Genomic DNA, 56,100 nt, shown 5'->3' on the forward strand with positions numbered 1-56,100 from the left:
GGGATCGTCGCCGGCGCACCCACACGCGCCGTGCCCGAACCGCGGTTGCCCGCCGCCACGATCACGACCACATCGTGCTCGAACGCGTACTGGAACGCCTCATCCCAGCTCGGATCCCAGTCGAGCGTGTTCGTCGTGAACGACAGGTTGATGACCTTCGCGCCGTTGTCGACCGACCAGCGCATCGCGTTCGCGATCTGCTCCGAGAACGGCACCGGCGAACTCGTGCCGAACCCGACCGACACCGACAGCAGCGATGCCTCCGGCGCCACCCCGATCATGCCCGTCTCGTTCGGCAGTCCGCGGGATGCGGCGAGCGATGCCACCCAGCTGCCGTGGTTCGCGTCGACCGCGCCCACGGGCGTGCGACCGTCGGCCGTGCCGAGACCCGACACATCCGTGCCGCCGACGACCGCGCCGTCGAACTCGGGCGCCTTGCCGATGCCCGTGTCGATGATCGCGATCTTCACGCCCTTGCCGCGCGTGGTCTCCCACGCCTTGCGGATGCCGTACGCGTCGAGCCAGTACTCCTGCGCGCGCATCGGGTCGACGCCGGGACTCTCCTGCGGCACCGGCGCGGGCGTCGTCTGCGCGTAGGCAGCGGGCGCGATACCCGCCGTCAGCGCGACGAGAACCAGCGCGGCAGCGACCCGCAGGGCGAGCGCTCTCACCCCGGGGTGCCCTCGGCGAGCGCTGCACCGGGGTCGGCGCACACGCAGCGAGTCGGCGACCAGGTGCTGCGCTCGAGCGCGGCGTCGCCGATCGGGTTGACGCCGGGTCCGGCCGCCAGGGCGTGACCGGCGAGGGCGTGCAGGCACTTCACGCGGGTGGGCATGCCACCGGCGGAGATACCGGCGATCTCGGGCACCTCGCCGAAACTCTCCCGATCGGCCAGATACGCCCCGTGCGCCGCCTGATACGCAGCAGCGGTGTCTTCGTCCTCCAGCATCGCCGCGAACTCGGGCATCACGTGCTCGGCCTCGAGCGTCGACATCGCCGCGGTCGCGGCGGGATGCGTGAGGTAGTAGAACGTGGGGAACGGCGTGCCGTCGGCCAGTCGCGGTGCGGTGGCGACCACGGTCGGGTTGCCGCACACGCAGCGCGCGGCGATCCCGACGACATCGCGCGCCGGGCGCCCCAGCTGCGAGCGGAGCACCGCGAGCTCGGCGTCGGTGACCGGGGGGAAAGGCGCGGAACTCACCCTCCCAGGCTACCGTGAGCCGCCTGGGAGCCCGGGTTCAGGGCGCGGGAGTGGCGGGCGTCCCGCCGTCCGCGGGCGCCGTGGGGTCGGCGACCGCGGTCTTGGCGGCGCCTGCGGTGATGACGGAGCCCACGAGCTGCGCCATCCAGTCGGTGCGCGTCTGCTGCACCTCGTCGCTGACCGCATCCTGCTCGCGAGGCTGCTGTGCCGCCGTCAGGTCGTTGTCGACGATGTACGCGATCTCGCCCGGGTTCATGTAGTACAGCCGCTCGCGCGCCTGCGTCGTGATGTACGCCGGGTCGTCCCAGCGCTCGCTCTGCGCCTGCAGGTCGGCGATCTGCGACTCGGTGAGCTGCACCGAGTTCTGCAGCGCCGCGATCCGCTGCTGCTGGTCGAGGTAGGTGCCCACGGTCGGCACGAGCACGAGCACGCCGAGCACGACGAGGCCCAGCATGATGATCATGAAGCCGGAGAGCCGGATGCCGCCGAGCCAGTCGCGCACGTCGACGCGGCGGCGGGGCGCCTCCGAAGAGCGCCGGGAACGAGAAGGAGGAGCCGTTCGTGCTGCCACGGCTCCTCCTCTCGTTCAGTGACGTTCGGTCGTCACTCAGCCCTTGAAGCGCGGGAACGCGGCACGGCCGGCGAACACAGCCGCCTCGCCCAGTTCCTCTTCGATGCGCAGAAGCTGATTGTACTTCGCGACGCGCTCGCTCCGAGCGGGCGCACCGGTCTTGATCTGACCCGCGTTGGTCGCGACGGCGAGGTCGGCGATCGTGGTGTCCTCGGTCTCACCCGAGCGGTGCGACCACATCGAGCGGTAGCCGTTGCTGGTGGCCAGAGCCACCGCATCCAGCGTCTCGGTGAGCGAGCCGATCTGGTTGAACTTCACCAGCAGCGCGTTGGCGACACCGAGGTCGATGCCCTGCTGCAGACGCTTCGGGTTGGTGACGAACAGGTCGTCGCCGACGAGCTGCACCTTCGTGCCGATGGCGTCGGTGAGGGCCTTCCAGTTGTCCCAGTCGTCCTCGGCGAGGGCGTCCTCGATCGTGACGATCGGGTAGTTGGCGACGAGGTCGGCGAAGTAGTCGACGAGCTGCGCGGGGCTCCACGGCTTGCCCTCGACGGTGTACACGCCGTCCTTGTAGAACTCGGTCGCGGCGACGTCGAGGCCCACGGCGATGTCGGAGCCGGGCGTGAAGCCCGCCTTCTCGATGGCCTTGAGCAGGAAGTCGAGGCCCTCGCGGTTGCTGGGTAGGTCGGGAGCGAAGCCGCCCTCGTCGCCTAGGCCCGTGTTGTAGCCGGCGGCCTTCAGCTCGCCCTTGAGGACGTGGTAGACCTCGGTGCCCCAGCGCAGCGACTCGGCGTACGTCTCGGCACCGATGGGCGCGAGGAAGAACTCCTGGAAGTCGATGCCGTTGTCGGCGTGCTCGCCACCGTTGATGACGTTGAACAGCGGAACGGGCAGCAGGTGCGCGTTCGGGCCGCCGAGGTAGCGGAACAGCGGCAGGTCGGCCGAGTCGGCGGCGGCCTTGGCGACGGCCAGGCTCACGCCCAGGATCGCGTTCGCGCCGGTGCGCGACTTGTTCTCGGTGCCGTCGGTCTCGATGAGGATCTGGTCGATGACGCGCTGCTCGCTCGCCTCGACACCCTCGATCGCCGGGCCGAGCTCGTCGATCACGGCGTTGACGGCCTTCAGCACGCCCTTGCCGCCGTAACGGCTCTTGTCGCCGTCGCGCAGCTCGTACGCCTCGAACGCGCCGGTGGATGCGCCGGAGGGCACTGCCGCACGCTGCACGACACCGTCATCGAGGAGCACCTCCACTTCGACGGTCGGGTTACCGCGCGAGTCGAGGATTTCGCGCGCGCCTACAGCCTCGATAAGTGCCACAGGGGACTCCTTGAGTTTGGGGGTGTGATCTCGGAGCGACATCGGTCCGCTTCCGAGTCTAGTGACGCTCGGCGCGAGACCCACCGGAACAAAGCCCCGGATGCGTGATGAGGGCCACCGCGAAGCCGTCCCAGCCCTTCGCGTCGAGGGTCTGCACGGCCGTGGCGTCGAACCGATCGTCGTCGGCGAGCATCTTCAGGGAACGCCGCACGCCCTCCACCTGGCTCTCGTGGTTCTCCGGATCGACGATGCGCCCGGCGCGCACGACGTTGTCGACGACCACGACGGTTCCGGTTCGCCCGAGGCGGGCGGCCCAATCGAGATAGATCGTGTTCGACTCCTTGTCGGCGTCGATGAAGACGAGGTCGAAGGGCCCTTCCAGCTGCGGGAGGACGTCCGCCGCCCTCCCCGGCCGGATCTCGACGCGCTCGCCCACGCCCGCGTCGTCGATGCTCTTCCGCGCCACGGCGGCGTTGCGCGGCTCGGCCTCGATCGTCGTCACCCTCCCCTGCTCCCCCACGGCGCGCGCGAGCCAGATCGTGGAGTACCCGCCGAGGGTGCCGATCTCGAGCACCCGGCGAGCGCCGATCATCCGCGCCAGCAGGTGCAGCAGCTTGCCGGTGAGCGGAACGACCTCGATGGCAGGAAGGCCCGCCGCATCCTGAGCCGCGCGGGCATGCTCCAACGCGGAGTCCTTCTCGACCAGCGCCTCGGCCAGGTACGCGTCGACGGCGCGCCAGCCGTCCGGCGTCGGTGCCGGGTTCGTGTCGCTCATGCCGCCAGCCAATCGGGCCGCGCGCGACGAGGTCAACCCCTGCCTGCGAGCGCGTCCCGCGTGTCAGGAGCCTGGTGTCCGCTCGGCAGCCGGACCTCGTGGCCCAGCGCCGCGAGCACCGACGGCAACAGCGCGTCGGCGGTGCGGCGGTAGCCGACGGCGCTCGGGTGGAACCGGTCGAGGCTGAACATCTCGTCGGGGTTCGAGATGAAGAACGGGCCCACGACGTGCCGCAACGACACGGCCCACGCCCCCGCGGCGATCGCGGCGCGCGCCTGCGCCTGAGCGAGCTGGCGCGAGAGGCGCGAGCCGAGGGAGCGCAGCGGCTGCGGTACCGGCCGCAGTGCACCCAGGTCCGGGCACGTGCCGACGACGACCTCGGTGCCGTCCTGTCGCAGCCGCTCGATCGCCTCCTCCAGCGACGCCACGGAGCGCGAAATCGGAACACGGTGCGTCACGTCGTTGCCGCCGACCACGATCACGGCGACGTCCGCCCGGTAGTCGTCGGGCAGGGCGTCGAGCTGGGCGGCGAGCGCGGCGGACTCCGAGCCGACCACGGCCGCGGTGCGCAGACGCACCGGGCGCTGCTGCCGCCGGGCGAGCGCGCGGGCGAGGCGGGCGCCGAGGGTGTCCTTGCGCCGCTCGGCGCCCAGCCCCGCGGCGATCGAGTCGCCCAGCACGAGCAGCTCGATCGGGGCGCCGTCGTAGCCGCGACGCCACACCCGATCGGCCGACGGCGCCTGCTCGCCGAGCGGCTTGCCGATCTGCCGCCGGGCATGCGCAGCCTGGCGTCGCAGCACCTCACGGGCAGCGGCGAGCGCGAACGCGACCACTCCGGCGGTCGCGGCGACCGTGCGCGCGGGGAATCGGATGCGGGCCACGTACCCATCCGAACCCCTCGCGGTGAACGGGTCGTGACGGCTGGGTGACCGATCGGCCCCCGGCGGTTCATACCGCTGCAGTAGGGTGCGGCGCATGAGCGGCCCCACCCTCCAGCGACGCCTCGGTCTCGGCGACGCCGTGGCGATCGGCCTGGGCTCGATGATCGGCGCCGGAGTGTTCGCGGTCTTCGCCCCCGCCGCGCAGGCCGCCGGCGCGGGACTGCTCGTGGGCCTCGCGATCGCGGCGATCGTCGCCTTCGCGAACGCCACCTCCACGGCGCAGCTCGCCGCCGCCCATCCCGTCGCCGGCGGCGCGTGGGCGTACGGCCGCGCGGAGCTCGGCCCGTGGGCGGGGTTCATCGCGGGCTGGGGGTTCGTGATCGGCAAGCTCGCCAGCTGCGCCGCCATGGCCATGACCTTCGCGGCCTACGCCGCGCCTGCCGGGTTCGAGCGACCCGTGGCCGTCGCCGCCGTCGCGGCCCTCACGATCGTGAATCTGCTCGGCGTCACTCGCACGGCGCGGCTCACCCGCATCCTGGTCGCGATCGTCCTGCTGTGCCTCGCCGTCGTCGTGGCCGCGGGTGCCGCGTCGCTGCCGACCGGCGCCGCCTGGACGGGCGGCGAGGTCAGCCCGTACGGGGTGCTGCAGTCGGCGGGACTGATCTTCTTCGCCTTCGCCGGGTACGCCCGCATCGCCACGATGGGCGAAGAGGTACGCGAGCCCGCCCGCACGATCCCCCGCGCGATCCTCGGCGCCTTCGCGGGCGCGCTCGCGGTGTACGCGATCCTCGCCGTGCTGTGCCTGCTGGTGGTCGGCCCCGAACGGCTCGCCGCCGCATCCGCGCCCCTCGCCGAGCTCGTGTCGGCCGCGGGATGGGAGTGGGCGCAGCCTGTGGTGCGCGTGGGTGCGGCCGCCGCATCCCTCGGGGCTCTCCTCGCCCTCATCGCCGGCATCGGGCGCACCTCGTTCGCGATGTCGCGCGGCGGCGACCTGCCCGGCTTCTTCGCCGCCGTCCATCCGACGCGGCACACGCCCTACCGCGCCGAGATCGCCGTCGGGGCGATCGTCATCGTCGCGGTCGCCCTCGCCGACCTGCGCGGCGCGATCGGGTTCTCCTCGCTCGGCGTGCTCGTGTACTACCTCGTCGCCAATCTCGCGGCCCTCCGCCAGGATGCGGCGCACCGTCGCTTCCCGCGCGGCCTCGCCGCCCTCGGGGCCGCCGGGTGCGCAGTGCTCGCGGTGACGCTGCCGTGGCAGGCCGCCCTCGCCGGGGCGGGCGTGCTCGCCCTCGGCGTGGTGCTGCGGCTCGTGTTCGGCCGCCGCGGCGCTACGCGAGCGGCTTGAGCTCGAGCTCGGACGGGTCGTCGCCCGCGGCCACCGTCGCGAACGCCGTGTAGCCGTCGGCGGCCGCGCGCTCCAGCAGCGCCTTCAGGTTCTTGGTGCGCTGTTCGAGCCGCACGCGCGACCCGGCGGTCACGAGCGCGGACTTCGCCGCCACGAGCTCGGCGACCGGCACGTCGCGGTCGTGCACGAGCACGACGGCGTCGAGTCCCGCATCCTCGCCTGCCGAGACGAGATCGACGATGCGCTCGAAGCCGATCGAGAAGCCGACCGCCGGCACGTCCTGGCCGAGGAACCGGCCGATCATGCCGTCGTAGCGTCCGCCGCCGCCCAGCGAGTAGGGAACGGAGGGGTGCGCGAGCTCAAAGATCGTGCCCGTGTAGTAGCCCATGCCGCGCACGAGGAACGGGTCGAACACGAGCGGAACCTCGTCGAGCCCCACCGCGGCGCTGACGGCCTCGCCGATGCCGACCAAGTGCGCGACGACCTCGTCGGCGATGCCGTCGGGCAGCTGCGCGCGGATGTGCGCCTCGCCGAATGCGGTGCCGTCCGCCGCGGGGCGGGCGAGGAAGGCCGCGAACGCGTCGACGGCGGATGCGGTCGCCCCGCGCTCGCGCAGCTCCGCCTCCACACCTTCCGGGCCGATCTTGTCGAGCTTGTCGATCGTGATGAGCACGCCCGCACGCTCGGACGCCTCGAAACCGAAGACCTCCAGCATCCCGTCGAGCGCGCGGCGGTCGTTGATCCGCACGCTCGCACCGACGAGACCGAGCGCATCGAGCGTGTCGAGGGTCGCGACGATGAGCTCCGCCTCGGCGCGGGCTCCGGCGTCGCCGATGATGTCGATGTCGCACTGCACGAACTGGCGGTAGCGCCCCTTCTGCGGGCGCTCCGCGCGCCAGACGGGCGCGATCTGCACGGAACGGAAGACGCCCGGAAGCTCGGCGCGGTGCGAGGCGTAGAAGCGCGCCAGCGGCACGGTGAGGTCGAAGCGCAGGCCGAGGTCGCTGAGGGCGGCGGGGTCGTCGGCGGCCGCCGTGATCGCCTCGGGCGACAGGGCGCGCTTGAGCACGTTGAACGCGAGCTTCTCGTTGTCGCCGCCCATGCCTGCGTGCAGCCGGTCGTAGTCCTCCATGACCGGCGTCTCGATCTCGTCGAAGCCGTGCGCGCGGTAGCGGTCGCGGATGACGGCGAGCACGCGCTCGCGGCGGGCCTTGTCGGCGGGGAGGAAGTCGCGCATGCCGCGCGGGGGGTTCACTGCTGGCACCAGACCATCATCCCAAACCGGCCTCGGCCCGACGCACACCCTCCTCCAACGCGCGCGTACGCGTACGCAGCGCCCGCTCCGCATCCCATCCCTCGGCCTTCGCGCGCACGACGAGCGCGAGCAGGGCGTCGCCCAGCTGCTCCTCCGAGGTGATCTCGAGCGGACGCGCCGGGACGGCGGCGCCGGGCGCCCGGCCGACGACCTTCTGCGCGCGGGCGAGCGCCGGCATCGCGGCGGGGATCCCGTCGAGCACGCTCCGACGCTCGCGCTTCTCCGCCGCCTTCGCGGCGTTCCAGTGCACGAGCACCTCTTCAGGCGTCGTGGCCGTCTCGCCCGCGAACACGTGCGGATGCCGGCGCACCATCTTGTCGGCGAGGTCGCCGGCGACATCGTCGATGTCGAAGGGGTCGTCGGCATCCCGCGACGCGATCTCGGCGTGGAAGAGCACCTGCCACAGCAGATCCCCGAGCTCCTCGCGCAGCTCCGCGCGGTCGCCGTTCTCGACCGCGTCGATCACCTCGGCGCTCTCCTCGACGAGGTAGGGCACGAGAGCGGCGTGGTCGATCTGCTGCGACCAGACGCATTTCTCGCGCACCTCGTGCATCACCTCGGCCGCGCGCCGGAGTCCGTCGGAGGCCGCATCCGCGTCGTTCATACCCTGCGCTCCTCGCGTCGGTAGTGCCGTGCCCGCCATGCTACGAGCACCGCGGCGACCACGAGCGAGACCAACGACCCACCGAGCACACCGAGGGTCGACTCGTCGCGCAGCAGTCCGTCGCCCGCGAACGCGAGCTCCGACAGCAGCAGCGAGACGGTGAACCCGATCCCGCCGAGCGCGCCCGCCGCGACGAGGTCGGCGAGCCGCAAGCGGCTGTCGGGCTCTTCGAGCCGCTGCGCGAGCCAGCCGAACACGGTGATGCCGAGGATCTTGCCCACCGGCAGGGCGATGAGCACGCCCCAGAACACCGGCTGCAGTTCGTCGAGTCCGACCGAGGGGATCGCGACGGATGCGGCGGACAGCGCGAACAGCGGCAGCACCACGCCGTTCACCCACGGATCGAGGGCGTGACGGACACGGGCCGCGGGGCGCGGTGCCATCGCGAGTCCCAGCGCGACGCCCGCGATCGTGGCGTGCACGCCGGAGAGGTAGACGAGCGCCCAGACGAGGATGCCGAGCAGCACCAGCAGAATGCCGAGCGGCACGCGGTTGCGGTCCGTGAGCCGGCGGCTCAGCAGCGCGAACAGGATCACGCCCACGAGGGCCGCGAGCAGGAGCCACAGGTCGACGCCGTCGGTGAAGAGCACGGCGATGAACACGATGCCGACGATGTCGTCGAGGATCGCGAGCGCCAGCAGGAACGCCCGCACGCCCGTCGGAAGACCCCGGCCGAACACGGCGAGCACCCCGAGGGCGAAGGCGATGTCGGTCGCGGTGGGGATCGGCCAGCCCGACGCCGATGACGTGCCCAGCGAGAACGCGAGGAAGATCGCGATCGGTACCAGCACGCCGCCCGCCGCGGCGATCGCGGGCTGCACCGCTTTACGGGGCGAACTCAGCTGCCCCGCGGTCAGCTCGTGCCACAGCTCGATGGCCGCGACGAAGAAGAAGATCGCGAGCAGGCCGTCCTGGATCCAGTGACCGACCGAGAGCGAGAACACCCCGGGAATGCCGATGTACGCCTCTTTGACCGTGGCGACGCCGGCAGCCAGCGGCGAGTTGGCCAACACGAGACCGAGGGCCGCCGCGATCAGCAGCACGACGGCGGGGAAACGTTCGGAACGAAGCAGGCGCATCTGCCCTCCAGGGTGGGGAAACGATGTCCGTCGCCAGGCGACGAGGCGACCAGACTTCCCGCCACTCCGGAGTCCATCGTAACCGGACGCCGCGCGTGTCATTTGTGGTCGCCGGCTCCCAGTACCGTTATTCCATGCTCGAACCCACCCCCACGGAGGCCATTCGCGTCGTCGGACGCTATGAGGCAGGGCAGGAGATCCCCGACCAGATGCGCGCGGATGTGCGCGTGCTGGGCTCGCTGCTGGGACAGGTGCTGCAGGAGAGCGGTTCGGCGGGCCTGTACGAAGACGTCGAACGCCTCCGCGTGGCAACCATCCAGGCCTACACCGACCCGAGCGACGAGGCCTTCGAGCGCGCCGCCGAGATCGCCGACTCGTTCACGATCGAGCGCGCCGACGAGGTCGCCCGCGCCTTCACCGTCTACTTCCACCTCGTGAACCTCGCCGAGGAGCACCAGCGCGTGCGGGTGCTGCGCGAGCGCGACGGCCAGCCCGAACCCGAGGGTCGCACCGACTCGATCCGCTCGGCCCTGCGCCAGCTGGCCTCCGAGGTCGGCGACGACGTGGCGCTCGAGCGCCTGCAGTCGCTGCGGTTCCACCCGGTGTTCACCGCCCACCCGACCGAGGCGCGCCGCCGTGCGATCTCGACCGGCATCCGGCGTCTGTCCGAGCTGCTCGACGAGTACGACTCGCTGACCCCGGGCGGCGTCGACCAGCGCCGCGCACGCCGGCGGATGCTGGAGGAGATCGACACCCTCTGGCGCACCGCGCCGCTGCGCGCCGAGAAGCCGTCGCCCACCGACGAGGTGCGCGCGATCATGGCCGTGTTCGACGACACCCTGTTCACGACCGTCCCCCGCGTCTACCGCCGCGTCGACGACGCGCTCGGCGAGGGCGCCGGCAGCCGTGCCCCGCTCGTGCGCCCCTTCGTGCGCGTGGGCACGTGGGTCGGCGGCGACCGCGACGGCAACCCCTTCGTCACCGCGAAGGTCACCCGCAAGGCCGCCGGCATCGCGAGCGAGCACGTGCTGCTCGGCCTGGAGCGCACCGCGCTGCGGATCGGCCGCACGCTCACCCTCGACGCCACATCCACTCCGCCGAGCGACGCCCTCGTGGCCCTGTGGAACCGCCTCCGCAGCGCCGACGAGGAGGCCGCGGCCGAGATCGCGAAGCGCTCCCCCAACGAGCCGCACCGCCGCATCCTGCTCATGGTCGCGCGCCGGATCGCCGCCACGCGCACCCGCAACGCCGACCTCGCCTACCGCGACCCCGAGCACCTGCTCGCCGACCTGCGCACCGTGCAGCAGTCGCTCGCGGATGCGGGCGCCGCCCGCCAGGCCTACGGCGCCCTGCAGCAGCTGGTGTGGCAGGTCGAGACCTACGGCTTCCACCTCGCCGAGCTCGAGGTGCGCCAGCACTCCGCCGTGCACAAGAAGGTGCTCGCGGAGCTGGAGGCCGGCGGCGAGCGCAGCGAGCTGACCGAAGAAGTGCTCGAGGTGTTCCGCGCGATCGCCTACATCCAGGAGCGCTTCGGACCGCGCGCCGCGGGCCGCTACATCGTCTCGTTCACGCAGTCCGCCGAAGACCTCGCCAACGTACACCGCCTGGCGCGGTACGCGGTGGGCGCGGACGGCGCGGCGCCCGTGCTCGACGTGATCCCCCTGTTCGAGACGTTCGCCGACCTGCAGGCGGCCCCCGGCATCCTGGCCGAGATCGCCGAGCACCCCGAGTTCGCCGCGCGACTGGAGGCCACCGGCCGACGCCTCGAGGTCATGCTCGGCTACTCCGACTCCTCGAAGGACGTCGGACCGGTGGCGGCGAACCTCGCCCTCTACGAGGCGCAGGCGGAGATCGCGGCGTGGGCGCAGGCCAACAACATCGAGCTGACCCTCTTCCACGGCCGCGGCGGCGCCCTCGGCCGCGGCGGCGGGCCCGCCAACAGCGCGATCCTGGCGCAGCCGCCGCACTCGGTCGACGGTCGCTTCAAGCTCACCGAGCAGGGCGAGGTCATCTTCGCCCGCTACGGCGACCCGCAGATCGCCATGCGCCACATCGATCAGGTGGCCGCCGCCATCCTCATGGCCTCGGCACCGTCGAACGAGGCGCGCAACCGCCGCGGCGCCGAGATGTTCGCCGAGATCGCCCAGGTGCTCGAGGACTCCTCGCGTGAGCGGTTCTACTCGCTCGTGAAGGCGCCCGGCTTCGCGCCGTGGTTCGCCACCGTCACCCCGATGGAGGAGGTGGGACTCCTCGCCCTCGGCTCGCGTCCCGCTCGCCGCGGCCTGTCGGTCGAGTCGCTCGAAGACCTCCGCGCCATCCCGTGGGTGTTCGCGTGGTCGCAGGCGCGTATCAACCTCGCAGGCTGGTTCGGGCTCGGTACGGCGCTGGAGACCGTGGGCGACGAGCAGCTGCTGCGCACCGCCTACGCCGAGTGGCCGCTGTTCCGCGCGATGATCGACAACGTCGCGATGAGCCTCGCGAAGGCCGACGACCGCATCGCCCGCGAGTACCTCAACCTCGGCGACCGCGACGACCTCGCACAGCTGGTCATGGAGGAGATGTCGCTCACTCGCGATTGGGTCGTGCGCATCGTCGGCGGCGACGCGCCGCTCGCGAACAAGGCCGTGCTGCAGCGGGCCGTGAAGCTGCGCAGCCCCTACGTCGACGCCCTGTCCCTCCTGCAGCTGCGCGCCCTCCGAGCCCTCCGCGATGCTCCGGCCGACGCGCCCGCCGATACCGCCAACCAGCGACTGCTGCTCCTGTCGGTCTCCGGCGTCGCGGCCGGCCTGCAGAACACGGGCTGAGCCGCATCCGGCGCCGCCGCCTCAGTCGAGGAGGCGGTCGTCGTCGTGGCGCGCGAGGCTGCGGCCGTAGCGCTCCGTGAGCTGCACCATGAGGTCGGGGGTGTCGCGGTCGAGGCCGAACACGTAGCCCGGGAAGTCGAGCTCCTGCTGGCGCGCCCAGATCTCGTCGTGCTTGTCGGGCGAGACGACGATCGCGGGATCCCCCACCGCGACCCAGCCGATCGGCACGACCGAGCCCTCCGCGAGGTGGGTACGCAGGTGCACCGTGGCGCCGATGCGCACCTCGCTGCGGCGGTCGATCCGCGCCCCGTTGAACACGCGCGCCCCCGTCGCGATGAAGACCTCCTCAGCGATCGTCGCCCCGGCGATGCTCGCGGTGGGGCCGATCAGCGTGTGGTCGCCGATGTGCACCGGGTTCGCGGCCGTCGCGCGCACGAGGGCGTTCTCCATCACGATGACGTGCTCGCCGAGCGTCAGCGGTCCGCCCTCCGAGGTGAGGATCGCGCCGTGCAGGATGCGGCATCCCGCCCCGACCGTGACGTCGCCGCTCAGCACGGCCGTGGGTGCGACGCTGGCCGACGGATGGACCGACGGCACGGCGCCGAGGTGCTCGTAGCGCATGCCGTCACCCTAGGGCAGCCCGCGTCCGGGCGACAGGTCCGGCGCCGCTAGGGTGGGAGCGTCCGCATCCATTTGGGACATCGCGCCGCGCGCGATACCCGGCCAGAGAGAACCACGTTGACCGAGACCTTCGCCGCGCTGCCCGAAGCCGTGCGCTCCACCTTCGCCACCGTCCTCGCCCGTAACCCCCACGAGCCCGAGTTCCAGCAGGCCGTGCACGAGGTGCTCGACTCGGTGGCTCCCGTCATCGAACGCCATCCCGCGTTCGCCGACCTCGGCATCCTCGAGCGCATCGTCGAACCCGAGCGGCAGATCATGTTCCGCGTGCCGTGGGTCGACGACGCCGGCACCGTCCGCGTGAACCGCGGCTTCCGCATCCAGTTCTCCTCCGTCCTCGGCCCGTACAAGGGCGGGCTGCGCTTCCACCCGACCGTGAACGCGTCGATCGTGAAGTTCCTCGGGTTCGAGCAGATCTTCAAGAATGCGCTCACCGGGCAGGGCATCGGCGGTGCCAAGGGCGGCAGCGACTTCGACCCGCACGGGCGATCTGATGCCGAGATCATGCGCTTCTGCCAGTCGTTCATGAACGAGCTCTACCGGCACCTCGGCGAGCACACCGACGTGCCCGCCGGCGACATCGGCGTGGGCGCGCGGGAGATCGGCTATCTCTTCGGTCAGTACCGCCGCATCACCAACCGGCACGAGTCGGGCATGTTCACCGGCAAAGGCGTGCAGTGGGGCGGCGCCGAGGTGCGCACCGAGGCCACCGGCTACGGCGCGGTGTTCTTCGCCGAGGCGATGCTCGGCGTCGCCGGCGAGAGCCTCGAGGGCCGCCGCGTGAGCGTGTCGGGATCGGGCAACGTCGCCGTGTACGCGATCGCGAAGGCGCAGCAGCTCGGCGCGGTGCCGGTCACTGCATCCGATTCGAGCGGCTACGTCGTCGACGACGCCGGGATCGACCTGGGTCTGCTGCGGCAGGTGAAGGAGACCGAGCGCGCGCGGATCGCCGAGTACGCGGCCCGCCGGTCGAGCGCCCGCTTCGTGCCGGACGCCCGGCCGTGGGAGGTGCCCGTGGATGTGGCGTTCCCCTGCGCCACGCAGAACGAGCTCGACGAGACGGATGCCGACACCCTCATCGCGAACGGCGTGCGCGCGGTCGTCGAGGGCGCGAACATGCCCTCCACCCCCGGCGCGATCGCCGCGTTCCGCAGCGCCGGCGTGCTGTTCGCCCCCGGCAAGGCGGCCAACGCGGGCGGGGTCGCCACCTCGGCGCTGGAGATGAGCCAGAACGCCTCACGTCAGCGCTGGACGTTCGCCGACAGCGAGGCAAAGCTGCGCCAGATCATGCGCGACGTGCACGACGCCGCGTTCGACGCCGCGGAGCGCTACGGACGCCCCGGCGACTACGTCGTGGGCGCCAACAGCGCGGGCTTCGAACGCGTCGCCCACGCCATGGCGGCGCAGGGCGTCATCTGACGCGGGCCGAGCTCAGGCGTCGGGCGTCTCGGCGGCTGACGCCGCGCGGCTGCCCACGGCCGCGCCGTAGAGCACGAAGCCGAGCATCGCGGCGCATCCGGCCAGCACGATCGCCGCGAGCCCCGCGGACGGCACCGGCAGCAGCGCACCCAGGCCAGCGATGACTCCCGCGAGCCCGCCCCAGATCGTCGCCTGCTTCGCGCGGATGTGGGCAGCCAGCCACGCCTCGTCGCTCGCCATGGTGACGGAGGTGCGGATACCCGCGATGGCATTGCGCTTCAGACGACCGGATGCGGCCGCGCGCCCCATCCAGATCATGAGGCAGCCCGACGACACCATCACGACGGCGAGCAGGATGCGGACGAACAGGTCGTTGTCCATGGGGTACCTCAGGCCGCGGGAGCCGGCTCGGGAACGGGGAACAGCGCGTCGAGCAGCTGGCTCGTCCAGGCGATGAGCTCCGCGTCGCCCAACGGCTCGCCGCCGGCGGTGGGCAGCGGCACGACGAGAGCCTCGCCCGAGGCGACGAGCTTCGCCTTCGGGTACAGCCGCTGCATCCGCACGCGCAGCGAATCGGGCAGATGCGCCGGCGCGACACGCAGGTTCGGCCCCATCGCGACGACATCGGCGAGCGACGAACGCGCCGCACGACGGCGGAGTCGGGCGACGGCCACGAGACCCTCCACCTCGGCCGGCGGTTGCCCGTACCGGTCGGTGAGCTCCTCGATCACGAGGTCGATCGCGTCCTCCTTCGCCGTGGCGGATGCCGCCGCCGACAGCTTCTGGTAGGCCTCCAGACGCAGGCGCTCGCTGTCGATGTAGTCCTCGGGGATGCGGGCCTGCACGGGCAGCTCGAGCCGGAGCTCGGTCTGCCCCTCGGTCTCCTCGCCGCGGAAGGTGGCGACGGCCTCCCCGATCATGCGCAGGTACAGGTCGAAGCCGACGCCCGCGATGTGACCGGCCTGCTCGGCGCCCAGGAGGTTGCCCGCCCCGCGCAGCTCGAGGTCTTTCAGCGCCACCTGCATGCCCGAGCCGAGGTCGTTGTTGACCGAGATGGTCTCGAGTCGGTCGGCGGCGGTCTCGCTCAGCGGCTTGCTCTCGTCGTACAGGAAGTACGCGTACGCGCGCTCGCGCCCACGGCCGACACGGCCGCGCAGCTGGTGCAGCTGGCTGAGGCCGTACTTGTCGGCCCGGTCGATGATGATCGTGTTCGCGTTGGAGATGTCGAGACCCGTCTCAACGATCGTGGTCGAGACGAGAACGTCGGCCCGGCGCTCCCAGAAGTCGTCGACGACCTGCTCGAGCGCATGCTCGCCCATCTGCCCGTGAGCAACCGCGACGCGCGCCTCCGGCACGAGTTCGGCGAGATCCGCCGCGACCCGCTGGATCGACGAGACCCGGTTGTGCACGAAGAACACCTGGCCCTCGCGCAGCAGCTCACGACGGATCGCCGCCGCGATCTGCTTGTCGTTTCGGGGCCCGACGTAGGACAGGATCGGATGCCGGTCCTCGGGCGGGGTGGCCAGCGTCGACATCTCGCGGATGCCGGTGACCGCCATCTCCAGCGTGCGCGGGATGGGGGTGGCGCTCATCGCGAGGATGTCGACGTTCGTCTTGAGCTTCTTCAGGGCGTCCTTGTGCTCGACGCCGAAACGCTGCTCCTCGTCGATGATCATCAGCCCGAGGTCCTTGAAGACGACCTTCTCGGTGAGGATGCGGTGCGTGCCGATGACCATGTCGACGGTGCCGTCGGCGAGGCCGGCGACCACATCCTTCGCCTCCTTGTCGGTCTGGAACCGGGAGAGCGCGCGCACCTTGACGGGGAAGCCCGCGAAGCGCTCGGAGAACGTCTCGAGGTGCTGCTTGACGAGCAGGGTGGTCGGCACGAGCATCGCGACCTGCTTGCCGTCCTGGATCGCCTTGAACGCCGCACGCACGGCGACCTCGGTCTTGCCGAAGCCCACATCCCCCGACAACAGGCGGTCCATGGGGATCGGCCGCTCCATGTCGGCCTTGATCTCGTCGATCGTCTGCAGCTGGTCGGGGGTCTCCGCGAACGGGAACGCCTCCTCCAGCTCGCGCTGCCAGGGCGTGTCCGGCCCGAAGGCGTGGCCCTTCGCCGCCATCCGCGCCGAGTACAGCTTCACGAGCTCGACAGCGATGTCGCGCACGGCGCGGCGCGCCTTGCTCTTGGCGGCCGCCCAGTCGCTTCCGCCCATCTTCGACAGCGTCGGCGCCTCCCCGCCCACGTAGCGGGACAGCAGGTCGAGCTGGTCGGTGGGCACGTAGAGCTTGTCACCGGGGTGGCCGCGCTTGGAGGCGGCGTACTCGAGCACGAGGTACTCGCGCTTGCTCTTGACCGGGTTGCGGCCGCCGCTGGAGACCTCGCGCTGCACGAGCTCGACGAACTTGCCGATGCCGTGCGTGGCGTGCACCACGAAATCGCCGGGCTTCAGCTGCAGCGGGTCGACGACGTTGCGCCGACGCGAGGCCAGCTTCTTGACGGCGCGGGTGTCGTTTCCGATCGTGCGGCCGTAGAACTCCGACTCGGTCAGCACCGCGAGCCGCGCATCCGCGACCTGGAAGCCGCGCTCGAGCGTGCTCACGACGACCGTGGCGAGCCCCGGCTCGGGCGGTTCGCTGAGCGAATCCACCCGGCGGGCAGCGATCCCCCGCTCGGCGAGCACGTCGCGGGCGCGGTCGGCGAGCCCCGCTCCGGATGCCGTGACGACGACCGCCCACTGGTCGGTGAGCAGCTGGGCGACGTGATCGATCGCGCCCTCGACGCTGCCCGCGAAGGACGGGACGGATGCGGCGGCGATCCGCGTGACGCCCGCGTCGTCCGAGAGGCCCTCGGCGGCCGCATCCGCCGCACCCGAGTCGAACGAGGAGAGCTCCCACCACACGTCCGAGCGCGCACGGGCGGCCTCGTGCAGCTCGGGCAGCGAGAGGAAGTCGCCCGAGCCGAGATCGACCGGGGTGTCGGCTCCGGCGACGGCGGCGCTCCACGCCGCATCCAGGAACTCCTGGTTGGTCTCGGCGAGGATCGTCGCGCGGGTCGCGGCGCGCACCGGGTCGACGATGGCGACCGCGCTGGCGCGCGGCAGATAGTCGACGATCGTCACGAGGCCGTCCACGAGCGCGGGGATGAGCGATTCCATGCCCTCGACCGGGATGCCCTCGGCCATCTTGGTGAGCATGCCGGCGAGCGACGGGAAAGAGTCCGCGAGGCCGAGTGCGCGGTCGCGCACCTCGTCGGTGAGCAGCAGCTCACGGCTGGGCAGCAGGTCGATCCGGTCGATGTCGCCGGGCAGTGAACGCTGGTCGGCGACCGAGAACGCGCGGATCTGGTCGACCTCGTCGCCGAAGAACTCCACACGATAGGGGTGGTCGGCTGCGGGCGGGAAGACGTCGAGGATGCCGCCGCGCACCGCGAACTCGCCGCGGCGCGAGACCATGTCGACGCGGTGATACGCGAACTCGACCAGACGCACGACGATCGCTGCGAGGTCATGTCCGCGGCCGCCGACGCTCAGGCGGATGGTGCCCGCATCCCCGAGTCCGGGAACGATCGGCTGGATCGCGCCGCGCACGGATGCGGTGACGACCAGCGGTGCGGTGCCTTCCCACTCGGCGATGCGCTGCAGCACGGCGAGGCGGCGGCCGACGGTCTCGGCGCTCGGGCTGAGGCGCTCGTGCGGCAGGGTCTCCCACGCCGGGAAGTGGCGCACCTCCGCACCGGGAAGCAGCGCCTCGAGCGCGGGGCCCAGCGCCTCGGCGCGGCGGCCGGTGGGGGCGACGGCCAGCAGCACAGCCGGCTTTCCGGCCTCGCGGCGCCGCTCGAGCAGGGCCGCGAGCAGCGGGGCGTCGAGGCCGTCGACGAGGGAGAACTCCCCGTCGACGGAGGCCGCCCCTGCTGCGTCTCGGAACGTTTCTGAGCGCGCGAGGGCGCGGACGATCCCGGGAACTGTCACCACAAGAGTCTACGGCGCCCCGCCGACACCCGCTTCGGCGGCGGGCCCGGGGCGTGGGCCCGCCGCTCACGTTCGAGGGACCGCATCCGGAGTCGCGAGACTGCATTTCGATCACGAGATCACTGTGTTTACCCGTGATCTCGCGCGAAAGATGCAGTCTCGCGGGGATGTGGGGTGCGGCCCCGGATGCGGGGCGGCCCGCCGCGCGGGGGGTCAGGCGCGCGGGGCGTGCCAGCGCTGCTGGGCGGCGACGAGGCCCTCGTCGACCAGCAGCTCGACCGCATCCGCCGCATCCGAGACGAGGATGGGGAGCGTCTTGCGCTCGGTCTGACCGAAGGCGTCGAGCACCCAGTCGGCCGGGTCCTGGCGGCCGGGAGGACGGCCGATGCCGACGCGCACCCGGGGGAACTCCGGGGTGCCGAGCGCCTTGGCGACGTCGCGGACGCCGTTGTGTCCGCCGTGGCCGCCGCCGGTCTTGAGCTTGAGGGTGTCGAAGGGGATGTCGAGTTCGTCGTGTACGACCACGACGCGGTCAGCGGGGATGTCGAAGAACTTCGCGAGGTTCGCGACCGGTCCGCCGGACACGTTCATGAACGTGTTGGGCTTCGCGAGCACGAGCTTCGGTCCGCCGGGACGCAGCCATCCCTCCGCGATGCGGGCCCCCGCCTTGTGCACCTTGAAGCCCTCGTTGCGGCGGTCGGCGAGCTCGTCGATCACCATCTGGCCCACGTTGTGGCGCGTCGCCTCGTAGCGCGGTCCCGGGTTCCCGAGTCCCACGATCAGCCAGGTGTCGGCCATGTCATCCCTTCCGGAGGCGACGCGAATGCGGCGTTGAGACGGACGTAAAACAGGAGAAATCCCGAACGCAGGAGGATTCTCGTGAATCGATCCTGTCGTCGGGATTTCTCCTGTGCGAGCGGGGCGGAATTACTCCGCGGACTCCTCGGACTGCTCCGCAGCGACCTCGGCGTCGGCCTCGGCGATCTCGTCCTCGGCGGCGAGGGTCGAAGCGGGCACCGAGACGGCGACGACGAGCGTCTCCGGCTCCGTCACCAGCGTCGCGCCCGTGGGGAGCGTGAGGTCAGCGGCCGTGATGTGCGTGCCGTCCTCGAGGCCCTCGACGTCGACCTCCACGTGCTGCGGGATGTTGGTGGCCAGAACCTCGAGCGACACGGTCGTCGCGTCCAGGTTCGCGATGGTGCCGGCGAAGGGCTCGCCCACGACGACGACGGGGACGTCGACGGAGACCTTCTCACCCTTCTTCACGACGAGCAGGTCGATGTGCTCGATGATCTGGCGCACCGGGTCCTTCTGCACGTCCTTGACGAGGGCCAGGTGGTCCTTGCCGTCGGCCGTGAGCTCGAGCAGCGCGTTGGCGCGGCGGATGAGCAGGGCGACCTGGTGACCCGGCAGGGCGAGGTGCACGGGGTCGGTGCCGTGGCCGTACAGAACGGCGGGGATCTGACCTGCAGCGCGGAGGCGACGGGCGAAGCCCTTGCCGAACTGCGTGCGCACCTCAGCGGTGACCTTGTTGTCTTCCGACATGATGATTCTCCTTGCGGGCCCACGGGCCCCGGGTTTGGGGATGGGTTCGACTCGAACGCGAGCGCGTGAGGAAGCCGTAGGCCTGCACACCCTCGTCGATTACGGATGCGGATGCCGCATCCCTCGCCGAAGTTCGCGTCGAGTCTACCAGTGCCGCCCGGTAGCATGGAAAAGATGCGCCCGCCGGCGCGAGCCCCGATCGAAAGGACTCCCCCGTGGACGCTCAGCTCGCCTCCGACCTCCTGCTCGGTTTCATCGGTCTGCTCTCGCTCGGATCTCTCATCGGTGTCGTCGGCGCCTTCTGGTCGATGGGCCGCCAGAACTACCGCAAGTCCTGACTCCGCGGCGACCAAAGGCGTCGCACGGAATCCTCGCGGCGCGTGGGAACACTACGATTGGCGTGTTCCCACCCTTCGTTCGAGGAGTATTTTTCGTGACCGAGGCATCAGCCAACATCGGAGTCGTCGGACTCGCCGTCATGGGGTCCAACCTGGCCCGCAACCTCGCCTCGCGCGAGGGCAACACGGTGGCCGTGTTCAACCGCAGCTATGACAAGACCGAGCACCTCGTCACGGAGCACCCCGAAGCGGGCTTCGTCCCCGCCTCGACGTACGCCGAATTCGCCGCGTCGCTGCAGAAGCCGCGCACCGCGATCATCATGGTCAAGGCCGGCGGCCCCACGGATGCGGTCATCAACGACCTCGTGCAGGTGTTCGAGCCGGGCGACATCATCGTCGACGGCGGCAACGCCCTCTTCACCGACACGATCCGCCGCGAGAAGGCGGTGCGCGAGACGGGCATCAACTTCGTCGGCGCCGGCATCTCGGGTGGCGAAGAGGGGGCGCTGAACGGCCCCTCGATCATGCCGGGCGGCTCGGACGAGTCCTGGATCACGCTCGGACCGATCCTCAAGAGCATCGCGGCGGTCGCCGAGGGCGAGCCCTGCGTCACGCACGTCGGTCACGACGGCGCGGGTCACTTCGTCAAGATGATCCACAACGGCATCGAGTACGTCGACATGCAGCTCATCGGCGAGGCGTACGACCTCATCCGCCGCGGCACCGGAAAGTCGCCCGCCGAGATCTCGGAGATCTTCGCCGAGTGGAACCGCGGCGAGCTGGAGTCGTACCTGATCGAGATCACCGCCGAGGTGCTCAAGCAGGTCGATGCCGCCACCGGCAAGCCGCTCGTCGACGTCATCGTCGACCAGGCCGGCGCCAAGGGAACGGGCGCCTGGACCGTGCAGACCGCCCTGGATCTCGGCATCCCCGTCTCCGGCATCGCCGAGGCCGTCTTCGCCCGCTCGCTCTCCTCGAAGCCCGCGCAGCGCGCCGAAGCGACGTCGCTGCCCGGCCCCTCCTCGACGGGAACGGTTGCCGACCCCGAGGCGTTCATCGAGGACGTCCGCCAGGCGCTGTACGCGTCGAAGATCATCGCCTACTCCCAGGGCTTCGACGCCATCGTCGCGGGCGCCGAGCAGTACGGCTGGGACATCAAGAAGGGCGACATCGCCAAGATCTGGCGCGGCGGCTGCATCATCCGCGCCCAGTTCCTCAACCGCATCACCGAGGCGTACGCCGAGAACCCGTCGCTGCAGGCTCTCGTGCTCGCGCCCTACTTCCGCGACGCCGTCGCCACGGCTCAGGATGCGTGGCGCCGCGTCGTCATCGGCGCCGTCGAGACGGGTGTTCCCACTCCGGCGTTCTCGTCGTCGCTGGCCTACTACGACGGCCTGCGCGCCGACCGCCTGCCGGCCGCCCTCATCCAGGGCCAGCGCGACTTCTTCGGAGCGCACACCTACAAGCGCATCGACAAGGAGGGCACCTTCCACACGCTGTGGTCGGGCGACCGCTCCGAGGTCGAAGCCGTCGACACGCACTGACCCCGCGATGACGGGCGCCGCCGCGCGCGGCCGCCGGAGGACGCTCCTCCTGGCGGTCGCCACGGCGGCGTACCTCGTGGTGCTGGCGCGCTTCACGCTCGTGTCCGACGACGCGGCCGGCAGCGGCGGCATCCTGAGGGCGTGGGCCGAGGCGTTCAGGGAGACGCCGTGGACCCGGTGGATCACGTTCGATCTGCTGGAGTTCACCGCGAACGTCGCGATGTTCCTGCCCGCCGGTGTGCTCGGCGCGCTGTGGCTCGGACGCCGGTGGTGGCTCGCCGTCCCCGTCGGCCTCGCCATCAGCGCCGGGATCGAGACGACGCAGGGTCTGGCCCTGGTCGGCCGTGTCGCGGACGTGCGAGACCTCGTCTCGAACACCATCGGCACGGCGCTCGGCGCGCTGGCGATCGCGGCGATGCGCCGCATCCGTCGCCGTTGAACGACGGATGCGGCGCGCCGGGGTCACCGGGTGATGTCGCGCACGGTGCCCTTCTCGAGCCGTAGACGCCGCGATGCACGCCGGGCCACGGCGGAGTCGTGCGTCACCACGATCAGGGTCAATCCCTCGCGGTTGAGCGCCTCCAGCACCTCCAGGATCTCGTCGCGCATGTGCTCGTCGAGGTTGCCCGTGGGCTCGTCCGCGAGCAGCACGCGGGGCTTCTTCGCGATGGCCCGTGCAATCGCCACCCGCTGCTGCTGGCCTCCCGACAACTCGCCGGGACGATGGTCGGCCCGTTCGTCAAGGCCGACGCGTTCGAGCGCCTCGCGAACCCGCTCGGCCCGCTCGGCCGGAGGCAGGCCCAGAGGCTCCAGGCCCATGTCGACGTTCTCCGCAGCGGTCAGGGTGGGGATGAGATTGAACCCCTGGAACACGAAGCCGATCTCGTGCGCGCGCACCTCACTGAGCTGTCGGTTGGTCGCGCGAGCGATGTCGGTCTCGCCCAGCATCACCTGACCGGCCGTGGGCTGATCCAGTGCCCCGAGCAGCTGCAGGAACGTGGACTTGCCGCCTCCCGTCGGCCCCTGAATCGTCACGAACTCCCCGGGGGCGATGTCGATGTCGACGCCGGTGAGCGCCGTCACGACCCTGCCCTTCTGCCGGTAGGTCTTGCTCACGCCCCGCACGCGGTAGGCGAAAGCCGCTGCCGCGCCGGCGCCGACGCTGTCGTTGATGATCATGTCTGTTCTCCTCGTTTCGTTGCGGTACGGCTCAGGCCACGGCCCGCAGAGCCTCGGCAGGGCTGAGTCGGGCTGCGCGCCAGCCGCCAAAGGCCCCCGCCACCAGCCCCGCGGCGATCGACAGCGCGACGGCCAGCAGGATGATGCCGATCGAGACCGGTGCATTCAGGACCACGTCGGATGCGGCGGCCGCCAGTTGCGGCGCTCCGCCCATCCCGCCCATTCCGCCCGGTCCCGTCATCCCGCCCGGGCCCGTCGCCTGCTCCGTGGTCGCGGAGATCGTGGGAGAGATCAGGTTGATGATGCCGACCGCGCCGAGTCCCAGGACCACACCCGCGGCACCGCCGATGAGCCCCTGAACGACCGACTCGCCGGCGACCTGGCCGACGACCCGGCGGTTGGACCAGCCGATCGCCTTGAGCGTTCCGAACTCGCGAGTGCGGCGGGAGACGCCGGAGATCGTGAAGAGCACGGCCAGCGCCACCGCGACGATCAGCAGAAGCACCGACAGCCAGGTGCCGAGGCTGGTGATCAGCGCCGCGGCGCTCGCGAGCGAGCCGGAGACGGTCGAGGCCAGATCCGACTGCGAGCTCACGGTCGCATCGGGGAAGGCCTCCGAGATCGCGGTCTGCACCGACCCGATGGCGTCGGCGGAGCTCGCCTGCACGTACACGGTGGAGACGACGTCGCCCACTCCGGCGAGCGTCTGAGCGACATCGAGCGGGATGTAGACGTTCGCAGCGGTGTCGGCGTCATTCGTCGCGGAGGCGACGATGCCCACGATCTGCATCTCGCTGCCGCCCACGTCGATCGTGCCTCCCACCGCCAGCGACTTCGACGCGGCATAGGTGGCGTCGAGCACGGCGACGTTCTGGCCCGCATCCGCACTGTCCAGCATCCGTCCCTCCGAGAGCGTCACCGCCGAGAGCGGTCCGACGGATGCGTCGGCGCCGACGCCGAGCACGGAGAACGAGTCGAGATCGAAGGATCCGCCGCCGAAGCCGCCGCCCCCGCCCGGCGGGCCGGCCTGACCCTCCGCGCTCGTGCCGTCGTCGGTGGACGGCCGCTCGGGGAGCTCCCCCGTGAACGTCGAGTTGGTGAGCGCGAGTGCGGCGGATGCGGCCGAGACGTTCTCCAGGTTCGCGATGGTGTCGACCGTGGATGCCGCCAGGGTGCCGCGCATGAAGTCGGTCGTCAGCCGCGACTGGCTGAGCGAGGTGGTGCCGTCGTCATCGGTCGAGCCGCCGTCCTGCCCGAACTCGAAGCGCGGCCCGCCGCCTTCGCCCGGCTCGGTCTCGGCACCGGCGACGGTCAGGTCGGTGCCCACGCCGTAGACGGCCTCCAGGGCGCGGGTCTGCGCATCACGCACACCGGACGAGAGCGCCGTCACCACGATGACGAGAGCGATGGCGATGGCGAGTCCCGCTGCCACGATGATGGTCTGCTTCTTGCGGCCGGACAGCTCCCGCCGCAGATATGTCGCGTACATGTTCTCCTCCTGGCCCATCGGGTTGTGGGGCCGTGCGGAGAGGCTAAAGACGCTCGCGATGCAAGACACATGGCGCGTTGATGAGGCGACTATGCGACCATGTCTCTCATCCGGTACCCGGCCGGCTGCGCGACTCACAGCGGGCTCATAACCCGCTCCATAGGAACGGCATAGAAACGACCTCAGAATCGAGGCATGACTTCGATGGCACCCTCTCCCGCTCTGCAGCGCGCCGACGGCTCCGCTCCCCGCATCCTCGTCGTCGACGACGAGCAGATGCTCACCGATCTGCTGTCGATGGCTCTGCGCATGGAGGGCTGGGACGTGCGCGCCGCGGCCAGCGGCTTCCAGGCGCTGCAGGCCGCCCGCGACTTCGAACCTGACGCGATGGTGCTCGACATCATGATGCCGGACCTCGACGGCATGGCCGTGCTGCAGCGTCTGCGCCAGTCGGGCAACGACGTGCCGGTGCTGTTCCTCACCGCGAAGGACGGCGTCGCCGACCGGGTCGCGGGACTCACGGCCGGCGGAGACGACTACGTCACGAAGCCCTTCAGCCTCGAAGAGGTCGTCGCCCGGCTCCGCGGTCTCATGCGCCGCGCGGGTACCGCCCAGGCGGGCGATTCCGAGCCCATCCTGCGCGTCGGCGATCTCAGCCTCAACGAAGACAGCCACGAAGTCGAGCGTCAGGGCGTGGAGATCGAGCTGACCGCGACCGAGTTCGAGCTGCTGCGCTACCTCATGCGCAACCAGCGCCGCGTGGTGTCGAAGGCGCAGATCCTCGACCGCGTCTGGAACTACGACTTCGGCGGACGCTCGAGCGTCGTCGAGCTGTACATCTCGTACCTGCGTAAGAAGATCGACGCCGGGCGGGAGCCGCTGATCCACACCGTGCGCGGTGTGGGCTACATGATCAAAGCCCCGCAGTGACACGCGTCCACCGAAGGGTGGTGCGCAGACTCACGCTCCAGGCCCGCCTCATGGTCGCCGTCATCGGCATGGTCGCCGTCATCCTCGGCGCCGTCGGATTGGCGACCGGCACGATCCTCACCTCGATCATGCGGGAGAGTCTGGACACGCAGGTCACCGAGGCATCGCAGCTGTACGGCAATCCGACCGACAGCGCCGCGGAGATCCTCAAGAACGGTCGGCAGGAGGTCGGCACGCTTCTCGTGCTGCGCGGACAGTACGGTCCCACCACCGGCGCGTACGTGGCCGACGACAACAACATCGTCGAGCTCTCGTCGTCCCAGATCGAGAGCATCACCGGACGCCCCGACCACGACACCGGCCGCGTCGACGTCTCGGTCGACGGCCTGGGCGACTATCGCGCCATTCTGAGCGGCAACACGTCCGGCGCCTTCCTCCTGGTCGGGCTGCCCACCTCCGAGGTCACCGAGACGCTGGGGCAGATCGTGACCACCGTCGCCCTGGTGACCGTCGGAGGCCTCCTGCTGCTGGGGGTCGTGCTGGCCATCATCATCCGCCGCAGTCTGCGCCCGCTGCGCGCCGTGGCGAGCACCGCCGAGCGGGTCGCCGCCCAGCCCCTCTCCGAGGGCGCCGTGCGCATCACCGAACGCGTTCCCGCATCCGAGGCCGACGACGCCACCGAGATCGGACGAGTGGGCGTCGCGCTGAACACCCTCCTCGAACATGTCGAGACCTCGCTCGAAGCACGTCAGCGCAACGAGGAGCGGATGCGGCGCTTCGTCGCCGATGCGAGCCACGAGCTGCGCACCCCTCTCGCCTCCATCCGCGGATACTCGGAGCTCTCGCTGCGCGATCGCACCCTCAGCGAGACCACAGAATCGTCGCTCGAGCGCATCCAGGCGCAGTCGCTGCGGATGACGGAACTCGTCGAAGACCTCCTGCTGCTCGCCCGCCTCGAGGAGGGGCACGAACTCGTGTACGGGTCGGTCGATCTGTCGCGGCTGGCCGTCGAGTCCCTGGGCGACGCCCAGGCGGCGGGCCAGGATCACGACTGGGAACTCGAACTCGACGAGGAACCGGTCATCGTCGCGGGCGACACGGGCCGACTCACCCAGGTCGTCGCGAATCTGCTGGCGAACGCACGCACGCACACCCCCGCGGGCACGACCGTGACGCTCAGTGTCACCCGCGAGGGGTCGGATGCCGTGCTGCGTGTACACGATGACGGCCCCGGCATCGATCCGCACGTGCGCGACGAACTGTTCGAGCGCTTCGCCCGCGGCGACAGCTCCCGCGCCCGGAAGACCGGCGGGACGGGCCTCGGACTCTCGATCGCCCGGGCCATCGCCGACGCCCACGGCGGCGAGTTGACGGTCGATTCCGTCCCCGGCGACACCACGTTCACCCTGCGTATGCCGGGCAAACCCATTGATCCGGGACCGACCGCATCCGAGGCCGATCCGAGCCGCTAGCGTGGTGGGGTGACCACTCCGATCGATGCCACCACCACCTCCGCCTGGACGGAGCTCGCCGCTCTTCGTGACGGATTCTCCCCCGATCTGCGGGGCTGGTTCGCCGCGGACGACGACCGCGCCGCACGCCTGAGCCTGCCGCTGGCCGACCTGCACGTCGACCTGTCGAAGAACCTCGTCACCGACGAGATCCTCGCTCGGCTCGTGGAGCTCGCGCGCCAGACCGGCGTCGAGGAGCGCTTCGCCGAGATGCTGGCCGGCGTGCACATCAACACGAGCGAGGACCGCGCCGTGCTGCACACGGCTCTCCGCCGTCCCGCGGGTGCCGAGCCCGCGCTCGTCGTGGACGGCCAGCAGGTCGACGAGGACGTGCAGTCGGTGCTCGAACTCGTCTCCGCGTTCGCCGACCGGGTGCGATCGGGCGAGTGGCAGGGAGTCACGGGCAAGAAGGTCACACACGTCGTCAACATCGGCATCGGCGGGTCCGATCTCGGTCCCGTCATGGTCTACGAGGCTCTCAAGCCCTACGCGGATGCCGGCATCCAGGCGCGGTTCGTGTCCAACATCGATCCCACCGACCTCGCCCAGAAGACGGCGGACCTCGACCCCGAGACGACTCTGTTCATCGTCGCGTCCAAGACGTTCACGACGCTCGAGACACTGACCAACGCCCGCCTCGCGCGGGACTGGCTGTGGGCGGGGCTCACCGCATCCGGCGCGATCGCCGACAACGAAGAGGCGCGGACGGATGCGGTCGCGCACCACTTCGTCGCGGTCTCGACGGCGCTCGACAAGGTCGCCGCTTTCGGCATCGACCCCGCCAACGCGTTCGGGTTCTGGGACTGGGTGGGCGGCCGCTACTCCGTCGACTCGGCGATCGGTCTGTCGCTGGCGATCGCCCTCGGTCCCGACGTGTTCCGCGAACTGCTCGCCGGTTTCCACGCGGTCGACGAGCACGTGCGCACCACGCCGCTCGAGCGCAACGTGCCCGTGCTCATGGGCCTGTTGAACGTCTGGTACAACAACTTCCTCGGTGCGCAGTCGCACGCCGTCCTCCCCTACGCGCAGCAGTTGAGCCGGTTCCCCGCCTACCTGCAGCAGCTGACGATGGAATCCAACGGCAAGTCCGTGCGCTGGGACGGCTCGGCCGTCACGACCGACACCGGCGAGATCTTCTGGGGCGAGCCCGGCACGAACGGCCAGCACGCCTTCTACCAGCTGATCCACCAAGGCACGCGCCTGATCCCCGCCGACTTCATCGCGTTCGTGAACCCCGCCTACCCGCTGCGCGACGGCGACCGCGACGTGCACGGGCTGTTCCTGGCGAACTTCCTCGCGCAGACGAAGGCGCTCGCGTTCGGCAAGACCGCCGCGGAGGTGGAGGCCGAGGGCACCACCGGTGCGCTGGTCGCCGCCCGCACGTTCGCGGGGAACCGTCCGACGACGTCGATCTTCGCGCCCGCCCTGACCCCGGCGGTGCTCGGCCAGCTCATCGCGCTGTACGAGCACATCACGTTCACCCAGGGGGCGATCTGGGGCATCAACTCGTTCGACCAGTGGGGTGTCGAGCTCGGCAAGCAGCTCGCCCTGCAGATCGCGCCCGCGATCGAGGGCGACGCGGACGCGACTGCGGCGCAGGATGCGTCGACGCGCTCCCTGCTGGACTACTACCGCGCCCACCGCACGCACTGACGTCCCCGGGCCACAGCGCCGCGGCGCCGCATCCCTCTCCGGGTGCGGCGCCGCTGCGTTGTGGATCAGCCCGGAGGGTCAGTAGCCGCTGAAGGCGTCGGTCGTGATGCCGCGGGCCTTCTCCAGCGCGGGAGCGAGGTCGGCGATCAGCCGCGGCGGACCCGACACGTACGCGTGACGGCGGCCGATATCGGGGACGACGCGGGCGAGGTGCCCCGCATCGATCCGATCGGGACCGGCCCACGTCCAGTTCGCAGGCAGCGCTCCCGGATCGTCGGGTGTGAACACGACGACCGGAACCCCTGATGCGGCGATGTCGTCACGGAACACGAGCTGACCGGCATCCGACGCCACGAAAACGAGCACGATGTCGCGGCGCATGCCTCTCGCCGTGAGATGACGCAGCTGCGACACGAAGGGCGTCACGCCGATGCCTGCGGCCACCAGCAGAACGGGCCGCGAAGTGTCCTTCGGCAGGACGAAGTCGCCCCAGATCCCCGTGACGGCGAGCTTCGTGCCGGGCTGGACCTCACCGAGCGCCTTCTTGTACGAGCTCTGCGGCCCGACTCCGTCGCGGTACGCGACACGCACGGTCGGGAGGTCCTCGGGTGCCGAGACGATGCTGAACTCGCGTCGGGTCCCCCGCGCGTCGGCGCGGCGGTGCGGCACATCGAGCTCGAGGTACTGTCCGGCACGGAAGGCGAGGCCGCGCTCGGCCCGGAACACGAGTTCCCGCACGGTCGCGCTCGGCGAGTGCCGCTCGACGAGCGTCAGACGCACGGCCTGGCGCAGGCAGAACAGGAACGCGATCAGGTTGCCGATCAGCAGCGCCCGCTCCTGCCCCAGCGTCATGTACCCGACAGGGATCGGCCAGCCGGCCAGCACACCGACGACCGCCGCCACCGCGTACTGCTGCCAGCGCCGCGGCGGCAGCGTCAGCGGCTCCGAGAGCATGAACGCCCCCAGGAAGAGGAACGGGGATGCGGTCAGCACCTGTCCGATGACGGTTCCCACATCGATGGCGAGTCCCGCCTGCTGGTACTGCACGAAGACCCGGACGAGGTTGACGACGACGGCCACGACGAAGAAGAGCCCGACGACACGGATCTTCTCGGTGCGCCAGAGCACGATGAGCCCGAGCAGCAGCACCGGACCGAACAGCACGGGGGTCCCCACCCACCAGGCCGAGCCGCCGATGCCCGAATCCAGCGGCAGGAGCGCGGACACGATCGTCACGACCGTCGCCCCCACGGCCGCCGGGTTGAAGATGTGGCGCCCGCGCCAAGCGAGCAAGTACTTGGAGACGGATGCGGCCAGCGCGGCGATCGCGATGCCTACGAGCCCGATCGGCTCGATCGTCGGGCGCAGCACGAACAGCAGGATGACCGACGTGATGAGCGTGGACTCGGTGCGCAGCGGCAGGTGGAGCAGTCGCTGCGCCGTCGTGTCGGCGAGAACGCCGACCACGGCGAGCACGACGGCGGTGGCGAGCATCTCCCAGGGTGTGGGGACAACGAGTCCCGCCCACGAGAGGACGAACGCGATGGCGGCGAGCACGCCCAGCGCCAGCTGGACGAGCCGGTACATCGACAGGCGCCCGAACAGGGCGGTGACCCGATTCGCGCCGGCGGTGAAGGAGGCGATCACAGGAACAACTCGGCTTTCTGGTCTGCTGACCATTCGACGGTGCCGTCGGTGGTCATTCTCACCCACGACACCCCCCATTCGGCGGCCAGCTCCGGGCCGCCGTCGAAGAAGAGTGCGGTCGCGGCCGCGTCGGCATGCATCGCATCGGATGCCAGCGCCCACGTCGCGGCGATCGTGCGCACCGGGACACCGGTACGGGCATCGAGCACGTGATGGAGGCCCTCGCCCCACGCGCGGCGGTTGATCGCGGACGCGCACAGGGCTGCATCCTCGACCTCGAACACGCCGATGGCGCGCGACGGGTCGAAGGGATGCTCGAGGCCGACCCTGACGGGTCCTCCGTGCACGGCCATGTCTCCGCTCGCGTCGACGACGAAGCCGCCCGAGACGGCATCGGCGAGGACAGCGGCGACCAGATCGACCAGGCGTCCCTTGCCGAGCGCACCCACATCCAACAGCGCGGGCTGCGCGAGGCGCAGCGTCTGCGCATCCCACTCGAGCACCTGCCGCCACGGCGGCGCGGGAGCCGCCCCTCGGTCGACGAACGAGTAGGCGGCGTCGTATCCGCGACGGGCGAGGCTCTCCCCCACCAGCGGATTCACCGCGCCGGCCGTGGCAGCGTCGAGCTCGCGGTACGCGTCGAGCATGGCCCCCGCGTCAGCCGGCGCGGCCGCCTCGCCGCCGTCGACGGCGAGGCGGCTCACGAGGGAGTCCGCGCGGAACCTCGACCACTCCTGGTCGAAGCCCGCGATGACGGAGCGGATGAGGGTGCGGGTGGGGTCGGCGACGGGCTCGGCCGTCTCGATCTCCCAACGGGTGCCGATCGCATCGAACCCCCACAGCTCGGGCATCAGGCCTTCGCTTCGGTCTTGATCTCCTCGATGGCCTTGTTGAAGCCGCCGCTCGTGAGCGACGAGCCGGCCACGCGACTGACCGAGATCTCGTCGATGTCCTTGCCCACGACGACGTCGGAGATGCCCCCGATGAACTGAGACTGGTACTGCTGCGACTCGCGCGCCTGCGGATCTCCGGTCACCTCGACCGAGGTGATGACATCGTCGGCCAGGGTGACGGTGACGCTGATCTCTTCGACGCTCTCGGGCGTCTGGTAGGAACCGGACGCCGTATAGGTGCCGTCCGTGTAGGTCGTGGTCCCGGTCGAGCTGCCGGTCGAGCTCTCGGTCGTCGCCGTCGAGCCGGTCGAGCTCGGCGTCGACGCGGTCTCCGTGGTGGTTGACGCGGTGTCGGTCTGCGATGCGCAACCGGCCAGAGCGAAGGCTCCGGCGACGCCGATGACGGCGGCGGCAGTGCGGACGGGGCGGGGTACGGCGTTCGTGCGGATCATTTCGGTCCTCCTGGATGCGGTGCCTCGACAGACGAGCCCGGCATTCGCCGCGCGCGTCCCTCGCGCTGTCGTAGCCGTCCGCTGCATGCGGCGGCATAGACCATCCTGCGCAGCGGACTTTTGCGACCGCTATGAATCCCGGGGAATGTGGATAAGAACCCTCAGGCGGCGCCGTCGAACATGCTCGTGACCGAGCCGTCCTCGAAGACCTCGCGGATCGCGCGACCCAGAAGCGGTGCGATCGGCAGCACCGTCAGCGCGGGGAAGCGCTTCTCTTCGGGAAGCGGGATCGTGTCGGTCACCACGACCTCGTCGATCGCCGCATCCTGCAGGCGTTCGACGGCGGGATCGCTGAACACGGCGTGCGTGGCCGCGACGATGACGCGCTCGGCACCGCTGGCCTTGAGCGCCTGCGCCGCCTTGACGATCGTGCCACCGGTGTCGATCATGTCGTCGACCAGCAGGCACACGCGGCCCGCGACCGAACCGACGATCTCGTTGACCGTCACCTGATTGGCGACGTTCGGGTCGCGACGCTTGTGGATGATCGCCAGCGGGGCGCCGAGACTGTCGGACCACGTGTCGGCCACCCGCACCCGGCCGGTGTCCGGCGAGACGACCGTGAGCTTGGCTCGGTCTTCGGGGCTCAGGGTGCGTTGGAAGTACTCCAGCAGCACCGGCTTCGCGAACAGGTGGTCGACGGGGCCGTCGAAGAAGCCTTGGATCTGCGCGGCGTGCAGGTCGACGCTCATGACGCGGTCGGCGCCCGCGGTCTTGAGAAGGTCGGCGACCAGGCGGGCGCTGATCGGCTCGCGGCCGCGGCCCTTCTTGTCCTGCCGGGAGTAGGGGAAGTACGGGGCGACGACGGTGATCCGCTTGGCAGAGGCGCGCTTGGCCGCATCCAGCATGATGAGCGTCTCCATGAGCCACTCGTTCACCGGCGGGCCGAAGCTCTGCAGCAAGAAGAAGTCGCAGCCGCGGATCGAGACCTCGAAACGGGTGAGGATCTCGCCGGATGCGAACGTGCGGTACTCCGTGGGAACGAGCTCGGTGCCGAGCTGCGCAGCCACCTGGTCGGCGAGCTCCGGGTGGGAGCGGCCGGTTGCCACGACGAGACGCTTCTTGGTCTTGGCGACCAGTCCCGGAGCGATTCCGCGCTCGCGATCCAGATCGACCGTCTTATCTTTGCGTGCCATCGCCAGCTTCCTGTGCCGTCCGTGCGCGCTTCGCCGCATCAGCAGCGGCCGTGCCCGGTCTGTTGTTCTCGACCCATCCCTCGACGTTGCGCTGAGGGGCGACGCTGAGAGCCAGGGCACCGGCCGGAACATCCTTGCGGATGACAGCTCCGGCACCGGTTTTCGCGCCGTCTCCGATCTTAACGGGCGCCACGAACACATTGTGCGAGCCGCTGTGCACCTCATCACCGATCTCGGTGCGGTGCTTGGAGACATCGTCGTAGTTCGCGGTGATGGCGCCGGCACCGAGGTTGACGCCGCGGCCGATCGTCGTGTCGCCGATGTAGGAGAGGTGCGGAACCTTGCTGCCCTCGCCGATCTGCGAGTTCTTCGTCTCGACGAAGGTTCCGATCTTGCCGTCGGCCGCGAGCGTCGTTCCAGGGCGCAGGTACGCGAACGGTCCGACGTTCGCCCGCGGTCCGATGACGGCCAGGGTCGCATCCGTGCGGCGCACGACCGCATCCTCCCCCACCTCGCAGTCGGTGAGGCTCGTGTCGGGGCCGATCGTCGCACCCGCGGCGACGGACGTCGCGCCCAGGAGGTACGAGCCCGGGAGCACCGTCACGTCTTCGGCGAGGGTCGCGTCGACGTCGATCCAGGTCGTCGCTGGATCGAGGATGCTGGCGCCCGCCAGCTGCCAGCGGCGCACTGTGCGGGCGTTGAAGATGCGGGCGGCCTCTGCGAGCTGCACCCGGTCGTTCACGCCGAGGGCAGCGGCCGGATCCGGCGACTGTCCGACGGCGATGCGCTCACCGGCGCGTCGGGCCAGCGCCACGACGTCCGTGAGGTACTTCTCGCCCTGCGCGTTGGCCTGGCCGACCTCCGACAGGTGACGGCGAAGCGCCGAGGCACGGAAGACGTAGACGCCCGCGTTGATCTCGGCGACCTCGGTCTCGTGGTCGGTCGCGTCCTTCTGCTCGACGATGCGTTCCACATCGCCGGACGCGTCGCGCAGGACCCGGCCGTAACCGGTGGGGTCGGTCAGGACCGCGCTGAGCAGTGTCACGGCCGCTTCGCGCGCACGGTGGGTCTCGACGAGCGCCTGCAGCGTCTCGGCCTCGAGCAGCGGCACGTCGCCGCTCAGCACGAGCACGTCGCCATCGAAGGTGTCGAGGCCGGCGAGTCCGAGCTCGACGGCGCGTCCGGTGCCGGGGATCTCGTCCTGATCGACGACGACGGCGTCGGGCGCGAGCGCGGAGACCGCCTCGGCGACGAGCGTGCGCTCGTGCCGCACCACGACCGCGACACGTGCGGGTTCGAGGGCGCGTGCGGTGCGCAGCACGTGACCGACGAGCGGTTGACCGGCAAGAGGGTGCAGCACCTTGGGAAGGCGAGAGCGCATGCGCGTTCCCTGACCGGCGGCGAGGACGATGACGGCGAGGGGCGCGGTAAGCGATTCCGACATGCTCCGCCGCCAGGACTCGAACCTAGACCTCACAGCTCCAAAGGCTGTCGTGCTGCCATTACACCACGGCGGACCGCCCGCTCTCGGGCGCGCTCCCCCAGTCTGCCACCTGCCGCCCGCCCCGCCCGCATCCGCTGCCCCTCCCGATCTCATCGCGTCCGCATCCCACCGCTTCCGCATCCCGCCCGCCTCCCCGCGAAACTGCATCTTCTGCACGAGATCACGGGTAATGACAGTGATCTCGTGCGGGAAATGCAGTCTCGCGGAGGAGAGATGGGTGGGAAGGGGCGGGCGGATGCGGGTGCGCACCCGAGGGCGCCGGTCGCCATAATGGCCTCATGGCGACAGAGAGCGACGAGGTCGACCGCATCGTCGGGTCGTGGATGACCCAGCGCCCGGACCTCGACTTCTCGCCGCTCGAGGTGCTCTCGCGCGTCGACCGCCTGTCGCGCCACCTCGACCGCGCCCGACGCGAGGCATTCCGCCGCAGCGAGCTGGAGCCGTGGGAGTGGGACGTGCTGTCGGCACTGCGGCGCTCCGGCGAGCCGTACCAGCTCAGCCCCAAGCAGCTGCTGCAGCAGACGCTCGTCTCCAGCGGCACCATGACCAATCGCATCGACCGGCTCGTGGGCCGTCGGCTCGTGCGCCGCGAGGCGGATCCCGCCGACGGCCGCAGCGTCCACGTCATCCTCACCGACGAGGGCCGCACCCGCGTCGACGCCGCCATCACCCGCCTGGTCGATGCGGAGGCCCTGCTGCTGCAGCGACTCTCCCGCGGCGACCGGGACCGCCTCGCCGCCCTGCTGCGCAAACTCTCCCTGGGATTCGACATATGAGCGACGACACGATCGCAGCCCCCGACTCGGATGCGGCTCGGCACCGCAAGCTGCAGCGCTGGTTCGACAACCGCTTCCGCACCCCCGTCGCCGTCTACGGCCTCATCGTCTACACGACGGTGGTGCTGATCGCCGACGAAGAGGGCCCCGTCAGCGAGATGCTCACGATCGCGATCAGCAGCCTCATCGTCTTCTATCTGGCGCACGTGTTCGCCCACACGCTGTCGGACCACGGACGCCACGGTCTCGGCACCGCGACCCGGCTCGCCTTCGTGCACTCGCTCGGCATGCTCTACGCGTGCGCCCCGTCGACGATCGCCATGATCATCACGTCGTTCTTCACGACGGATGCGGGCGACGTGCAGGATGCGGCGATCTGGGCGGCTCTCGCGATGCTCGCCGTGCTCGGATTCTCCGCCTACGCCCGCACCGGAGCGAAGCTCTGGGTGCGCCTGCTCGGCGCCGTCGGCACGGCACTGCTCGGCCTACTGGTCGTGATGATGGAGTTCCTCCTCCACTGAGTCACGGGCGCTCAGCCGAGCGAGAAGCCGCCGTCGCCTGTGAGCACCTGACCCACCACCCAGCTTCCCGCGGCACTGGTCAGCCAGGCGATCAGTTCCGCCGCGTCCTCGGGGCGGCCGAAGCGTCCGAACGGGGTCGTCCGGAGGTACTCCTCGACGCCGTCCAGCGGACGGTCCGCGCTCTCGGCGTCCAGGTAACCGGTGTTCACCGGGCCCGGGTTCACCGTGTTCAGCACGATGCCGAGCTCCAGCAGCTCCGCGGCGACCGATGCGGTGACGCCGGCGAGCGCGGCCTTGCTGGTCGCGTAGGCGATCTCTCCCCGCATGGCTCCGTGGATCTGACCGGAGGTCATCCAGATGACGTGGCCCTGCGGCGCAGCGTACGGCTTCGCGCCGCTCACGCGCTCCCCCGGACGCCGCTGCTCGTCCCGGCTCGGAGCCTTGCGGCGGGCGAACTCCGCCGTCAGCAGCAGCGTCGAGCGTGCGTTCACCTGCCAGAACGCGTCGAGACGGCCGGACGTCATATCGAGGATGCTGCCGTCGTCGCCGCTCTTGGCGTGATTGCAGACGAGGATGTCGACCGCTCCGGTCGCAGCGGCGGCCGCATCCATCACCCGGCCGATCGCCTCCGCGTCGGCGAGATCCGCGCCGACGTCGGTCAGCGTCGCTCCGGGTGCGAGCTCCGACCGGATGCCGGCGCGGACCGCGTCGAGATCGTCGGCTCCCCACGGCTGGTCGGCGTCGTGCGGGCGGTGGTGCTGGAGGACGAGATGCGCGCCGCGGGCGGCGAGTGAGCGGGCGACGGCGTAGCCGATGCCCCGACGGCGCGAGACGCCGGTGACGAGTGCTGTGCGGCCGCTCAGTGGAAGATCTGCGTGCATGGGTGAAGCCTTTCCGAGGCGCGCGAGGGCGCGTTGGCGGAAGGAGAAGACGGGTCACCGGCATTGCATGCTGCGAGCGTACCAACCGCAGCGGGTGCGCGCTCGGCGGCGGAGATCGCGACTATTCGGATACCGCCCCTTCGGCAGACACGTCCAGCGAACCCGAAGCGCGCGCCAGCCATGCGGCTCTGACCGCCCCGAGCGCCTGCTCGAGATCGAGCTCCGCGACGGCATCCACGTAGCGTCGGGCCGCGCGTCGCACCTCCTCCGGGTGCGCGCGGTGGAGCGCCACTCGTGTACCGCGTGTTCTGCTGGTCTCCAGCAGCCCCTCCGCTTCGAGGGCCGAGTACGCCTTCGCGACCGTCCCCGGCGCGACACGCAGATCAGCGGCCAGTTGACGCACGGACGGCAATCGGTGTCCACCCGCGACACTCCCCGACCGGATGAGGCCGGCGAGCTGCCCGCGGATCTGTTCCGACGGGAGCACGGCGCTGCCCGGATCGAGCACGATCATCGCGCGGCCTTCCCGCGTGCGGACGCGGGACGATCCCCCGCTTCCGCCGCGACGGACACCGGAAGCAGGATCGCCCGACGTGCAGCCATGATCACCGCGACGACGCTGCAGGCCGACACGAGAACGCCGACGACCGCGAGAATCGTCGCGGCGACGATCCATGCCACTCCGACCCCGAGGACGTAGGCACGGCCGATCGAGAGCCCGGCCTGCAGCGCGACGCCGCCGAGGGGAAGCAGGACCGCCGAGAGGGCGACGAGCAAGATGATCTGCGCGGTCTCGCGGCGCCACGACGCGTCCACGTCGGCGAGCCGACGCTCGCCGAGGGCCGGGGTGGAGCTGACTCGCCGCAGGGCCAGGAACGTCGACAGGACGAGCATCGCCGTCGCAACAAGGAGAGGGACCCCGTAGAACCAGCCCGGATATGGACTGGCTGCCGTCGCATACTCCGCGGTGTCGAATGCGATCGTTCTCTCTCGCCCCCTCTCGTCGGCGCTGCTGGTGAGGCCGGCGAACAGGACGAAGAGCGACTGGGCGACGACGATGAACACCAAGAGTCCGATACCACGTCGACCGGTGTGAGAAAGCGGAGTCCTCGGCGTGAGCGAGGCTTCGCGGGGACTGTCGGGCCCCGCGTCCCCGGCGCGGGGCGGTATCACCGCGTACAGGACGAGCCCGGAGATCGCTCCGACGGCCGGGGCGAGCAGAATGGGCAGGCCGACGAGCTGGGGAGCCGAGAACGATGCCGCGGACAAGCCGACCACGACTCCTCCTGCGACCACGATGGCGGCGAGCGCTCGGCGGCGGGCCGACCGCAGGAGCCGGCGCACCAGAGGCGACAACGACCTCGTGTCCTCCGCACCACTGCGCCCCCGCCGCCACACGACCGCGATCACCGCGGTCACGCAGGCGACATATCCGATGACAACAGCCTCGACCATCCCGCCTCCCACCTGTATCACTCAACTGATACACGACCTGCATCTCGTGTGTCAACGCGTTGATACAGGCCCGACTGCGTAGCCTGGAAGCAACATGGCTCATCTACTCGGCGGCGAAGCCCTCCATCTCGAATACCCGACGAAGGTCGTCTTCGACTCCATCTCGCTCGGCGTGAACGAGGGCGACCGCATCGGCATCGTCGGCCGAAACGGCGACGGCAAGTCCACCCTCCTCGGTATGCTCGCCGGCCGCACCGAACCCGACAGCGGGCGCGTCACCGTCCGCGGCGGCGTGCGCATCGGCGTGCTCGATCAGGCCGACACCCTCATCGACGGGCGGACGATCGGCGAGAGCGTGGTCGGCGACCGCCCCGAGCACGAATGGGCCGGCGATGCCCGTGCCCGCGACGTGATCGCCGGACTCCTCGGCGATCTGGACTGGGATGCGGATGTCGCAACCCTCTCGGGAGGCCAACGGCGGCGCGTGGCACTGGCCGCGCTCCTCGCCGGCGACTGGGACGTCATCGCCCTCGACGAGCCCACCAACCATCTCGACGTGGAGGCGATCAGCTGGCTCGCGGCGCACCTGAAGAAGCGGTGGCCCGCGAGCGCCGGGGGCCTGCTCGTCGTGACGCACGACCGGTGGTTCCTCGACGAGGTCTGCACGATGACGTGGGAGGTGCACGACCGCATCGTCGAGCCCTTCGAGGGCGGGTACGCCGCCTACATCCTGCAGCGCGTCGAGCGCGATCGGCAGGCCGCAGCCATCGAGTCGAAGCGGCAGAACCTGGCACGCAAGGAGCTGGCGTGGCTGCGGCGCGGCGCACCGGCCCGCACGTCGAAGCCGAAGTTCCGCATCGACGCGGCGAATGAGCTCATCGCCGACGTGCCCGAGATCCGCGACAGCGTCTCGCTGCGCTCCCTCGCCGTCGCCCGACTCGGCAAAGACGTCGTGGACCTGCTCGACGCCTCCGTCTCGTACGACGATCGCGAGGTGCTGCACGAGGTCGAGTGGCGCATCGCACCGGGCGAGCGCACCGGCATCCTCGGCGTGAACGGCGCTGGCAAGTCCACCCTGCTAGGGCTCGTCTCGGGCGAGATCGCGCCGACCGCGGGACGGGTGAAGCGCGGCAAGACCGTGCAGGTCGCCACGCTCTCGCAGCGCATGGACGAACTCGACGAGCACCTCGACTCCCCCGTGCGCGTCGTGCTCGCCGGCCTGCGGACGACGTACTCCTTCGGGGCGGGGTCGAAGTCGCAGGAGCTCACCCCCGGTCAGCTGCTCGAACGCCTCGGGTTCTCCAGCGCGCAGCTCTCGACGCCCGTGAAGGACCTCTCGGGCGGTCAGAAGCGGCGGCTCCAGCTGCTTCTCGTGCTGCTCTCGCAGCCCAACGTGCTGATCCTCGACGAGCCGACGAACGACCTCGACACCGACATGCTCGCGGCGATGGAGGATCTGCTCGACTCCTGGCCCGGCACCCTCGTGGTCGTCTCACACGACCGCTACTTCATCGAGCGCGTCACGGACCAGCAGTACGCGATCCTGGACGGGCGCCTGCGGCACCTGCCCGGCGGCGTCGACGAGTACCTGCGTCTGCGTGCCGCCCAGCCCAGCTCCCGGTCGTTGAGCGAGGAGCGCAGCGACGAGACGAAACGCAGGACGCAGGACGCCTCCCCCGCCCTCGCGGGCGCCGAGCGCCGCGCCGCAGAGAAGGAGCTGTCCGCGATCGACCGGCGTCTCGCGAAGCTGCAGACCGAGATCGCTGCCCTGGACGCCAGGTTCGCCGACGCCCACGACGACTACGACCGGCTGCTCGAGCTGCAGCGCACCCGCGATGCGCATGTCGCCGAGGTCGCCACCCTCGAAGAGCGCTGGCTGGAACTCGGCGAGGCGCTCGACGACTGAGCGCCCCGCCGAAGGTTCGTCAGGCAGGGACGGTCTCGCGCGGGTGCTCGACGCACCAGGCGAGACAGGCGCGGATCTCACCCAGTACATCGTCGGGTTCGACGTCGAGGGCGATCGTGTCTGCCACATCCCCCACCGCGCGCTTCTCGCCGAGCAGCGCCGTGTCAGCGGGGTGCAGACCGAACTCGCGTCCGACCGCCTGGACCTCGGCCTCACGTGCCTCGGAGGCGGGAAGCAGGTCGCCGAGCGGGACCACCGCGACGTCGTGCGGGTCGCGCCCGACAGCCTCGCAGCAGAGTTCCAGGAACTGGGAGTGGCTCAGCTCGTACGCGCTCAGCGTGTACCGGCTGCCGTGCGTGCCGCGCTCCATCGCTCCGACGGCGGCCTGCGCGACCTGGCGCACCGTGACGGCGGACGTGGACCCGCCCAGCACCGGGATGGGGCCCGCGCTGGCTGCGACCGCATCCAGCACGGCCTGCCAGCGCGGACGCTGGCCGGCCACGACGCCGAAGATGTAGGGCAGGCGCAGCACCATGACGTCCATCGCGCCGTCGCCCTCCAGCACGGCGACCTCCTCCTGCGCGTAGCGGGAGCGCGGGTAGGCGTTGCGGGTGCGGAACCCGAGTTCGGGCCAGCGCTCGCCCCACTCGGCTGTGTCGGAGCCGAAGACGATGAAGCGCCGGACGCCGGCTGCACGCGCGAGGCGTGCCAGGCGCTGCGTCGGGACGACGTTGGCCTCGTAGTAGAAACGGGATGCGGGTGCGGGCGGGAGCGTGCGCTCATCGGCGCCCATCGCGAAGAAGACCGCATCCGTACCCGTGAGCAGGTCGGTCAGCTCGCCGTCGGTCATCAGGTTGAGGTCGCCCCAGTGCGCGTCGACCTCGACCGGCAGCTCCGGCGCGTCGGTCGCGGGCAGCGCGAGCGTCGCGACCCGATGGCCGCGACGCAGGAGCTCCTGCGTGGTGTGGAAGCCGAGGAGGCCGGTGCCGCCGACGACGAGTGCGCGTTGCATGATGAGCCCTTCCGCGCCGATCCCCTCGGCGCCCTGTGTCTTCGACGGTAGGCGCGGCGACCACGGCGCAGCAGGGGCGAAGGTCCCACGACGCGAAGGGCCCCCGGCGCGGTGCGCGCCGGGGGCCCTTCGATGACGGATGCGGTCAGCTCAGCCCGTTGTCCGCCAGCCACTTCTTGGCGATGTCGGCGGAGGAATTCTTGTCGACCGTGCTCTCGACATTCAGCGCCACGAGACCCTCGGGCGTCAGCGCGGCGCTCACCTTGTTGATGACGTCGGCGATGTCGCCGGCGACGTCCTTGTTGACGAGCGGAACCACGTTCGAGGCGAGGAACAGCGACTTCGGGTCTTCCAGAACCTTCAGCTTCTGGGTCTGGATCTGCGGGTCGGCCGTGAAGACGTTGGCGACGTTCACCGTGCCGGCCACGAGGTCCTCGACCGTGGTCGCACCCGTCGCCTGGAAGGTCACGTCGATGCCGTAGGTGCTCTTGAGTCCGGTGGGCCCGTACGGACGGTCGGCGAGCTCGGGCGGGCCGCCCAGGGTCAGCGGCTCGGTGATCTTCGAGAGGTCGGCGATGGTCTCAAGGCCCCACTGATCGGCGAACGCCTCGGTGACCGTGTACGAGTCCTGGTCGCTCGCGGTCGACTGGTCGAGCACCGTGAGGTTCTCGGGCAGTGCTTCCTTGAGCGCGGCGTAGACATCGTCGGACGAGCGCGCCTCGGTGTCGGGCTCGAAGAACTGGAGCAGGTTGCCGGTGTACTCCGGGAAGAGCGTGATGGCACCGCTCTCGAGCTCCGGCAGGTACGCGTCGCGCTGACCGATCGTGAAGTCGCGCTGCACCGTGAAGCCGGCACCCTCGAGTGCCTGGGCGTAGATCTCGGCGATGATCTCGTTCGAGTAGTAGTCCTGCGAGCCGACGACGATCGTGTCGGACGGGGCCTGAGTCTGGTCTCCGTCGGAGAGCGGGTCGGACGAGGACGCGCAACCGGCGAGAGCCAGCGCCGAGGTGAGTGCGACGGCGCCGACGAGGGCGACGCGGCGACGGAATGCTGTGGACATGGTGTTCCTTCCTGGTGGATTCGGGACGTGTGCGGCAGGCTCAGACGGCCTGCACGGGTCGGGAGCGCAGCCGCCGCGGTGTGCGCGACGGCGCCTGGGCACGGACTCCGGCGGGCACGGCGGCGCGCTGCGCGAGGGCGAGCAGCGCGTCGAGGACGAGCGCGAGAAGGGCGACGACGATCGCCCCGCCGAGCACCTGGTCGATCCGCCTGAGCGGAATGCCCTGGATGATCGGCAGGCCGAGCCCGCCGAGGCCGACGTAGGCGGCGATCGTCACGGTGGCGACGACCTGCAGCACGGCGGAGCGGATGCCGCCGACCAACAGCGGCAAGCCGAGCGGGATCTCGACGCGCCACAGAATCTGCCACTCGGTCATGCCCATCGCGCGGGCGGCGTCGATGACACGGCGATCGATCGCCTCGAGCCCGGAGTAGGCGCCGGCGAGCAGCGCCGGGATGGCGAGCACGACGAAGGTCACCACAGCTGCCTCGGGCTTGTGCAGCACGCCCATGAGCAGCACCAGGAGCACGAGCAGGCCGAACGAAGGCACGGCGCGGGCGGCACCGGAGACCGCCACCGCGATCTCCCGGCCGCGGCCGGTGTGGCCGATGGCGAGGCCGACGGGGATGGCGATCGCGCCGGCGATGGCCACGGCGACCGCGGTGTAACCGAGCTGCTGGAGCAGGAGCACCGGCAGCGCGCTCGGACCGCTGTACTGCTCGGGAGAGAACAGCCAGACGATCGCATCCCAGAAGACGTTCATGCCGTGGCCTCCGCCCGGGCGACCACGCGCCGACGGGTCGGGCGGGCGGTGCGGCTCCACGGCATCGCCAGACGGCCGAGGAGAACGAGCAGCACGTCGACGACGAGCGCGAGGATCACGACGGCGACGACACCCGCGAAGACCTCCTCGAGGATGCGGCGCTGCAGGCCGTTCGTGAAGAGGTAGCCGAGATTGGTGACCCCGACGAGGATGCCGACGGTTGCCAACGAGATCGTCGAGACCGCGGCGACGCGCAGGCCGGCGAGGATCACGGGCCCCGCCAACGGGAGATCGACGGCGAAGAACCGCCGGAAGCCGCCATAGCCCATCGCCGTAGCCGCCTGCCGCACGCCCGCATCCACCGAGTCCAGGCCGTCCGTCACGGCGCGCGTGAGGATCGCGATCGCGTAGATGGTGAGGCCGACGATGAGGTTGAACTCGGTCGGGATGCGGTAGCCGAGCGCCGTCGGCAACAGGATGAGCAGGGCGAGGGACGGGATCGTGTAGAGCAACCCGGTGACGGTGATCACCCAGCCGCGCAGCAGGCGGTACCGCCACGCCACCCACCCGAGCGGGATCGACAGGACGAATCCGACGACGATCGCGATCAGGCTCTGGCGCAGGTGGTCGAGAGCCAACTCCGCGATCATCCCGAGGTTCGCGAGCACCCAGGCCATCTCAGTCGCCGTTCTCGACGAGCGCGCCCTGCGTGCGACCCTCGGCGTCGACGACCACCGTACGCCCGCCCACCTCTTCGAGTCGCAGCGCGCGCTTGCCCCTGTCGGCGCCGATGAAGGCCGAAACGAAGTCGTCGGCAGGCGCCTGCATGATCTCGCTCGGGCTGCCGACCTGGAGCTTCTGCGCCCCCTTCGCGAGGATGACGACCTGATCGCCGAGCAGGAACGCCTCGTCGATGTCGTGCGTGACGAACACCACCGTCTTGTCGAGGTCGCGCTGGAGGCGGATGAGCTCCTGCTGGAGCTCGGCGCGCACGATCGGATCGACCGCGCCGAACGGCTCGTCCATCAGGAGGATATTGGGGTCTGCGGCGAGGCCGCGGGCCACGCCCACGCGCTGCTGCTGGCCGCCCGAGAGCTGACTCGGGTAGCGATCAGCGAGGGACGTGTCCAGCCCCACGGTCTCCATGAGCTCGAGGGCCCGCCGCCGCGCGTCACGGCGAGAGGTGCCGTTCAGCACCGGCACGGTGGCGATGTTGTCGGCGACGGTGAAGTGCGGAAGCAGACCGGAGTTCTGCATGACGTAGCCGATCCGCCGGCGCAGCGCCACGGGAGAGCCCGTCGACACGTCTTCGCCGTCGATCTCGATGACGCCCGCTGTCGGCTCGACCATGCGGTTGATCATGCGCAGCAGCGTCGTCTTGCCGCATCCCGACGAGCCGACGAACACCGTGGTCTGGCGCGACGGGATGACCAGGGAGAAGTCCTTGACCGCACGCGTGCCGTCGGGGAACTGCTTGTCGACGCCGCGGAACTCGATCATGCTCGGTCCCGGGCGAGGCTCACTCGGTGACCTCGACTTCTTTCCAGAAGGCCACGTACCCCGAGAAATCCGCGCCGACCTTCTCGATCGCGCCCGGGTAGGGCTCGGGATACGACCACGCGCGGTCGGCGAGCTCGCGCCCGTCCGCGGTGACCGTGAAGTAGTGCGCCGCACCCTTCCACGGACAGGTGTACGGCGTCGGACTGTCGACGAGGACGCCGTCGGCGATGCTCGCCGGCGGGAAGTACCAGTTGCCCTCGATGCGGATCAGATCTTCCTTCGGAGCCTCCGCGAGCACCGTGTCACCCAAAAGAGCCTTCATCGCCGCCTCCCTGCCGGGCCCAGATCCCCGCAGAACAGCGGAGGAGCACCCACGTTACCGACCCCCGGCGACACCGGCGCCGAAGGTTGCGTCACGCGGCGTCATGTGCTCGCCGCGCTCAGTACCAATAGCTGAGGCGGACCGGCAGGTGCCAGCCGAACAGACGAGCGAGCGTCACGGGATCGTCCGCGTCGATCCGACCGGCCGCGGCGAGAGTCACGGCTGAGACCTGACCGAGGAAGATCGCGGCGAGCTCCGCGACGCCCAGGCGCGCGTCGGCATCGTCGTCGGTCTCGGTCACCGACGCGGCACCGTCCTGTCCGACCGTCAGGCGGAACCTCCCGCCCGCGAGATCGAGCGGATCCTGCACGTCGAGCACGACCGACCCGGAACCCTCGTACCGCCGTGACCCCAGCAGCGCGGGCGTATCGAGCACGCGCAGGTAATGGTGGTCGCGAAGGATGAGGGTGGCGGCGCGCCGATCCGAGATCATCCACAGCAGCGGCTCGTCGACCGCCAGCTCGCTCGCACGTACGGTCCCGATCAGGTCCATCTCGACGAAGAATCGCCACAGGCCCGCGTACGCATCCGCATCCGCCGCCGTGAGGTTCGCGACCGTGACGCTCGAACGGGTGAAGTCGTCGTGGTTCTCCTCGACGGAGTACAGCGCCAGACCCGTGATCTCACCGGAGGCGGCCGTGTACTGGATGGCACGGGTGTGGCCGGGCTTCTCGGCATCGGCCCGCGTACCGGCGAAGCGGCCCCAGTGTCCGCGGGGCATCTCCACCTCGCCCGGTTGCGTGACCCGGACACGGTCGAACAGTTCGGGCGCGAGCTCGCGCCAGCGCTCGCGCGAGATGAAGTCCACCCGGCCGGAGGGCGCGGGCCCCGCCCACACCGCCCGCTTGACGTCGATCTCGACGCTCGCCACGGCGACCGCCTGCGCGAATCCGAACCGGCCGTAGAGGGTCGACTCGCTCACCGTCAGGCTCGCGACCGGCAGCCCGAGCGCCGCGGCCGTGCGCAGCTCGCCCTCCATCATCGCGCGCCAGATGCCGCGCCGACGGTGCGTGGGTGCCACGGTGACGGAGCTGATCGCGCAGGAGTCGACGACACCGCCGGGAACGGACAGCTCCCCCACCCACGAGGCCAGGGTGCCGACCGGAACCTCGGGCTGCGCAGCGGTGTCGTCGAGCACCGCGATCATCCGGCGGTGCCCGCGAAGCCCTCGACCGGTCTCGCGCTGCACGTCGCTGGGCTCGTCGCCGAGGAAGCCGCGGGCGACCGCCGCCTGCCAGCCGTCGAACGCACGATCGTCGTCGTCGGCGAGACGCACGAGCCGCAGGCCGTCGCTCGCCAGACGCGCGGCGGATGCGGCGTCGACGGGCCCCTCGTGCTGACGGGCGATGAGGTCGTGGGCAGACATGCGTATCCTCCTGACGAGCGGCGCGCTCAGTCGATGATCCGGGCGCCGGGCACCGGCCCGTGCACGTGGTGGGCGACGTGCCCGCTCGCGCTGAGCACGATCTGGAGCTCGATCGCCGCTTCGGCGTCGGCTGCGAGGAAGGCGAGCGTGGGCCCCGACCCTGAGACGAGGCCCACCAGGGCACCCTCGCGCTCCCCCGCCTCGAGGACGTCGCCGAGCCTCGGGCGCAGCGTCAGGGCCGCGACCTGCAGATCATTGCGAGCGGATGAGGCGAGCATGGCGGCATCCCCCGCTCGCAGCGCGTGGAGCACGTCGTTGTCGACGAGCGGCCGACGTGAGGCGGGCGAGATGTCGAGCGCATGGCGGGCCCGATGCTCATCGAGCGCGCGGTACACCTCGGGCGTGGACAGGCCGTCCTGGCTCGTGACGATCACCCAGTCGAAGCGTCCTCGGGCCAGGGCAGGACTCAGTTCGTCACCGCGCCCGACGCCCACCGCCGTGCCGCCCATGAGCGCGAAGGGCACGTCGGCTCCCAGCCGCGCGGCAAGGGCGTGGAGCTGCGCCATCCCGAGCCGGGTGTCCCACAGGGCGTCGCAGGCGAGAAGAGTCGCCGCCGCATCCGCGGACCCGCCTCCCATGCCGCCCGCCACGGGGACGCCCTTGTGGATCTCGAGGTGCACCCCGCCCCGATAACCGGTCTCCGCAGCCAGCAGCCGCGCGGCGCGGACCGCGAGGTTGCGGTCATCGAGCGGCACGCCAGCCACATCCACGGAACCGGTCACCTCCACGCTGACCGTGTCGGCCGGCGTCGCCCAGACATCCTCGAACGCCGATACGGCCTGGTACGCGCTCGCGACGTCGTGATAGCCGTCGTCCTGCACCTGACCGACCTCGAGGAAGACGTTGATCTTCCCCGGGGCGCGCACATGGACGCGCGACGACGCTCGCGAAATGCTCACAGCTTCGAGGACACCGCCCACAGGTCGACGTCGATGCCCTCCGCGAGCGCGTCGATGCGCTCGAGCTCCTCCGTGTCGAACGCGGGGCCGGCCAGAGCCGCCAGGTTTTCGTCGATCTGCTCGACGCTCGACGCGCCGATGAGCGCGGACGCGACCGTCGGCTCGCGCAGCACCCACTGGATCGCCATCTGAGCGAGTGTCTGACCCCGCTCCTTCGCCACGACGTTGAGTCCGCGCAGCGCCGCGATCGTGGCGTGCGAGAGCGGCTTGTCGGGGAGCGAACTGCGGGTCTGCGAGCGATGACCGCGGCCGTCGCCGAGATACTTGCCGGTCAGCAGGCCCTGCGCGAGCGGCGTGAAGGCGATCGCCGACATCTCCTCCTGGCGCAGCACTGCGGTCAGACCGTCCTCTACCCAGCGGTTGAGGATCGAGTACGCGGGCTGGTGGATCACGAGCGGCGTCCCGAGGCTGCGCGCCACCGCCGAGGCGACGGCGGTGCGCTCGGCGCTGTACGACGAGATGCCGACGTAGAGCGCCTTGCCTTGGCGCACGAGGGTGTCGAGGGCACCGATGGTCTCCTCGATGGGGGTCACCGGGTCCACTCGGTGCGAGTAGAAGATGTCGACGTAGTCGAGGTTCATCCGCTTCAGGGACTGCTCGGCGCCGGCGAGGATGTGCTTGCGCGAGGCGTAGTCGCCGTAGGGGCCGGGCCACATGTCCCAACCCGCCTTGGACGAGATGATCAGCTCGTCGCGGTAGCGGCCGAAGTCCTCGCGCATCATGCGCCCGAAGTTCGTCTCCGCGGCACCGTAGGGCGGGCCGTAGTTGTCGGCGAGGTCGAAGTGCGTGATGCCCCTGTCGAAGGAGTGGCGGAGGATCTCGCGCTGCTTGTCGAAGGCGACGTTGTCGCCGAAATTCCACCACAGCCCGAGCGAGATCGGCGGCAGGTACAGACCCGATCGGCCGACCTGGCGGTAATCCATCGCACCGTAGCGCTCGGCGGCGGCGGTGTAGGGGCGGTGGATCTCGGGGACGTTCGGACGGAAACGCGGCGCAGTCACCCCTGCAGCCTATCCACGGCGACCTCCGAGCGCGGACTCTTGCGAAACTCGCCCGAAACGCGCGCGGTCTAGGCTGACGAGATGGTCTCTCTGTCTGCTCTTCCCGCCGGCCCCCACCCCTGGGCGGCGCTTCTGACGCGTGAGGACATCGTGCTCGAAGCGGGCATGCTTCATCTCCGTCACGACGATCTCTCCCCGCTCGACGCGCACCTCGCGGATCTCGCGATGGTCGCGGACGCGCTGACGGATGCCGGCATCGAACCGCTGCTGATCCGCCACGGGCTGCGCGACGAGGCGATCGTCGTGGACGTGGCCGATCAGGACCGCGCCTGGCAGGCCGTGACGCGGCTGTGCGTCGGCGAACCGGTCTACGTCAAACCCAAGGGCCTGAGCGCGGTGCCAGCGCCCGATCACATCCCGCGCCACGGCGCACCGAGCGCCCTGCGCGTCTTCCGCCCGCGGCTGGCCGGATCGCTGCGTTACGGCGCAGCACACGGCGTTCGCCTGGAGTTCTGGCGCTTCGGCGCAGAGACGGTCGAAGCACCGCATGCCAACGCCCTGACCCGGCGCATCATCGCCGCGGCCGACATCGAGCGCGTCAGCATCCAGCGATACGGGCGCACCTGGCAGAGCCTGCGGGGCATGTTCGACCCGCATCCGAACGAGATGATCGACGACATCGACATGGTCTTCTCGTGGGTCGACGGCTCGTCGAGCGAGTTCCAGCGTCAGCGCGCGGCGCAGATGGCCGGTTATGTGGTGGGCGAAGGAGACGACGGACCGGCCCGCTACCGACACGTCGACGAACTGCGCTACGCACTGCGCAGCGTCTACATGTACGCGCCGTGGGTACGTCGCATCTTCATCGCCACCGACTCGCCGACGCCGGCCTGGCTCGCCGACCACCCGCGGGTGACGGTCGTGCGCAGCGAGGAGTTCTTCGCCGACACGTCGGTGCTGCCGATCCACAACTCACACGCCGTCGAGGCGCAGCTGCACCGCATCGAGGGGCTCGCCGAGCACTTCCTCTACTCGAACGACGACATGTTCTTCGGGCGACCCGTCGCGCCGGAGCTGTTCTTCTCCCCCGCCGGCATCTCGCAGTTCGTGGAGTGCGACGTGCGCATCGGCACGGGGCCGAACGCCCCGCACCGCAGCGGCCACGACAACGCGCTCCGGGTGAACCGCGAGCTCCTGCGCGAGCGCTTCGGACGCACCATCACGCACGACCTCGAGCACTGCGCCACGCCGCTTCGCCGCAGCGTGATGGCCGAGCTGGAGCAGACGTTCGCCGAAGACTTCGCGCGTACCGCCGCATCCCGGTTCCGCTCGGCCACCGACATCTCGGTGACGAACAGCCTGTACCACTACTACGCCGCCTTCACCGGGCGCGCGGTGGCCACGACCTCGCCGCGCACCCGTTACTACCAGACGACCATGGCGGAGTCGCTGCGACGCATGAGCCGGCTGGCCGAGCGCCGCGACGTGGACATGTTCTGCCTGAACGACGGCGGCTCGGCCGAGGTTCCCGAAGAGGTGCGCGTGCGCGTGGTCACCGAGCTCCTCGAGCGCATATTCCCGGTGCGCGCACCGTGGGAGCTCCCCGCGGTCAGCGCAGGATCCGGATGGGAGCGGTCGGAGGCGTCCGCCCTGCGCTGACGTCCTGCGCGATGCCGGCCGAGTGAAGGCGGCGCTGCGCCTCGGCCGGGTCGATGTACTCGAGCGGATGCGGCGCGTCGACCGTGACGACCGAGTGCACGACGGTCTCGGCGAACACGTGCACCAGGTTGTACGCCTGCGAGCCGTCCTGCGGACGCGTGCCCCCCACGGGGACCGTGAGGTCCTGGGCGTAGCAGGTGGAGGACGCGACCGAGACAGGGATACCGGCGAACATCGCGAAGGTCGAGTAATGCAGGTGGCCGGCGATGATCGCCCGCACGTCGCTGCCGCGCAGCACGTCGGCGAGCGCGCGCTGGTCGCGCAGCTCGACGCTCGCCGCGAGCGGCAGCACACTCGGCACGGGCGGGTGGTGCATGGCGAGGATCGTACCGAGCGGGGCGGGCTGGGCCAGCTGCTCGCGGAGCCAGTCGAGCTGCGCCGGACGCAGCTCGCCGTGGTGGGCGCCGGGAACGGTCGTGTCGAGCGTGATGAGCCGGAGTCCGTCGATCTCGTCGACGCGATCGAAGGGCGTCGTGGCGGGGGCCGCGTCCAGCAGGCGCGCCCGGAACGCGCCGCGCTCGTCGTGGTTGCCCATCACCCAGAAGACCGGCGCGTCCAGCTGCCGGGCGAACGGCTCGACGAGGCCGCGCAGGGCCGTGTAGGCATCCGCCTCGCCCAGATCGACGAGGTCGCCCGTGAACACGATGCCGTCGGGACGGATGCCGCTCGCCTCGATGCGTCCGAGCGCCCGCTCGAGCAGACGGAGTCCGTCGACGCGGTCGAACAGCTTCGGCCCCGGCGCTCGCAGATGGGTGTCGCTCAGGTGCAGCAGTACGCGTTCCGCCGCCGGATACTCCCCAGCACGCATCGGTTCGTCCCTTTCACGGGCCGCTCGGGCGCGGCCGTCGTTCCCGCGAATGTTACCGGCATGTTTCGTACCGGCGGCTGAACACACGGTGAATCCCTCAGTTGCAGCCGGTGACGATCCGGGGCGGGACGCTCAGTCGGAGATGACGTCGAGCTCCACGAGGAGGCGGCGCACGCGAGCCTCGATGTCGTCACGCACCTCGCGGACCAGGTCCGGGCCTTGCCCGGCGGGATCGCGCAGCTCCCAGTCCTCGTAACGCTTGCCGGGGAAGATTGGGCAGGCGTCGCCGCATCCCATCGTGATCACGGCATCCGCCTGGCGCACATCGTCGGTCGCCAGCAGCTGCGGCACGTTCCGCGTGATGTCAATGCCCCGCTCGGCCATGACCTCGACGGCGACGGGGTTGATCGCGGATGCGGGCTCGGAGCCGCCCGAGCGCACCTCGACGCCGTCGCCGCCCAGCGCACGGGCGAAGCCGGCGGCCATCTGAGAGCGTCCCGCGTTGTGGACGCACACGAAGAGGACGACGGGAACGTTCATGCGGACACCCGCGCGATCCGCTGGAAATCGTCGATCGTCAGCTGCTCGCCCCGGAGGGTCGGGTTCACACCGGCCTCCTCGAGAACGGCGCTCGCGGATGCGGCCGAGCCGCCGAACAGCCCCGACAACGCTTGGCGCAGCATCTTGCGACGCTGTTGGAACGCGGCGTCGACGATGCGGAACGTCGCGACGCGCTCGGTCTCGTCGCCGCGCGCCTCGGCGTCGCGCCGGAACCCGACGAGCACGCTGTCGACGTTGGGCACGGGCCAGAACACCTGGCGCGATACGGTGCCCGCGAGCCGCCAGGAGCCGTACCAGGCGGCTTTGACGCTCGGAGCGCCGTAGACCTTGGACCCGGGAGGAGCGGCGAGGCGCTCTCCGACCTCGGCCTGCACCATGACGACGCCGCGCTGGAGGTGATCGAAGTGCTCGAGGAAGTGCAGGAGCACCGGGACCGAGACGTTGTAGGGCAGGTTGGCCACGAGCACCGTGGGCTCCCCGGGCAGGTCCCGGATGGTGAGCGCATCCGCATCCACCACGCGCAGCATCCCGTCGCGCACCCCGTGGGCGCGTGCGGTGGCCGGCAGTCGCTCGGCGAGCCGGTGATCGATCTCGACCGCCACCACGCTCGCGCCCGTCTCGAGGATCGCAAGGGTCAGAGAGCCGAGCCCGGGCCCGACCTCCACGACGTGTTCACCGGCCGCGACGCCGGCGACCTGCACGATCTTTCGCACCGTGTTGGCATCGACGACGAAGTTCTGCCCCAGTTTCTTCGTCGGAGTGACATCGAGCTCGGCGGCCAGCGCGCGGATCTCTGCCGCGCCGAGCAAGTGCACGGTCATGTGTATAACCCTAGACAACCGTCGAGCCAAGTCCGACCCTGAGAGAACGCTGGCAGGGTTAGGGTGACGAAATGACCACCGAAGCACTCCCCACGGGGACGTTCTCGATGCGCAGTCCGTTCGGACGCCGGGCGATCGGACTCTCCGTCGCCGCGGCCGTGGGCGGGTTCCTCTTCGGGTTCGACTCCTCCGTCATCAACGGCGCCGTGAAATCCATCGAGGCGGACTACACGAAGGAGCCGATCCTCACCGGCTTCGTCGTGGCGGTCGCGCTGCTCGGCTGCGCCGTCGGTGCCATCCTCGCCGGCGCCCTCTCCGACCGGTTCGGGCGCCTGCGCGTGATGCTGCTGGGCTCGGTGCTGTTCCTGGTCAGCTCGGTCGGCTCCGCGCTGACCTTCAGCGTCCCCGACCTGATCGTCTGGCGCATCCTGGGCGGCCTCGGCATCGGCATCGCCTCGGTGGTCGCACCGGCCTACATCGCCGAAGTCGCCCCGCGGCAGATCCGCGGGTCGCTGGCGTCGCTGCAGCAACTGGCCATCACGCTCGGCATCTTCGCCGCGCTGCTGAGCAACGCGGTGCTCGCCGGCGCGGCGGGCGGCGCCGACGACACGCTGTGGTGGGGGCTGGAGGCCTGGCGCTGGATGTTCCTCATCGGCGTGATCCCCGCCGCCGTCTACGGCATCCTCTCGTTCACGATGCCCGAGTCCCCCCGCTACCTGCTCGCGCGGGGACGCACCGAGGAGGCGAAGGAGATCTTCGCCCGTCTCGTGCCCGCCGCCGACCTCGACAAGACCGTCAACGAGCTGACGACGGCCATCGAGACGGATCGCAAGAACGCGAAGGCCAGCCTCGCCGGCCCCGCGCTCGGGCTGAATCCCATCGTCTGGATCGGCATCATCCTGTCGGTGTTCCAGCAGTTCGTCGGCATCAACGTGATCTTCTACTACTCGACGACGCTCTGGCAGGCGGTCGGTTTCGACGAGAGCAACGCGCTGCTGGTGAGCGTCATCACGAGCGTCACCAACGTGCTCGTGACCCTCATCGCGATCTTCCTCGTCGACCGGGTGGGACGTAAGCCCATCCTGCTCACGGGCTCGGTCCTGATGGCCCTCTCGTTGGGCGCCATGGCGTTGTCGTTCTCGTTCGCCACGGGCGAGGGCACGGACATCTCCCTGCCGGGCCCCTGGGGGCCGGTCGCCCTCGTCGCGGCGAACCTGTTCGTGGTCGGCTTCGGCGCCTCGTGGGGCCCGCTCGTCTGGGTTCTGCTCGGCGAGATCTTCCCCAGCCGCATCCGAGGAAAGGCGCTCGGTGTGGCCGCCGGGGCGCAGTGGCTCGCGAACTTCCTCGTGTCGTGGACGTTCCCCGAGCTCTCGTCGTGGTCGCTTCCGCTCACGTACCTCATGTACGCGATCTTCGCGGCCCTGTCGTTCGTCTTCGTGCTCTGGAAGATCCCCGAGACCAAGGGCATGGAGCTCGAGCAGACCGAGACGCTGTTCGTCAAGAAACCCCGTCAGAAGAAGTGAGAGGAGCCGACATGACCAACAACTCCAAGTCGCACGAGGAGATCCGCGAAGAGCGGGAGAAGGCCCAGAAGGAGAAGGACCGCCTCGAGGCGCAGGAGGAGAAGCGCCTCGACGACGAGGACCGCTGAGCGGCGGGCGCGTCGCTCCCGTCGGAGAAACGCACGAAGGTCGGAGGATCGCCGTCAGATCCTCCGACCTTCCGCGTTTTCTCCGACGGGCGGAACGGATGCGGGGCGCTCTCAGTCGAACGAGCCGTAGACGGCGAGCGTGTTGGCGGCCAGCTGCGCGGCCAGCTCGTCCGGGTCCATGTCCAGCTCCGCGGCCATGAAGCGCACTGTCACCGGTACGAGGTAGGGCGCGTTGGGACGCCCTCGGTACGGAGTGGGGGTGAGAAAGGGCGCGTCGGTCTCGACGAGGATGTGATCCAGCGGCGTCACGGCGAGCGCATCGCGCAGATTCTGGGCGTTCTTGAACGTGATGTTGCCCGCGAAGGACAGGTGGTAGCCGCGCTCCGCCGCGATCCGCGCCATGTCGGCGTCGCCCGAGAAGCAGTGGAACACCGTGCGCTCGGGCGCGCCCACGCGCTCGAGCGTCTCGAGCACCGCCTCGTGCGCGTCACGGTCGTGGATCTGCATCGCGATGTCGTGCTTCTTCGCGAGCGCGATGTGCGCCTCGAAGCTCTCGTGCTGCGCTCCCAGCCCCTCGGACTCGGTCCGGAAGAAGTCCAGACCCGTCTCCCCGATCGCACGCACGCGCGGCTGGGCTGCGAGCTCGTCGATCACGGCGATGGCCTCTCCGAGCCGCCCCGCCGCCGCGTAGGCGGGCGCCTCGTTCGGGTGGATCGCGACAGCGGCCAGCACGCGGGGATGCGAGGCCGCCGCCCACGCCGACCAGCGGCTCGACTCGATGTCGCCGCCCGCCTGCACCACTCCGACGATGCCGACGGATGCGGCGCGCTCGAGCTGTTCGTCCAGCGACATCGCCTCGTCGCCGTCCTGGATCTCCAGGTGGCAGTGATTGTCGTAAAGCGCGACGCCCAACGGCTCCGGCGAGGGCGGATAGCTGACGTCGCGGCTGCCCTTCTCGCGCTGGCGCACGTACTGGCTGGGATCACTCATCGGGTCACTGCTCGACGCGCGGGAACAGCGGCGAGAGGCCGTTGACGCTCGTGCCGGGTCGCAGCGCGCCCCAGACACCGGCTTCGCGCAGCGCCTGGTCCTGCAGACGCCCGAGCGACTCGGCCGCCCCGAGGGCGATCCACAGCTTCTCGGTCGCGACGGGCATCACCGGCGAGAGCAGCACGGCGAGCGCGCGCAGTCCCTCGGCCGCCGTGTAGAGCACGGTGCCGAGGCGCCCCGCCTGCTCCGGATCCTTGGCGAGCGCCCACGGCTCGTTCTCGGTGATGTAGCCGTTGAGTGCGTCCACGATCGTCCAGATGGACGCGATCGCCTCGTCGATGCGGAATCGCTCCATCGCCGCGTCGGCGGATGCGGCCGCATCCGCCACGATCTGCTGGATCGCCAGATCCGCGTCGGTGTAGGTCGCCGGCGGCGGGACGATCGCCTCGAAGTACCGCTCGATCATCGCGACCGTGCGCGAGGCGAGGTTGCCGAAGCCGTTCGCGAGCTCAGCCTGATAGCGCGCCGACAGGTCCTCCCAGGAGAACGAGCCGTCCTGGCCGAAGGCGATCGCCGAGAGGAAGTAGAAGCGGTAGGCGTCCGAGCCGAACACATCGGTGATCTCGGTCGGCGCGATGCCGGTGAGCTTCGACTTCGACATCTTCTCGCCGCCCACGAGCAGCCACCCGTGGGCGAAGACGCCACGCGGCACCTCGAGGCCCGCGGCCATCAGCATCGCCGGCCAGATGACGGCGTGGAAGCGCAGGATGTCCTTGCCCACCACGTGGTACGCGGGCCAGCGGCGTTCGAAGTCCTCCTCGTCGACGCCGTAGCCGATCGCGGTCGCGTAGTTGAGGAGCGCGTCGACCCACACGTAGATCACGTGCTGCGGGTCCCACGGCACCTGGATGCCCCAGTCGAACGCCGAACGCGAGATCGAGAGGTCCTTGAGGCCCGAACGCACGAAGGAGACGACCTCGTTGCGCGCCGACTCGGGACGGATAAAATCGGGGTTCTCCTTGTAGAGCTTCAGCAGGGGCTCGGCGAACTCGCTCAGCTTGAAGAAGTAGTTCTTCTCCTGCAGCAGCTCGAGCGGCTTCGAGTGGATCGCGCAGACCTTGAGGCCCTCGAACGCTCCCGTGCCGTCCAGGATCTCGGACTCCGGCTTGAACTCCTCGCAGCCCACGCAGTACAGCGCCTCGTACTCGCCGGCGTAGATGTACCCGCGGTCGTAGATGGCCTGCACGAAGCGCTTGACGCCCTCTTCGTGGCGCTCCTGGGTCGTGCGGATGAAGTCGTCGTTGGCGACGTCGAGGCTCTCCAACAGCGGGAACCAGGCCTCGCTGACGAGCTTGTCCACCCATTCCTGCGGCGTGACGCCGTTGGCTGCGGCCGCGCGGAGCATCTTCTGACCGTGCTCGTCGGTGCCCGTCAGCATCCAGGTGTCATCCCCCGACTGGCGGTGCCAGCGCGCGAGCGTGTCCACGGCGACCGTCGTGTACCCGTGGCCGATGTGCGGGACATCGCTCGGGTAGTAGATCGGCGTCGTGATGTAGAAGGAACGGCCGTTGCTCACCCGTAGATTCTAGGCGGCGCCTGAGGGACCCGCCGCCCTGTGACGGGTCCCTCAGGCGCTGTCTCGCACGACCAGCTCGGTCGGCAGGGTGATGCTGCGCCGCGGCGCACCCTCGATCACCTCGAGCAGGAGCGTCACCATCTCGGCGCTGATGCGGTCCCAGGGCTGGCGCATGGTGGTCAGCGGGGGCTCGTGCGCAGCGGCGAGTCCGGAGTCGTCGAAGCCCGCCACCGCGACGTCCTCGGGGACGCGGAGACCGGCGCGACCGAGGGCCACGACGGCACCGGCGGCCATCATGTCGGACGCGGCGAACACGGCGTCGATGTCGCGGGTGCGCTCGAGCAGTCGCGACATGGCTCGGGTGCCCGATTCGCGGCTGTAGTCGCCGTGCTCGACCAGCTCGGGGTCGAACGCCGCGCCCAGCTCCT

At 70.4% G+C, this 56,100-nt stretch carries 53 protein-coding genes and 1 tRNA gene (2 of these 54 only partly in view); 14 read left to right on the forward strand and 40 right to left on the reverse strand.

The annotated features are described in order from the left end of the window. The 6 genes in view from ACYVJS_RS15255 to ACYVJS_RS15280 are tightly spaced (at most 58 nt apart) and all read right to left on the reverse strand, a layout consistent with a single transcriptional unit that may run on beyond the window. Positions 1–671, reverse strand: partial view of a S8 family serine peptidase gene (locus tag ACYVJS_RS15255; RefSeq protein WP_460740704.1) — the 5' portion only. Its footprint begins 634 nt before the window's first position; only the first 671 of its 1,305 coding nucleotides appear in the window; it begins with the start codon at positions 669–671; its stop codon lies off the left edge, out of view. Next, positions 668–1,201 carry a DUF501 domain-containing protein gene (locus ACYVJS_RS15260; protein ID WP_460740705.1) on the reverse strand — a complete coding sequence of 178 codons (534 nt, stop codon included), beginning with the start codon at positions 1,199–1,201 and terminating at the stop codon, positions 668–670. The genes ACYVJS_RS15255 and ACYVJS_RS15260 overlap by 4 nt, the downstream gene beginning before the upstream one ends. Positions 1,202–1,238: 37 nt before the next feature. Then, the gene (locus tag ACYVJS_RS15265; RefSeq protein WP_460740706.1) at positions 1,239–1,772 is read right to left on the reverse strand and encodes an FtsB family cell division protein; all 534 of its coding nucleotides are present in this window, start codon (positions 1,770–1,772) and stop codon (positions 1,239–1,241) included. A gap of 36 nt (positions 1,773–1,808) precedes the next feature. Further along, complete coding sequence (eno, locus tag ACYVJS_RS15270; protein ID WP_137417506.1) at positions 1,809–3,089, reverse strand: phosphopyruvate hydratase; 1,281 nt, start codon at positions 3,087–3,089, stop codon at positions 1,809–1,811. A gap of 58 nt (positions 3,090–3,147) precedes the next feature. Next, positions 3,148–3,864 carry an O-methyltransferase gene (locus ACYVJS_RS15275; protein ID WP_460740707.1) on the reverse strand — a complete coding sequence of 239 codons (717 nt, stop codon included), beginning with the start codon at positions 3,862–3,864 and terminating at the stop codon, positions 3,148–3,150. A gap of 32 nt (positions 3,865–3,896) precedes the next feature. Beyond that, positions 3,897–4,745, reverse strand: coding sequence for an SGNH/GDSL hydrolase family protein (locus ACYVJS_RS15280; protein WP_460740708.1), 849 nt, complete (start codon positions 4,743–4,745; stop codon positions 3,897–3,899). Between the two features lie 94 nt (positions 4,746–4,839). Between ACYVJS_RS15280 and ACYVJS_RS15285 the strand changes: the two genes are divergently transcribed. Next, on the forward strand, positions 4,840–6,090 hold the full coding sequence (locus tag ACYVJS_RS15285; protein WP_460740709.1) for an APC family permease: 1,251 nt from the start codon (positions 4,840–4,842) through the stop codon (positions 6,088–6,090). Here the strand turns inward: ACYVJS_RS15285 and hisS are convergent. The 3 genes from hisS to ACYVJS_RS15300 are packed head-to-tail and all read right to left on the reverse strand — an operon-like array spanning position 6,074 to position 9,148. After that, positions 6,074–7,327: a histidine--tRNA ligase gene (gene hisS / locus ACYVJS_RS15290; RefSeq protein WP_460740834.1), complete on the reverse strand. Its 1,254-nt coding sequence runs from the start codon at positions 7,325–7,327 to the stop codon at positions 6,074–6,076. The two genes, ACYVJS_RS15285 and hisS, sit on opposite strands and share 17 nt — an antisense overlap. A 34-nt stretch (positions 7,328–7,361) precedes the next feature. Next, positions 7,362–8,009: a nucleoside triphosphate pyrophosphohydrolase gene (locus ACYVJS_RS15295; protein WP_460740710.1), complete on the reverse strand. Its 648-nt coding sequence runs from the start codon at positions 8,007–8,009 to the stop codon at positions 7,362–7,364. Next, positions 8,006–9,148 carry a Na+/H+ antiporter NhaA gene (locus ACYVJS_RS15300; RefSeq protein WP_460740711.1) on the reverse strand — a complete coding sequence of 381 codons (1,143 nt, stop codon included), beginning with the start codon at positions 9,146–9,148 and terminating at the stop codon, positions 8,006–8,008. The genes ACYVJS_RS15295 and ACYVJS_RS15300 overlap by 4 nt, the downstream gene beginning before the upstream one ends. A 134-nt stretch (positions 9,149–9,282) precedes the next feature. Between ACYVJS_RS15300 and ACYVJS_RS15305 the strand changes: the two genes are divergently transcribed. Continuing rightward, on the forward strand, positions 9,283–11,952 hold the full coding sequence (locus tag ACYVJS_RS15305) for a phosphoenolpyruvate carboxylase (protein WP_460740712.1): 2,670 nt from the start codon (positions 9,283–9,285) through the stop codon (positions 11,950–11,952). 21 nt (positions 11,953–11,973) lie between these two features. On the opposite strand, the gene ACYVJS_RS15310 is transcribed toward ACYVJS_RS15305, so the two are convergent. Then, positions 11,974–12,573 carry a gamma carbonic anhydrase family protein gene (locus tag ACYVJS_RS15310; protein WP_460740713.1) on the reverse strand — a complete coding sequence of 200 codons (600 nt, stop codon included), beginning with the start codon at positions 12,571–12,573 and terminating at the stop codon, positions 11,974–11,976. Between the two features lie 117 nt (positions 12,574–12,690). On the opposite strand from ACYVJS_RS15310, the gene gdhA reads away from it, so the two are divergent. After that, positions 12,691–14,049: an NADP-specific glutamate dehydrogenase gene (gdhA, locus tag ACYVJS_RS15315; protein WP_460740714.1), complete on the forward strand. Its 1,359-nt coding sequence runs from the start codon at positions 12,691–12,693 to the stop codon at positions 14,047–14,049. A gap of 12 nt (positions 14,050–14,061) precedes the next feature. Here the strand turns inward: gdhA and ACYVJS_RS15320 are convergent, their stop codons facing one another. From ACYVJS_RS15320 to ACYVJS_RS15335, 4 genes are all read right to left on the reverse strand, one after another. Further along, positions 14,062–14,430, reverse strand: coding sequence for an SdpI family protein (locus tag ACYVJS_RS15320; protein WP_460740715.1), 369 nt, complete (start codon positions 14,428–14,430; stop codon positions 14,062–14,064). Between the two features lie 8 nt (positions 14,431–14,438). After that, complete coding sequence (gene mfd / locus ACYVJS_RS15325; protein WP_460740716.1) at positions 14,439–18,023, reverse strand: transcription-repair coupling factor; 3,585 nt, start codon at positions 18,021–18,023, stop codon at positions 14,439–14,441. Positions 18,024–18,236: 213 nt separating this feature from the next. Then, positions 18,237–18,821, reverse strand: a complete 585-nt coding sequence (gene pth, locus ACYVJS_RS15330; protein ID WP_460740717.1) for an aminoacyl-tRNA hydrolase — start codon at positions 18,819–18,821, stop codon at positions 18,237–18,239. A 129-nt stretch (positions 18,822–18,950) separates the two neighbouring features. Continuing rightward, complete coding sequence (locus ACYVJS_RS15335) at positions 18,951–19,568, reverse strand: 50S ribosomal protein L25/general stress protein Ctc (RefSeq protein ID WP_460740718.1); 618 nt, start codon at positions 19,566–19,568, stop codon at positions 18,951–18,953. A gap of 215 nt (positions 19,569–19,783) precedes the next feature. On the opposite strand from ACYVJS_RS15335, the gene ACYVJS_RS15340 reads away from it, so the two are divergent. The 3 genes from ACYVJS_RS15340 (at position 19,784) to ACYVJS_RS15350 (ending at position 21,889) form a co-directional block, all read left to right on the forward strand. Further along, positions 19,784–19,906 (forward strand): hypothetical protein, encoded by a 123-nt coding sequence (locus tag ACYVJS_RS15340; protein WP_307324272.1) that lies wholly within the window; start codon positions 19,784–19,786, stop codon positions 19,904–19,906. A 95-nt stretch (positions 19,907–20,001) separates the two neighbouring features. Then, on the forward strand, positions 20,002–21,450 hold the full coding sequence (gene gndA / locus ACYVJS_RS15345) for an NADP-dependent phosphogluconate dehydrogenase (protein ID WP_460740719.1): 1,449 nt from the start codon (positions 20,002–20,004) through the stop codon (positions 21,448–21,450). Between the two features lie 7 nt (positions 21,451–21,457). Continuing rightward, positions 21,458–21,889 (forward strand): VanZ family protein, encoded by a 432-nt coding sequence (locus tag ACYVJS_RS15350; protein WP_460740720.1) that lies wholly within the window; start codon positions 21,458–21,460, stop codon positions 21,887–21,889. Between the two features lie 23 nt (positions 21,890–21,912). Here the strand turns inward: ACYVJS_RS15350 and ACYVJS_RS15355 are convergent, their stop codons facing one another. After that, the gene (locus tag ACYVJS_RS15355; protein ID WP_460740721.1) at positions 21,913–22,629 is read right to left on the reverse strand and encodes an ABC transporter ATP-binding protein; all 717 of its coding nucleotides are present in this window, start codon (positions 22,627–22,629) and stop codon (positions 21,913–21,915) included. A 31-nt stretch (positions 22,630–22,660) separates the two neighbouring features. Beyond that, the gene (locus tag ACYVJS_RS15360; protein WP_460740722.1) at positions 22,661–24,118 is read right to left on the reverse strand and encodes an ABC transporter permease; all 1,458 of its coding nucleotides are present in this window, start codon (positions 24,116–24,118) and stop codon (positions 22,661–22,663) included. Between the two features lie 195 nt (positions 24,119–24,313). Here ACYVJS_RS15360 and ACYVJS_RS15365 point away from each other — a divergent pair, with 195 nt between their 5' ends. From ACYVJS_RS15365 to pgi, 3 genes are all read left to right on the forward strand, one after another. Beyond that, on the forward strand, positions 24,314–25,048 hold the full coding sequence (locus tag ACYVJS_RS15365; RefSeq protein ID WP_274285789.1) for a response regulator transcription factor: 735 nt from the start codon (positions 24,314–24,316) through the stop codon (positions 25,046–25,048). 68 nt (positions 25,049–25,116) lie between these two features. Next, positions 25,117–26,520, forward strand: a complete 1,404-nt coding sequence (locus ACYVJS_RS15370; RefSeq protein ID WP_460740835.1) for a sensor histidine kinase — start codon at positions 25,117–25,119, stop codon at positions 26,518–26,520. 9 nt (positions 26,521–26,529) lie between these two features. Next, positions 26,530–28,212, forward strand: a complete 1,683-nt coding sequence (gene pgi / locus ACYVJS_RS15375) for a glucose-6-phosphate isomerase (RefSeq protein WP_460740723.1) — start codon at positions 26,530–26,532, stop codon at positions 28,210–28,212. 78 nt (positions 28,213–28,290) lie between these two features. Here the strand turns inward: pgi and ACYVJS_RS15380 are convergent, their stop codons facing one another. The 6 genes from ACYVJS_RS15380 to ACYVJS_RS15405 all read right to left on the reverse strand — a co-directional run bounded on the left by ACYVJS_RS15380 (position 28,291) and on the right by ACYVJS_RS15405 (position 33,917). Further along, positions 28,291–29,859, reverse strand: coding sequence for an FAD-dependent oxidoreductase (locus ACYVJS_RS15380; RefSeq protein ID WP_460740724.1), 1,569 nt, complete (start codon positions 29,857–29,859; stop codon positions 28,291–28,293). Then, the gene (locus tag ACYVJS_RS15385) at positions 29,856–30,710 is read right to left on the reverse strand and encodes an FAD:protein FMN transferase (RefSeq protein WP_460740725.1); all 855 of its coding nucleotides are present in this window, start codon (positions 30,708–30,710) and stop codon (positions 29,856–29,858) included. Before ACYVJS_RS15385 ends, ACYVJS_RS15380 begins: the two co-directional genes overlap by 4 nt. After that, positions 30,710–31,204: a hypothetical protein gene (locus ACYVJS_RS15390; protein WP_460740726.1), complete on the reverse strand. Its 495-nt coding sequence runs from the start codon at positions 31,202–31,204 to the stop codon at positions 30,710–30,712. Before ACYVJS_RS15390 ends, ACYVJS_RS15385 begins: the two co-directional genes overlap by 1 nt. Before the next feature lie 161 nt (positions 31,205–31,365). Further along, positions 31,366–32,400 carry a ribose-phosphate diphosphokinase gene (locus ACYVJS_RS15395; RefSeq protein ID WP_460740727.1) on the reverse strand — a complete coding sequence of 345 codons (1,035 nt, stop codon included), beginning with the start codon at positions 32,398–32,400 and terminating at the stop codon, positions 31,366–31,368. Continuing rightward, entirely contained in the window at positions 32,384–33,844 is a 1,461-nt protein-coding gene (gene glmU / locus ACYVJS_RS15400; RefSeq protein WP_460740728.1) for a bifunctional UDP-N-acetylglucosamine diphosphorylase/glucosamine-1-phosphate N-acetyltransferase GlmU, read from the reverse strand. Before glmU ends, ACYVJS_RS15395 begins: the two co-directional genes overlap by 17 nt. Position 33,845: 1 nt before the next feature. Next, a tRNA-Gln gene (locus ACYVJS_RS15405) sits at positions 33,846–33,917 on the reverse strand. A gap of 265 nt (positions 33,918–34,182) precedes the next feature. Between ACYVJS_RS15405 and ACYVJS_RS15410 the strand changes: the two genes are divergently transcribed. Both ACYVJS_RS15410 and ACYVJS_RS15415 read left to right on the forward strand, forming a co-directional pair. Then, positions 34,183–34,680, forward strand: a complete 498-nt coding sequence (locus tag ACYVJS_RS15410) for a MarR family winged helix-turn-helix transcriptional regulator (RefSeq protein WP_460740729.1) — start codon at positions 34,183–34,185, stop codon at positions 34,678–34,680. Then, positions 34,677–35,201: a hypothetical protein gene (locus ACYVJS_RS15415; protein ID WP_460740730.1), complete on the forward strand. Its 525-nt coding sequence runs from the start codon at positions 34,677–34,679 to the stop codon at positions 35,199–35,201. The genes ACYVJS_RS15410 and ACYVJS_RS15415 overlap by 4 nt, the downstream gene beginning before the upstream one ends. Before the next feature lie 11 nt (positions 35,202–35,212). On the opposite strand, the gene ACYVJS_RS15420 is transcribed toward ACYVJS_RS15415, so the two are convergent. The 3 genes from ACYVJS_RS15420 to ACYVJS_RS15430 all read right to left on the reverse strand — a co-directional run bounded on the left by ACYVJS_RS15420 (position 35,213) and on the right by ACYVJS_RS15430 (position 37,537). After that, positions 35,213–36,082 (reverse strand): SDR family oxidoreductase, encoded by an 870-nt coding sequence (locus ACYVJS_RS15420; RefSeq protein WP_460740731.1) that lies wholly within the window; start codon positions 36,080–36,082, stop codon positions 35,213–35,215. Between the two features lie 121 nt (positions 36,083–36,203). Next, on the reverse strand, positions 36,204–36,596 hold the full coding sequence (locus ACYVJS_RS15425; RefSeq protein WP_460740732.1) for a GntR family transcriptional regulator: 393 nt from the start codon (positions 36,594–36,596) through the stop codon (positions 36,204–36,206). Further along, positions 36,593–37,537, reverse strand: coding sequence for a hypothetical protein (locus tag ACYVJS_RS15430; protein ID WP_460740733.1), 945 nt, complete (start codon positions 37,535–37,537; stop codon positions 36,593–36,595). The genes ACYVJS_RS15425 and ACYVJS_RS15430 overlap by 4 nt, the downstream gene beginning before the upstream one ends. A 94-nt stretch (positions 37,538–37,631) precedes the next feature. Here ACYVJS_RS15430 and ACYVJS_RS15435 point away from each other — a divergent pair, with 94 nt between their 5' ends. Then, positions 37,632–39,443, forward strand: coding sequence for an ABC-F family ATP-binding cassette domain-containing protein (locus ACYVJS_RS15435; protein ID WP_460740734.1), 1,812 nt, complete (start codon positions 37,632–37,634; stop codon positions 39,441–39,443). A gap of 19 nt (positions 39,444–39,462) precedes the next feature. On the opposite strand, the gene ACYVJS_RS15440 is transcribed toward ACYVJS_RS15435, so the two are convergent. From ACYVJS_RS15440 to ACYVJS_RS15480, 9 genes are all read right to left on the reverse strand, one after another. Then, the gene (locus ACYVJS_RS15440; RefSeq protein WP_460740735.1) at positions 39,463–40,455 is read right to left on the reverse strand and encodes an NAD-dependent epimerase/dehydratase family protein; all 993 of its coding nucleotides are present in this window, start codon (positions 40,453–40,455) and stop codon (positions 39,463–39,465) included. A gap of 145 nt (positions 40,456–40,600) precedes the next feature. Next, on the reverse strand, positions 40,601–41,515 hold the full coding sequence (locus tag ACYVJS_RS15445) for an ABC transporter substrate-binding protein (RefSeq protein WP_460740736.1): 915 nt from the start codon (positions 41,513–41,515) through the stop codon (positions 40,601–40,603). Positions 41,516–41,555: 40 nt separating this feature from the next. Continuing rightward, a complete protein-coding gene (locus ACYVJS_RS15450) occupies positions 41,556–42,278 on the reverse strand; it encodes an ABC transporter permease (protein WP_460740737.1) in 723 nt (240 codons plus the stop codon). Continuing rightward, positions 42,275–42,955: an ABC transporter permease gene (locus tag ACYVJS_RS15455; RefSeq protein WP_460740738.1), complete on the reverse strand. Its 681-nt coding sequence runs from the start codon at positions 42,953–42,955 to the stop codon at positions 42,275–42,277. The genes ACYVJS_RS15450 and ACYVJS_RS15455 overlap by 4 nt, the downstream gene beginning before the upstream one ends. A 1-nt stretch (position 42,956) precedes the next feature. Continuing rightward, positions 42,957–43,778, reverse strand: a complete 822-nt coding sequence (locus ACYVJS_RS15460; protein WP_460740739.1) for an ABC transporter ATP-binding protein — start codon at positions 43,776–43,778, stop codon at positions 42,957–42,959. Between the two features lie 19 nt (positions 43,779–43,797). Next, a complete protein-coding gene (locus ACYVJS_RS15465; protein ID WP_460740740.1) occupies positions 43,798–44,100 on the reverse strand; it encodes a DUF427 domain-containing protein in 303 nt (100 codons plus the stop codon). 118 nt (positions 44,101–44,218) lie between these two features. Then, positions 44,219–45,526, reverse strand: a complete 1,308-nt coding sequence (locus ACYVJS_RS15470) for a GNAT family N-acetyltransferase (RefSeq protein ID WP_460740741.1) — start codon at positions 45,524–45,526, stop codon at positions 44,219–44,221. A gap of 26 nt (positions 45,527–45,552) precedes the next feature. Beyond that, positions 45,553–46,485: a 4-(cytidine 5'-diphospho)-2-C-methyl-D-erythritol kinase gene (locus tag ACYVJS_RS15475; RefSeq protein WP_460740742.1), complete on the reverse strand. Its 933-nt coding sequence runs from the start codon at positions 46,483–46,485 to the stop codon at positions 45,553–45,555. Continuing rightward, positions 46,482–47,468, reverse strand: a complete 987-nt coding sequence (locus tag ACYVJS_RS15480) for an aldo/keto reductase (RefSeq protein WP_460740836.1) — start codon at positions 47,466–47,468, stop codon at positions 46,482–46,484. Before ACYVJS_RS15480 ends, ACYVJS_RS15475 begins: the two co-directional genes overlap by 4 nt. 159 nt (positions 47,469–47,627) lie before the next feature. Between ACYVJS_RS15480 and ACYVJS_RS15485 the strand changes: the two genes are divergently transcribed. Beyond that, complete coding sequence (locus ACYVJS_RS15485; RefSeq protein ID WP_460740743.1) at positions 47,628–49,205, forward strand: stealth conserved region 3 domain-containing protein; 1,578 nt, start codon at positions 47,628–47,630, stop codon at positions 49,203–49,205. On the opposite strand, the gene ACYVJS_RS15490 is transcribed toward ACYVJS_RS15485, so the two are convergent. The 3 genes from ACYVJS_RS15490 to rsmA all read right to left on the reverse strand — a co-directional run bounded on the left by ACYVJS_RS15490 (position 49,156) and on the right by rsmA (position 51,455). After that, on the reverse strand, positions 49,156–50,073 hold the full coding sequence (locus tag ACYVJS_RS15490; RefSeq protein ID WP_460740744.1) for a phosphodiesterase: 918 nt from the start codon (positions 50,071–50,073) through the stop codon (positions 49,156–49,158). The two genes, ACYVJS_RS15485 and ACYVJS_RS15490, sit on opposite strands and share 50 nt — an antisense overlap. A gap of 132 nt (positions 50,074–50,205) precedes the next feature. Further along, positions 50,206–50,613, reverse strand: a complete 408-nt coding sequence (locus ACYVJS_RS15495; protein ID WP_460740745.1) for an arsenate reductase ArsC — start codon at positions 50,611–50,613, stop codon at positions 50,206–50,208. Then, positions 50,610–51,455 (reverse strand): 16S rRNA (adenine(1518)-N(6)/adenine(1519)-N(6))-dimethyltransferase RsmA, encoded by an 846-nt coding sequence (rsmA, locus tag ACYVJS_RS15500; protein ID WP_460740746.1) that lies wholly within the window; start codon positions 51,453–51,455, stop codon positions 50,610–50,612. Before rsmA ends, ACYVJS_RS15495 begins: the two co-directional genes overlap by 4 nt. A gap of 71 nt (positions 51,456–51,526) precedes the next feature. On the opposite strand from rsmA, the gene ACYVJS_RS15505 reads away from it, so the two are divergent. After that, positions 51,527–52,978, forward strand: a complete 1,452-nt coding sequence (locus ACYVJS_RS15505; RefSeq protein ID WP_460740747.1) for a sugar porter family MFS transporter — start codon at positions 51,527–51,529, stop codon at positions 52,976–52,978. Between the two features lie 239 nt (positions 52,979–53,217). On the opposite strand, the gene ACYVJS_RS15510 is transcribed toward ACYVJS_RS15505, so the two are convergent. The 3 genes in view from ACYVJS_RS15510 to ACYVJS_RS15520 are tightly spaced (at most 51 nt apart) and all read right to left on the reverse strand, a layout consistent with a single transcriptional unit that may run on beyond the window. Further along, positions 53,218–54,096, reverse strand: coding sequence for a TatD family hydrolase (locus ACYVJS_RS15510; RefSeq protein WP_460740748.1), 879 nt, complete (start codon positions 54,094–54,096; stop codon positions 53,218–53,220). Positions 54,097–54,100: 4 nt separating this feature from the next. Further along, the gene (metG, locus tag ACYVJS_RS15515; RefSeq protein ID WP_460740749.1) at positions 54,101–55,672 is read right to left on the reverse strand and encodes a methionine--tRNA ligase; all 1,572 of its coding nucleotides are present in this window, start codon (positions 55,670–55,672) and stop codon (positions 54,101–54,103) included. A gap of 51 nt (positions 55,673–55,723) precedes the next feature. Further along, positions 55,724–56,100, reverse strand: partial view of a LacI family DNA-binding transcriptional regulator gene (locus ACYVJS_RS15520; protein WP_460740750.1) — the 3' end only. 640 nt of this gene lie beyond the right edge of the window; only the last 377 of its 1,017 coding nucleotides appear in the window; its start codon lies off the right edge, out of view — the gene reads right to left on this strand; the stop codon is at positions 55,724–55,726.

The organism is Microbacterium neimengense, assembly GCF_054782995.1.

Bases quoted from the DNA above. Each gene is read 5' to 3' on its own strand.
- ACYVJS_RS15275 (WP_460740707.1), bottom strand. From the start codon at position 3,864: ATGAGCGACACGAACCCGGCACCGACGCCGGACGGCTGGCGCGCCGTC.
- ACYVJS_RS15285 (WP_460740709.1), top strand. From the start codon at position 4,840: ATGAGCGGCCCCACCCTCCAGCGACGCCTCGGTCTCGGCGACGCCGTG.
- hisS (WP_460740834.1), bottom strand. From the start codon at position 7,327: ATGCGCGACTTCCTCCCCGCCGACAAGGCCCGCCGCGAGCGCGTGCTC.
- ACYVJS_RS15295 (WP_460740710.1), bottom strand. From the start codon at position 8,009: ATGAACGACGCGGATGCGGCCTCCGACGGACTCCGGCGCGCGGCCGAG.
- ACYVJS_RS15300 (WP_460740711.1), bottom strand. From the start codon at position 9,148: ATGCGCCTGCTTCGTTCCGAACGTTTCCCCGCCGTCGTGCTGCTGATC.
- ACYVJS_RS15305 (WP_460740712.1), top strand. From the start codon at position 9,283: ATGCTCGAACCCACCCCCACGGAGGCCATTCGCGTCGTCGGACGCTAT.
- ACYVJS_RS15310 (WP_460740713.1), bottom strand. From the start codon at position 12,573: ATGCGCTACGAGCACCTCGGCGCCGTGCCGTCGGTCCATCCGTCGGCC.
- ACYVJS_RS15320 (WP_460740715.1), bottom strand. From the start codon at position 14,430: ATGGACAACGACCTGTTCGTCCGCATCCTGCTCGCCGTCGTGATGGTG.
- pth (WP_460740717.1), bottom strand. From the start codon at position 18,821: ATGGCCGACACCTGGCTGATCGTGGGACTCGGGAACCCGGGACCGCGC.
- ACYVJS_RS15335 (WP_460740718.1), bottom strand. From the start codon at position 19,568: ATGTCGGAAGACAACAAGGTCACCGCTGAGGTGCGCACGCAGTTCGGC.
- ACYVJS_RS15350 (WP_460740720.1), top strand. From the start codon at position 21,458: ATGACGGGCGCCGCCGCGCGCGGCCGCCGGAGGACGCTCCTCCTGGCG.
- ACYVJS_RS15355 (WP_460740721.1), bottom strand. From the start codon at position 22,629: ATGATCATCAACGACAGCGTCGGCGCCGGCGCGGCAGCGGCTTTCGCC.
- ACYVJS_RS15360 (WP_460740722.1), bottom strand. From the start codon at position 24,118: ATGTACGCGACATATCTGCGGCGGGAGCTGTCCGGCCGCAAGAAGCAG.
- ACYVJS_RS15365 (WP_274285789.1), top strand. From the start codon at position 24,314: ATGACTTCGATGGCACCCTCTCCCGCTCTGCAGCGCGCCGACGGCTCC.
- ACYVJS_RS15370 (WP_460740835.1), top strand. From the start codon at position 25,117: ATGGTCGCCGTCATCCTCGGCGCCGTCGGATTGGCGACCGGCACGATC.
- ACYVJS_RS15385 (WP_460740725.1), bottom strand. From the start codon at position 30,710: ATGCCCGAGCTGTGGGGGTTCGATGCGATCGGCACCCGTTGGGAGATC.
- ACYVJS_RS15390 (WP_460740726.1), bottom strand. From the start codon at position 31,204: ATGATCCGCACGAACGCCGTACCCCGCCCCGTCCGCACTGCCGCCGCC.
- ACYVJS_RS15395 (WP_460740727.1), bottom strand. From the start codon at position 32,400: ATGGCACGCAAAGATAAGACGGTCGATCTGGATCGCGAGCGCGGAATC.
- glmU (WP_460740728.1), bottom strand. From the start codon at position 33,844: ATGTCGGAATCGCTTACCGCGCCCCTCGCCGTCATCGTCCTCGCCGCC.
- ACYVJS_RS15410 (WP_460740729.1), top strand. From the start codon at position 34,183: ATGGCGACAGAGAGCGACGAGGTCGACCGCATCGTCGGGTCGTGGATG.
- ACYVJS_RS15415 (WP_460740730.1), top strand. From the start codon at position 34,677: ATGAGCGACGACACGATCGCAGCCCCCGACTCGGATGCGGCTCGGCAC.
- ACYVJS_RS15420 (WP_460740731.1), bottom strand. From the start codon at position 36,082: ATGCACGCAGATCTTCCACTGAGCGGCCGCACAGCACTCGTCACCGGC.
- ACYVJS_RS15425 (WP_460740732.1), bottom strand. From the start codon at position 36,596: ATGATCGTGCTCGATCCGGGCAGCGCCGTGCTCCCGTCGGAACAGATC.
- ACYVJS_RS15430 (WP_460740733.1), bottom strand. From the start codon at position 37,537: ATGGTCGAGGCTGTTGTCATCGGATATGTCGCCTGCGTGACCGCGGTG.
- ACYVJS_RS15435 (WP_460740734.1), top strand. From the start codon at position 37,632: ATGGCTCATCTACTCGGCGGCGAAGCCCTCCATCTCGAATACCCGACG.
- ACYVJS_RS15440 (WP_460740735.1), bottom strand. From the start codon at position 40,455: ATGCAACGCGCACTCGTCGTCGGCGGCACCGGCCTCCTCGGCTTCCAC.
- ACYVJS_RS15445 (WP_460740736.1), bottom strand. From the start codon at position 41,515: ATGTCCACAGCATTCCGTCGCCGCGTCGCCCTCGTCGGCGCCGTCGCA.
- ACYVJS_RS15450 (WP_460740737.1), bottom strand. From the start codon at position 42,278: ATGAACGTCTTCTGGGATGCGATCGTCTGGCTGTTCTCTCCCGAGCAG.
- ACYVJS_RS15455 (WP_460740738.1), bottom strand. From the start codon at position 42,955: ATGGCCTGGGTGCTCGCGAACCTCGGGATGATCGCGGAGTTGGCTCTC.
- ACYVJS_RS15460 (WP_460740739.1), bottom strand. From the start codon at position 43,778: ATGATCGAGTTCCGCGGCGTCGACAAGCAGTTCCCCGACGGCACGCGT.
- ACYVJS_RS15465 (WP_460740740.1), bottom strand. From the start codon at position 44,100: ATGAAGGCTCTTTTGGGTGACACGGTGCTCGCGGAGGCTCCGAAGGAA.
- ACYVJS_RS15470 (WP_460740741.1), bottom strand. From the start codon at position 45,526: ATGTCTGCCCACGACCTCATCGCCCGTCAGCACGAGGGGCCCGTCGAC.
- ACYVJS_RS15480 (WP_460740836.1), bottom strand. From the start codon at position 47,468: ATGGATTACCGCCAGGTCGGCCGATCGGGTCTGTACCTGCCGCCGATC.
- ACYVJS_RS15485 (WP_460740743.1), top strand. From the start codon at position 47,628: ATGGTCTCTCTGTCTGCTCTTCCCGCCGGCCCCCACCCCTGGGCGGCG.
- ACYVJS_RS15490 (WP_460740744.1), bottom strand. From the start codon at position 50,073: ATGCGTGCTGGGGAGTATCCGGCGGCGGAACGCGTACTGCTGCACCTG.
- ACYVJS_RS15495 (WP_460740745.1), bottom strand. From the start codon at position 50,613: ATGAACGTTCCCGTCGTCCTCTTCGTGTGCGTCCACAACGCGGGACGC.
- rsmA (WP_460740746.1), bottom strand. From the start codon at position 51,455: ATGACCGTGCACTTGCTCGGCGCGGCAGAGATCCGCGCGCTGGCCGCC.
- ACYVJS_RS15505 (WP_460740747.1), top strand. From the start codon at position 51,527: ATGACCACCGAAGCACTCCCCACGGGGACGTTCTCGATGCGCAGTCCG.
- ACYVJS_RS15510 (WP_460740748.1), bottom strand. From the start codon at position 54,096: ATGAGTGATCCCAGCCAGTACGTGCGCCAGCGCGAGAAGGGCAGCCGC.